The following is a 57,671-nucleotide window of genomic DNA, read 5'->3' as shown; positions in this document are numbered from 1 at the left end:
TGAATCGTTTGAAATCAGTCAAACTATCTTTTGTATTCTCCGATAATTTGCGAATTTCATTGAAAACGATTGCAAAACTACGCCCATTTTCACCGGCACGTGCCGCTTCAATGGAGGCATTTAAAGCGAGTAAATTCGTTTCCTCAGCAATGTCTTCGATTACTTGAATAATGGAACCTATTTTTTGAATTTTTTCTAGTAAAGCTTCTAAATTCAAGTTAATCTTTTGATTGCCGGCAGAAACACTTTGGCAAACACTCGACATTTTCTTCGTGTTTTCGATATTTTCTTGGTTGGACTCAACGATATCATTTACTTTACGCGTAACTTCATCAATCATTTGGATATTTTGATTCAGCACGGTGTTGGACTCGTGCATTGCTGTATTCGTTTCTTGTGTAATGGTTTGATTATTTTCAGTCATTTGCGTTAGTTGTACCATTGCATGTTGAATCTCGTAAATCAAAAACTGAATTTCAACTTCAATATTGCCAAAAGTGCTACCGTTTTCAATGGTTTCAAGTAAAAAAGTCATGCTTTCTTTTTCTAATGTCGCTAGCTTATCCATTTGACGTTTCAGTGCCATCATATTTTTAGATTTTGCTGTAACTGTTTCTTGCTTTAAAATTTGAGTCATTTGTTTTTCATACTTATTTTTAAACATCTTTTTTTACTACTTGATAGTGATATTATTCACAAAAATAAGTTTACTATCAAGTTAATCCCCCTTTAACTTTTGTCTACTATTAATAGCTATCGGCTCTTTTTGCACTTAGTTTCAATGATTTTATCCAAAACAAAAAAGACACCTAAAAAGATGTCTTTTTTCCTATTTAACCTTCCTTGGCTAAACGATTTTTCTCTAAAACTTTGAAGAATGGATAATAAATCACCATACTAACAATCACTAAGAATAAGGTGAATACCACATTGCGCCAGTCCATACTTGATAAGTACGCTTGGGCAACAAATGGCGTGAAAGATGGATCAATGATGAAGCCTAAACCAATTAAGCCAACTTTTTGTGCAAAATAGGTTAATAATAAATTGACCACTGGAGCAATTAAAAATGGAATGGCCATAATCGGATTTAAGACGATCGGTAGTCCAAAAATAACGGGTTCGTTAATTGAGCAAATCCCTGGTACAAGTGAGAGCTTACCAATGGTTCGGTATTCACTAACTTTACTACGCATCATGAGTAAGATTAAACCTAATGTTGCCCCAGCGCCACCCATGACTGAAATACGATACATTTGTAAGTTCATCAGGTGAGTCATATTTTCACCGTTAGCCATTTGTTCCGCATTCAAACCTGTTTGTGCAATTCCTAGCGTAAAGACCAATGGGAAAATAATGGATGAACCATTGATCCCAAACAACCATAAAATATTGCCTAACGTCGTAATGAGTAAGAAACCGCCTAAGCTACCTGCAATATCCGTCGCTGGTGTTAAAATTTGCATGACTGCTTCTGGGAAAATTTGTTTTGTTGTCACTAAAAAGACAATGTTAATGCCATAAAAAATAACGATATTTGCTAGTAGCGGTAACAAGGTGTTCATAAAAGTCGCGACCATTGGCGGCACGCTATCTGGCAATTGGAATTTGATGTTCTTTACTTCAAAAAAACGGGCGACTTCAACGACCAACAACCCAATGATAATGGCTACAAATAAACCATTCGTACCTAAATAATTTAAGTTGATTTGGCCTTCTGTTACTGGTGTACAAACCATCGCAAAAGTAACGAGTGCGACCATCCCATTCATCGAAGGATTTAAACGGTAGTCGCTGGCTAAAGAATAAGCAATACCAAACGCACTAATTAAACCAACTAACCCCATCGTTAAGTTATAAGGTGCGGTAATTAAATCATAATTTTCAACTGCAAATTCCTTCCAACTTGCTAAGAAGCGTAAGAAAATCCCAGCCGTTTCTGGATGATACTGTTCCATATTAATCGTAGGATTGGCTGCGATTAAAAAGAATGAACCAATCACGATAAATGGCAAGCCAAACATCATTCCTGTTGAAATCGCCTTTAAGTGACGTTGGTTGCCTAATTTTGCTGCAAGTGGACTTAAAAACCCGTTTAATTTATCAACGAACCCATTTGAATTTTCCATTTTTAATTTCCCCTTTTCGTTATACTTGCCAACTATTAAATTGGAAAGCATTCTCCGTTAAATGATTTGGATCATAATGTTTTAATATTTCGTCGTATTGTTCTTTATAGTCATTATCAACTTTAGCTTGAGGAATCACTTTACTTGCTTCATGTAAGAAATGATGCGAGTCGCGCCCCATTTCAGCGCCACGGGTCGTATGTTTATCAAGAGCATAATCAGGAATTTCTGGCACATAGCCCATCGCAAAGCTTTTAATCATGATATTTTTCAACAAATCAGAAGAGCGATCTTTTTCACTGGCACATAAGTAGCGGATCGCGTGGATAATATACATTAAACGATCGGATTCATTGTATTGGAATTCTTTACGCATTTGGTTAAACGTGTTGACCATCAAAGCAGCTTCTGGATTCCCCATTCCGATATCTTCCACTGAAATCGCTAGGAGACGGCGCCATAATTTTTCTTCATATTGAGGAGAGGTGATATACATTTCATAAGCAAACTCACATGCTTCTCTTTCGTAGCCACGGCGAATTGATTTTTGTAAGGCAGAAATGACCTCATCGCCTGGCAGGCCATTACGTGTTGTTGTCCGTGCCCAAGGATCTTGAATAATTTTTTTCTTTTCCATGTTATAATCTTCCTATCTATTATTTATTTTGAGGTGAAACAATGAATATTGAAACGTTAATTGAAAAATACCAGTTGAACGAAGCCGAAGCACAAGCCTTACGTTTTATGGAACAAAACAAGAGCCATTTGAAAAAAATCGGTATTCGTGAAGTGGCCAAACAAGCGTTTATCTCGACGGCAACGATTGTCAACATGTCCAAAAAAATTGGCTTTTCCGGCTATAGTGAATTGGTTTTTTCAATGCAAAACCCGATTGCGCCGAGTGTGTCTTTGACAAACGAACTGATTTCTGACGAACAAGTGACGGCCTTCAATACGTTACTCCAAACTTATCGCGACCATCGTATCATGGTGCTTGCTTCTGGTTTTTCACAAAACATCGCCAATTACATAAGTGAAGCACTCAATCTTTACGGTTTTCGTGCAACGGCCAATAGCCACTTAGAGTTTTTACGTGAAGCAATGGAAGATAACATTTTAATTTTCCTTATTTCCAATTCGGGTGAAACCCAACGACTGATTGAATTGGCACAACTCGCTCAAGAACACCAAATTGCAACCATTGCTTTTGTTGGGGTCGAGCAATCGACCATTGGCTCGCTTGCCCAATTAACTATTAGTAGTCAAACGTATTCACCGAAAGCTTTTCACGAGTTTGAGCCTAATTTATTTTTTGGCACGGCTTTAAATCAATTTGAGCTGTTATTAAGTGGCGCATTAAAATCGATTTATCAGCGTACTAATGAAGCCACTGACTAAAAGCGATTTGCTTACTTGTATTATAATCAGTTTTTTGAATTTTGTACGGGTTTTCTATGTTTTCAAAACTTTTTAAACGAACTTTAAACATGTTTAACAATAAACACGAATATAAAAGTTGAAAATAACGATTATTGTTCTTTGTTTCCGTTATAAACTTTTCAAATCACATCGCTGGTACTACTAGAGATGACGAGAATTGAACGCTTTAAAGCTAAAAAATAAAAAAACACCCGAACGATTCGCTCATTCGCGCAAAATCGTTCGGGTGTTTTCTTTTGATTACAATGATTCTTTGATTGGTGCTAATAAACGTAAGCCGTTAAGGATGACGACTAAGGTGCTTCCCTCATGAGCAATGACGCCTAAACCAATATCAATTTTCCCGAAAAAGTTCAGGAAGACAAGGAGCAACACGACTCCCATTGAGAAAATGATATTTTGCCACACGATTCGATCGAGTTTTTTAGCCACTTGATGGGCATATTTAAAGCGGGTTAAGTCATTTTTCATGATAACCGCATCGGCGACATCAATCGCGACATCGGTGCCATCGCCCATCGCAAAGCCAATGTCTGCTTTAACGAGTGCGGGTGCGTCATTGATGCCATCACCAACCATTACCGTCGTGCCATATTTGGCTTGAAGTTCTGTAATTAGTTGGGATTTATTTTCTGGTAAAACATTGCCTTTGACTTCATCTAAACCAATCATCTGCGCAACGGCTTGACCAGTTGCTTGCGCATCTCCGGTAATCATGACGGTTTTAATCCCTTGCTCTTTTAAGTAAGCAATGGTCGTTTTCGCTGACTCTTGCGGCAAGTCCATCATGGCAATAAAACCAACGACTTGTTTGTTTTCACTAAAGTAAACGACATTTTTTCCTTGATCTTTCAAACGGTTCGCTTGTTCTTCGATGGTTTCAGGAAGATGGTTGAATAGATCTGCTTTCCCGATTTGGTACGTTTGTTCTTGGTATGTTGCGATTAAGCCATGGCCAATTTTGTTTTCGACTGCAATTGGTAGTTCTGTCGCCGTCGTAAAGTGATTTAAAATGGCCTTAGCTAATGGGTGGTTGGCACTTTTTTCCATTGAAACGATTACGTTTATCCACTCTGATTGTTTTTGTTCGTCCATAAAGTAAACATCAGTCACGCTTGGATTGCCCTTTGTTAAGGTACCGGTTTTATCAAAGGCGATTGCTTTGATTTCTGACAAATTGGCTAAATAAGAGCCGCCTTTAAATAAGACACCACGTTTGGCTAAATTCGAAATACCAGATAAGGTAGCTGGTATCGCGCTAGCTGCTAAGGCACAAGGAGAAGCCGAAATCATTAAAACCATCCCGCGATAAAAACTAGTGTACGCGCCCCACTGAAAAATAAATATACCAAGTAAAATAAACAATGGCACGATCGCTAAAACGGTATTCACATAGTAGGGTTCGATTTTTTTAATTTTAGTTGCCGTTTTCGATAAATTTTGTTGCGACTGATTGACTAATTGAAGAATTTTGGCAAAGACGGTTTCAGATGAGTCTTTGGTGACTTCCATTGTAAAGGTGCCTGTACCATTAATCGTACTACCAAACACTTCTGCTCCAATGGTTTTTTCTTGCGGCATGCTTTCACCATTAATTGAAGATTCATTCAAAGTACTTGCCCCTGAGACAATCACGCCATCAGTTGGTACTTGGTCTCCTGGTAAGACTTGCAACTGATCACCAATTTGTAAACTTGCGACCTCGACTAATTCCGTATCGCCATTTGCTTTGATTAAGCGTGCTTGGGTTGGGTTCATTTTTAAAAGAGCCGTAATTTCTCTTTTACTCTTGCCTTCTGCATAATCTTCTAAAAAGTGAGCACCCGCAAAAATTAAAATTAGTAATGCGCCTTCATCAAAGTCCCCAATCAAAGCCGCCCCAAAAGCCGCCAGTGTCATTAAGACATGGACATTTGGTTTTAATTTTTTGGCTTTGAAACTATCAGTGATCGTCTCTCCAATCCCTTCCAATATGACGTGGTAGCCTGCCGTTAACATTGCCAAAAACATTAAGCTGTTCGCTAAAAAGGTTGGTAAAGGTAACAATAAGGTACCAACAAACAAAACAAAACCAACGACATATAAAATGACCGGTAGTTTGCCGTGGTTGTGTCCGCAACTTGAATGGTTATGCTCGTGGTCATGATTATGTTCATGACTGTGATCGTGGTCGCAATGGTGCTGCTTGTTTTTTTCATTGATTGTTTTTCTCATATAAACCCCTCCAAAACGAATATATGAATACTTGTTCATTTGTTAACTTCATTATATATGAATAAACAATCATTTGTCAATCTTTAAATACTACTTGAATGGCAAACTGATTTATCCTTTCAGTAAAGAAAAAAACGAAAAACAAACGGTTGATTTTTGGCCCGCATGTTTTTCGTTTTAACTTTCAGGTTAAAAAAGTGCTTTTTCTTCTTTTAATAGACGTAATCCGTTTAAAATAACTAAAATCGTACTCCCCTCATGACCTACAACGGCAATTGGGATGGTTAAGATTTGCAGTAAGTTTAGTGTAATCAAAGTTAAAATGACGGCTACACTAAAAATAATATTTTGTTTAATGACATTTTTCATTTTTTTCGACAAACGGTGCGTGTAAACCAACTTCGCTAAATTATTCTCCATAATTACTACGTCAGCTACATCCATTGCGACGTCTGTTCCTTCGCCCATTGCAACCCCAATCGTTGCAGTTGCTAATGCCGGTGCGTCGTTTACTCCGTCGCCAACCATTCCATTTTTACCATATTTTTCTTTTTGTTGTTGAACGTAAGTGACTTTATCTTCTGGTAGTAGTTCGCCAAAATATTCTTCGATATTTACTTCTTTGGCCATCGTCGCTGCTGTATGACGATTATCTCCTGTTAACATTACCGTGTGAATTCCCGCTTGGTTAAAGTAATTGACGGCTTCTTTGGCGTTCGTATTTAAAGTATCTAATAAGGCAATCGCACCAGAAAATTGATCGTTTTCTTCAACGTAAATCACTGTTTTTCCAGCTTGTTTCCATTCGAGTAATTGGTTTGGATCTGCATAATTTCCGCGTTTTTTTCCAACATAGTATTTGTTTTTTTCACTGATACTTTGAATACCACTCGCTGTGATTTCTTCTGTTTGAAGTGGGTAGCTTTCATATTCTGTCTGCCAATGTTTCACGATAGCTTGCGCTAATGGGTGTGTGCTTTTTTCTTCTAAGCCTAAAACATATGGTATCATTTGTTCTTTTGTTTGTGCCCAATATTCATCGGTTACGCTAAATTCCCCTTTTGTTAAAGTTCCTGTTTTATCAAAAGCAATACTTTGAATTTCTGCTAACTCTTCTAAATAAGTTCCACCTTTAAACAATACTCCATGACGAGCACCATTACTGATTGCACTTAACAATGCCGGAGTGGAACTGGCTACGAGCGCACACGGACTAGCCACCACTAAAAGATTGACCCCTCGGTAAACACTCTCATTCCAATCCCAATGCAAACCTAAGTAAAAGAATAACACGGCTAAAGGAACACCAAAAATGATTAGCATGACGTAACGATTTTCGATACGTTGAATAAAACTTTCGGTTTTTGTTTGACTATTTTGTGCAGCTTCAACTAATTTAATAATTTTTGCAAAAACAGTTTCTGATTGGTCTTTATTTACTTCAAATTCAAGTTCGTTACCTAAATTAATTGTTCCACCATAAACCTCTGCTCCTACGCTTTTCAAACGTGGAACACTTTCACCGTTTACAACTGATTCATCCAACTCAGAAGCCCCTTTTAAAATTACCCCATCTGTTGGAATATTTTCACCTTTAAAAACAGCGACCCGATCCCCCACAACTAAATCATCTGTAGCAATAATAGTATATTCACCATTAGCTAAAATTTTTCTAGCTTTTTTTGGTTGACGATTCATTAAACTATTAATTTCTCGTGCACTTTTTTCAGTAGCATACTCTTCCATTAAGTGTGAAAGACTGAAAATAAAAATTAAGACAGCCCCTTCGCGCCAATCACCAATAAGACCGGCACTAACTGCTGCTAAAATCATTAACAAATCGACATTAAAATGTTTTTCAGCCCATAATTCTTTGAATCCGTCAATAGTAATTTCAGTTCCACCACTAATGACTGAAGCTAAATAAATTATCCAACTGTATTGCCTGTGAAACCCAAAGTCTAAAATCATACCCAATACTAAAAAAACAATACATCCCACTGTGCTAATCAAAGTGCTATTTTCTTTTAATTTATTCATTTTCCTCACCCTTTTCGATTCTTGTTCTTAGTCATACATTAGCACCCTTTCTCTTGATATGATAGTCGTTTAAGCTAACTGAAAAAGATTATCGTTTTCGTTTCGCTGCTCGTTTTTTCTTGTCTCCTATTCTGATATACTGAATACAAAGGTTTTGATAGCGTTTGCTATTTTAAAAAAGGAGTGAGAAACGTGAAAATTGAGCATATCGGTATTTGGGTACAAGACTTAGAAATAATGAAAACTTTTTATGAGAACTATTTTCAAGCAACTAGCAATGCGCTCTACCATAACCAAACAACTGGGTTTCGTTCTTATTTTTTATCTTTTGCAACTGGTGGTCGCTTGGAACTCATGCATAAAGACCAGATGGTTACTCCCTTACTAGCCGATTGTTTTGGTTATGCGCATTTAGCAATGGCGGTGGGCGACAAGCAGGCCGTTGATCAGTTGGTTGCACGGCTGCAAGCAGATGGTTTTGCATTAATAAACGGGCCTCGAACAACCGGAGATGGTTATTATGAAGCCGTGATTCAAGACCCTGAAGGAAACTTAGTTGAAATCATGGCTGAATAAATTACCAAAAGAAAAATTTATATTCTAGTAAAAAAATAAAGACCAGCCATTTCAATGTACTTCATATTGAAATGAATGGTCTTTATTTCTATATTTTATATTCGCTTTTGTTCTTTTAACCAATCAATTGTATCGCGCAAACTTAATTCTAAACGCCTTGTTTGATAGCCCAGTTCTCTTGTTGCTTTTTCATGTGAGAAATTCGCATTGCTAGTTAAAGTATAGAGCGAATAGGGCGTATATAGCGGCGTTTGCTTGCGTAATTTATAATAGTATTCGGCGAGTGGTGCGGTTGTTTTTAAGATAAAAAGTGGTAAATAAGTTTTTATTTTCTGACGTCCAGAGATTTGTTGTAACAAATTCAAAACTTCTTTAATCGTATAAAAATGATTCGATAACAGATAACATTCTCCGCGGCGCCCTTTCTCACAAGCAAGTAAAATCCCCTGAGCGACGTCTCGCACATCCACAAAATCATAGCCGCCAACAATCCCCGCCGTTAACTTTCCTTGATAATATTCCGTCACTAAGTTGGTCAAATGTCCTTTGCCATAGTCATACGGACCGACAATACCGGACGGGTGGACGATGACCGCGTTTAATCCTTCTTTCGTCGCGGCTAAAACATCGGCTGTCGCTTGCGCTTTGGTTTTAGCGTACTGACCGACAACCAATCATTATTTTTCTTTCAAATAAACAGAAGCAACTTCAAACCAATAGCTCATTGTATCTTCGCGTACATCAAGTGTAGCATTGACACTGCGAAAAACAATGATGCCACTCACTTGGTCATTACTGAATGTGTGACTCATATCTGCTAACGGCACTTCAATGGTATCGCCGGCGCCCAGTGGGTATTTTTTCAAAATGGTATCAAGGTAATTACTCATATTTTCTTCTAAAATGACTTGGTTATCTAACGTAATTTTTAGTTTGGGAATGCTTTGATCGGTTGTCCCTGTCATCCACTGCACTTGATACTCGCCATTTTTGCCAGCAATCGTATCCGAGATGGCTGCTTCTCCATAATAACTACCTAAAAGGATTGCCCAATCGTAGTCTACAATTGGAATCGCACCTGGTTCAATTTGTAAAAAGACTTCTTGATACCGTGTGCTTGGTTGACTACCTGGTGAATCTGGATAAACTGGCGCAAAGCCCATCACTTTTTCAAAGGTTGCTTGATTAAAAAGCTCATCGTTTAGCCATTTCGGGATGGCCTCTTCATTTTGTCCGGCTAAAAAAAGAGCCGATGAAGTGATTTTCACGCGAGTCTCACGGACAAGTTCTTCACTTCCTGGAACAATCGCCCCTTCTTTAAACATATTCGCATCGACTAATAGCTGCTCTAAACGTTTGGTTTGTAAGCGAACGGGTAAGGACTGATAGCCCACGACTGGCAACACCGTAAACAACATCGCCCCCATCGTAATCCATAAGATAAAGACGTAGGCCCATTCTTTTTTGAATAAAATAAGTAACATGCTACTGATGGCAACAACCCAAATCACGATAAAATAATATTCGGTTGTTTGTAACCCATACGTGTTTAAATGCATCACCAACGCCCAAGCTTCAAAAGCTAAAATAACGAGCGCGGCATAAGGATACGATTTTAAATAAAAATCAGTGATTGGTGTTTTTGCTTCTACTACCATCATATGCAGCCAAAGTCCCACGACGGAATAGGTTGTCGCAATCCCAGACAGACGGACAAAGTTTGAACCAACGCCTTGGAAGATGGTTTTTACCGTCCACAAAAGTAAAACGATGGTTAAAGCAATCATGATTGGTGTTAAAATATACGCGAATAGCAAATGAATAAAGCGCGCTTGTTTTTCGGCAGCGAGCCATTTTTCATCTTTCTCGGTAGCTGAAAAATTGGGTAATGCACCTAAAAATAACATAAACGTCACTAGACCAACGAGAGCGCCAAGGTATTGATAAACTTTAAAACTCATTTGCGTATACAACAAAGCTTGAATCGCCCCGGCAATCGCAGACGTTCCCGCCATTAACACCAAGCCATAAATACCCGCGACAACCAGCGCTTTTTGATTCATAAAAATGGCGCGTGAAATTTCAGGTTTTTCTTTTGGACGACTCGCAAAAAACAGATAGGCAAAAAACATAACTAAAGTAATCGTCGTCATACGAACGTGAGCAATCTCAGACAAAATCGGATACTTGAAATAGTCATTCGCTCCTGGTATTCTTGCCCCTAAAAAGTACAAACTTAAAAAGGCAACTAAGGTCGCAATACCCGTCGTTAAATTGGCAAGGAGCAAAGGGTGTGGTTGATTGTTCTTGCGACGGACATAAGTGGTTGCCATTAAACCAAAAATAGCACCAAAACTAAACGCCCAATGCAAACTATTAAATAAAAGATTATACGGTTCTTGTTGTTGCCACTCGAGTTGAATGCGAATCATTGTTACAATGGTAAATAAAATCGCATTCAGGCTTGTGATCGGAAACGTTGCAACCGCCTCAAAAGCGCCCTTCCACATTTTTTCAATCGATTTTCCAAACTGATTCATCGAAAACACCTCCGCCATTCTCGTTTCTTTCTAATCAAATTATAACACATTTCAAAAGAATCAAGCGAAATCAACACGTGATGATGTATATAAGATATAGTAAAAGTAAATAAAAATTTTAGGAAGTCTTGTATGAAAAAGAAACAAGAAAATGAATTGATTCATTTTGCTACGATTGGTATTTTGATGGTTATTGCATCGTTTGTTTATCCAGCCTTTGCCGCTATTCGTAAAATTGGTTTTTTAGCGATTGCTCTTGGTCTTATCCCTTTATTTTATGCGGTTATTAGCCAAAAGAAACGGTTTAGTCAAGCAAAATTACAAGAAATTGACAAAATGAGCGGTTTTGAATTTGAGCAGTATTGCTATTTCTTGCTACTAAATAGCGGATATGATTCTGCTGTGACGACTAACGATGGTCCTGATCAAGGCGTTGATGTGATTGCAACTAAAAATAAAGAAAAATACGCCTTTCAATGTAAACGCTGGAATAAAAAAGTTGGTAACAAAGCCATTCAAGAAATCTACGCTGGAAAAGATTATTACGGCCTTCAACACGCGATAGTTATTACCAATCCGTCCTTCACCGATTCCGCCAAGCAACTTGCCAAAAAATTAAATGTCCAACTTTGGGACCGTGATACGTTGGCCAAACAAATCGAAACGTATCATTATAAAAAGAGATAAAAAAAACTTGTGACTAAGAGATGGTCACAAGCTTTCTTTATTTTCAGAATAATTTCCTTCTGGTAAATATTTATCTTTTTGGATGATAAGTTTTTTACTAAGCGTGATTGCCAATAGACAAACGAAGGCACATAAAACGCAGACTTAATAGCTGACAAAATAAAACAACCGCAAGTGAACTTGTTTCGTTCCCAAAGAGCGAGGTAATGAGTGAAATAAAGACAATCGCAAAACTCACGAGTAAAAATGAACGGGTGACGATTGCTTTTTGAAAGAAATGTTTTTCTTTTTTTGTATTTGCTGCTTTAATCTGATTTTTCAAAGCAAGTGGGGATAACTGTAAAGCTTGATAAAAACGCATAAATAGGAACTCCTTTTAAAAATAAAGTGCGTAGAGGAGTACAACGCGAATTCGGTCTTCTGGCAAGAACGAGTACAAAAACCCGAAAGCTCGATTTTTACGTCTGCTTTCGGGATAAATTTTAGCTAAAAATTGGTCTCGTCTGGATTGCTCGCATTGCCTGCTTGGCCATGGAATTGGTTGATTTGCTCCATATCAGCCGATGAAATTTCAAAATCAAAAAGAGCGAGATTTTCGATAATTCGTTCTTTCGTCACCGATTTAGGCAGTGGCAAGAAGCCTTTTTGTAAACTCCAGCGTAACACCAATTGTGCGACCGTTTTATTGTATTTTTGTGCGAGTGTTTGAAGCGCCGTCACTTCAAAAATTTTACCGGTTCCAAGCGGACTATAGGCTTCACTTAAAAGACCATGTGCTTGGTTAGCGGCTACAATTTTTTCTTGTTGATCACTTGGATTGAGTAGAATTTGATTGACGACTGGTTGAATCTTAGCTGTTTCTAACAAAGCAGCGAGATGGTGGGGATGGAAATTCGAGACACCAATTGCGCGGATTTTCCCTGCAACAACGGATTCTTCCATGGCACGCCAAACGTCCGCATTTCTTTTTTGCCAATTCTCGCGAAAAGCCAGTGGATTCGGCCAGTGAATTAAATACAAATCGAGATACGTTAGATTTAATTTTGCTAGTGAATCCGCAATCGCTACTTTCGCTTCTTCATACGTGCCAACTTTATTTGAAAGCTTCGTTGTAATAAATAATTCTTCCCTTGCAAGACCACTTTTGGCAATCGCTTGACCGACCGATGCTTCGTTTTCGTAAGCAGCAGCGGTATCAATATGACGATAGCCCGCCTCAAGTGCCGTTAAAACCGCTTCTTCTGCCACCTGTCCACTTGGCGTTTGCCATGTCCCAAAACCAAGGATTGGAATTTTGCTACCATTACTTAACTGATAAGTTGATTCTAAATTCATTTTTCTACCACTCCTTCACTGATTTTCTTTCTTTAGTTTAACACATTTTGGCTTTTCATTCGGAAAAAAGGCCCTAATTTGATCAATTTGAGTACTTTAATAATAATTAATGAATAAAAATTCAAAAATGCTTGCTTTTCCTCTTTTTATGAATTATTATACATTACATACTCATAAAACAAGAGAAATATTCATTATATAAACTTTTATTGAATATTTTAGAAAGGGGCTTCCGATGGATTATTCTTTCACATTAGGAATTGTCATGAATTTTGGTAAGTTAGTCAAATGGATTCCGACTTTTATTGACGGAACCGTTCTGACCATCATACTCTCATTAACAACTGTGTTCTTTGGCTCAATTATTGGTTTATTCGCCACCTTATTACAACAATCACCCAAAAAAGCTTTACGAGGTTTAGCGAATATTTATACACAAGTTATTCGCGGAACACCACTCTTAGTCCAATTGTATATTTGGTTGTATGGTTTCCCAATGATTGGATTAAGTATTCCTGCACTCCCTTTTTTAGGTGAAACATTTGGTTCACGTGATTTTTTAACCGCCGTTGTGGCACTTTCCATTAACTCTGGTGCTTATATTTGTGAATTACTCCGTGGCGGACTAGAGTCAATCGATAAGGGGCAAATGGAAGCCGGCCGCTCATTAGGGCTTAGCCGTCGCCAAACAATGAATGCCGTCATTGTCCCACAAGCCATTCGCGTCATCTTACCTGGTTTAGGCAATGAATTTATTACCATGATTAAAGAATCTTCCATTGTGTCGGTTGTCGGTATTTTTGATGTCATGTATACCAGTAACATCATTAAAGCTTCGACGTATTCCATTTTTGAACCGCTCATTGTTATTTCGGTCATTTATTTTGTCTTAACTTTTATTTTAACAGCTTTAATGAAACGTTTGGAAAAGAGGTTGAGTGTCTATGATTAAAACAATCGATTTAAAAAAGAGTTTTGGTGACTTAGAAGTGTTAAAAGGCATTTCAACTGAAATTAAAAAAGGAGAAGTCGTCGCAGTTATCGGCCCTTCTGGTTCCGGTAAATCAACCTTTTTACGTTGTTTAAATTTAATGGAACAACCAACAAGTGGCGAAGTCTATTTTAAAGAAGAAGCCTTAACCGATCCAACTTTAAAAGAAGCCCAAATCGATCAAATTCGACAACACATTGGCATGGTTTTCCAACATTTCAATTTATTTCCTAACTTAACGGTACTGGATAATATTATTTTAGCCCCGATGAAATTAAAAAATTTGTCTAAAGAAGAAGCAAGTAAAATTGCAGAAGACTTATTAAAAAAAGTTGGGCTACTTGATAAAAAAGATGTTTATCCCAATAAATTATCAGGTGGTCAAAAACAACGGGTCGCGATTGCTCGAGCATTGGCGATGGAACCAGAATTAATGTTGTTTGACGAACCGACTTCCGCACTTGATCCAGAAATGGTCAAAGAAGTGCTATTAGTTATTCAAGCACTGGCAAACACGCATTTAACGACTGTGTTGGTGACACATGAAATGAACTTTGCCAAACAAGTTGCTTCTCGAGTCCTTTTTATTGATCAAGGGGTCATTGTTGAAGAAGGCACTCCTGAAGAACTCTTTGAACATCCAAAAGAAGAACGGACGAAAGTTTTTCTTGATAAAATTACTTTTTAAAAAAATGGAGGAATGAAAATGAAACTTTCTAAAAAAATAAAATTAACGATGGCCAGTCTTTTTGCTTTCACTTTGCTCGCTGCTTGTGGCAGTAATGGACAAACAGAGGATTCAAATACTGGCACAACAAAGAAAAATGGGGCTGACCAATTAACGCAAATTAAAGAAGCTGGTAAATTAGTCATTGCAACGTCACCTGACTTCCCTCCTGCTGAATTTTATATTTTAAAAGATGGTAAAAAAGAAATTGTTGGGTCAGATATTGCTTTAGCCCAAGCGATTGCGGATGAAATTGGCGTGAAATTAGAAATTAAAGCGACTGCCTTTGATGGTGTTTTAGCAAATGTTCAAACGGGCAGCGTCGACTTTGGAATTGCAGCTTTTGTTGGAACGGACGAACGTGGCGCAGTGATGGAGTTTTCTGATGGTTACCAACAAGAAGCAGCGGATGGTTTCCAAGGGGTGTTATTAAGCAAAACAAATGCAGAAAAATATCAAACTTTAGATGAATTAAAAGCGGCTAAATTAACCGTGGGTGCACAAAGCGCCTCCATTCAATACGAATTAGCAACGACGATTACTGATGCTAAGAAAATTAAACAATTTGCAACAATGGACGCGGCTCTTTTAGCTTTAAACTCAGGTGACGTGGATGCTTTAACGGTTTCAACTTCAAACGTGACGCCGATGCTTGCAACTTTCCCTGATTTAGTGATTTTACCACAAGAAACGTTTGACTTAGATCCGACACAACGTTATGCAACAAACGTCATTGGTTTTCCAAAACAAAATGACAATGCGGCTTTAATCGAGTTAGCCAACCAAGTTATTCAAGAAAACCTTGAAAACGGCAACTTAGAAAAATGGCGTGCAGAATACACTGAAATGGCTGTAAATGCAGTGGAATAGGAGCGATAATTTATGACAACCGATACTATAAAAGCCCACGACTTGATCTTACAATCGGTCGAAGACAAAATTGATGATTACATGGTCCTTGTGCAAACGATGTATGACAATCCTGAAATTGGGAATGAAGAATTTGAAACAATGGCGTTATTAGTGGATTATTTGGACAAGGCTGGCTTTAAAACAACGGCTGGCTATGTTGTGCCGACTGGCTTTATTGGCGAATATGATACTGGCAAACCTGGCCCTGTGATTGCGGTCATGTGTGAATACGACGCCCTACCTGAAGTTGGTCATGGTTGTGGCCATAACTTAATTGCAGGCATTGGTGTCGCAACCGGTGAAGCCGTCAAAGGAATCATTGATCAATTTGGTGGTAAATTACTAGTTGTTGGTACACCAGCAGAAGAAAACTTTGGTGGAAAAGTCAGTATGGCACAAGCCGGTGTTTTTGATAACGTTGACGTAGCGTTAATGGTGCACCCTGGCTCTCAAAATGGTGTCGGTGGCCGCTCAAATGCTTTAAATCCGATTAAGTTTGAATTTTTTGGTAAAAATGCCCATGCTTGTCAACCACAAACAGGAGCATCTGCCTTAGATGCAGCGGTGATGAGCTATTTGCAAATTAATTTGATTCGTCAATTTGTCAACCCACATACGTATATCCACGGCGTTGTTAAAGATGGCGGACAAGCAGCCAATGTCATTCCTGGATATGCTTCATTAGAATATTATTTCCGCGCACCGACAATGGCTTACGCAAAAGAAGTCACCGAAAAAGCCGTAAAAGCGGTTGAAGGCATTTGTTTAGCCAATGACGTGACTTATAAAACTTCTGTCTACGAATGCCCCTATGAAGATACGGTCATTAATTATGCTTTAGCCGATCTTTTAACGGAAAAATATCAAGAACTTGGGTTAACGGATATTCAGCCGGTTGATGAAGTCGCTACTGGTTCAACGGATGTTGGTGCCGTTAGTTATAAATGCCCAACCATTCAAGGTTTTATTAAAATTTGTGGCGAAGAAGTAGGTGCTCATACAAAAGAAATGGCCGCTGCGACCATCTCACCTGATGGGAAAAATGGCCTAATTAAAGCCGCCCAAGGGTTAGGCTTAACGATTTTAGATTTACTAGAAAACCCGGATAAGCTTACCGCTATCAAAAAAGAATTTGATGAAACCATTGCAACCTTAAAATAAATTTAGCAGCAAACAAGCACGCTTAGAAGAAAAGAGCATTTCTTCTAAGCGTGCTTGTTTTTATTTCAATTTTAGACAAACGCTTTTTCCGCTTCGTCGCTATCGTTGCCTTGTTTTTTATCGTCTTATTGTTTTGTCTGGGAATTTCGCTTCTACACGATAAATCGGTTGGCCTTTTTCTGAGAATTTTTGCTCATACTCGGTCATGATGTTGCCTTCATAGCCACTATGATGCAAGTCAAGCCAAACTTTTTGTAAGATGAGTCCATATTGCGAGAAGCTAGCTAAAGAATATTCAAATAAGCCTTGGTTATCCGTTTTAAAATGAATTTCGCCTGCTGGACGCAAGATTTGCTCATCAACGGCTAAAAACGTTTTGTACGTTAAGCGCCGTTTTTCATGACGGGTTTTTGGCCAGGGATCAGAGAAATTCAAATAAATTTGATCGACTTCACTGTCGGCAAAATAATTCGTTAATTCTGAGCCATCAACATGTAATAGTTGTAAGTTTGGAATATTTTCTTCGATCAATTTATCTAAGGCAAATGAAACGACACTGACTTGCATGTCAATCCCGATATAATTGATTGTAGGATTGGCTTTTGCCATGCCAGCTATGAATTGACCTTTCCCCATGCCAATTTCAATATGAATTGGATGGTCATTACCAAAACGCTCTGCCCAACGTCCTTTCCATTTTTGTGGCTCATCAACCACAAATTGCGGATGTGAGGCAATTAATTCTTCGGCTCCTGTTCTTTTTCTTACACGCATACTTTTTTTCCTTTCTTTTTGAGCAAAAAATGGAGAAGTGTTGCTCCCCCATTTTTACTGAATATAGATTCGTTTTAATTGTAAAATTTCTTGATTCATTGCTTGGTAATCGCCTTTGTGGTAGTATTTTTTTATTTCTTGCAACATACTTAAAATGGCGTACCAATAAGTTTTCTCGATAATTTCGTTTCTAGGATGAACACCGTAACTAATTAGCCATTGGCGCCAATTAGAAACCGGAACATAATGCCCTAATACATTTCCAATATCCACAAATGGATCGCCAAACATCACGGAATCCCAATCGACTAAGTAGAGATAATGGTTACATACGAGCCAATTTCTTTCATTTACATCGCCATGGACCACCGTTTTTTCTTTCGTATGAAAAGCTGGGATATGTTGACGTAAGTATTGATAAACAAGCGTTAAAAATTGGTTTTCTTTCATCACTTTCGGTAAATCGGCTTCATAAGCTTGGAGTAATTTTTCAGGTGAATACGTTTGACCACCCATTTTCTCAAGCATGTTTTTTAAAGAATCTGAATGGTGTAAATGGTACAAAACATCAATAACATCGTTTCGTTCCCCCATTTCTTCTGGCGTTAGTAAGCGACCTTCGAGCCACTCTTGCGCCGATAAGACGTCCCCATTACCGGTCCGTTTAGTCCAAACAAGTTTCGGAGTAATCCCTTCTTTAGATAATGCTGCTAACATTGGGGTGGTGTTGCGTTTAATAAAGACTTTTTCTTGCGCTTTTAAGCCGAGATACGTTTTACCAGTATCGCCTTTGATTGGTCGAATTTGCCATTCACTATCTAAACGAAGATCCATCTTTACACCCCCTATATTTTTTAAGCAGTACGAATCATTTTAGCTTCTTAACACCGCTTCGTCAAGACGCTTGTACGTTCCCCTTGTTTTTTTTAGCCTTTTTTTAAATAAAGGCGTTTAAATACCTAGCTTTTTGTTTGTTTTAGCGAAACGATACGGTAAATAAAACTGAACAAAGAGCCCGACAAACACAAAATAACTACCGCTGACTAGTAGTTTTGCTGACCAATTCGTTAAAGTTAGGCTAACAATGACACTAAAAACAGCAGCCACAACGAATAGTAAAACCGTTAAAAGCTTTTTTAGAGCTTGTTCTTTTTGACTGGTTGCTAGTGGATAAAGTAACACGGTCGTTGTGTACCGAAATTGTTGTCCTAGTGGCAATAGTTGAAAACCAATTAAGTATAAAAACAACGCGCCAATCCCTAACGCAAACCAAATTTCGTTGATAAAGGCCAGAAAAAGACCACCAATCACAACTAAACGCAGGTACAAGCCACTATACTCTGTGCCACGTAAAAAATGACGCGCAAATAAATACAAATACGTGTTTTCTTGGCGTAATGGTATTTTTTGCAAAAGAATATCAAAGTGCTTCCGTCGTTTGACTTGTCCTTTCATTTCCGGCACATCGGTAAATAAATGGATGAACTGATACAAACGATGCAAACGCGACTGTTCCACTTGGATGAGTCTTTCCCAATCAAGCCGAGCCGTATTTTTCTTCCAAGTAAATAAATAAAAGCTCCCTACTTGAATGATGGCCAACGCTAACCCTAAAAGATACGTATAAAAAAGGCTAACTGCTAAAATTGCTGTACTACTACTTAGCCATAAGCTATAAAATTGCCAACGTTTTGGGCGCATCCCTTGGTAAAAATCAAGTTGTTGTACAAAAAGATGACTCGCTTTTAAAATCCAAAGGAGCAAAATAAAAAAGGCCGTACTTTGAAACGTCACTTTTGTACTGGCAACGACAACTAAAGGCATCGAAAAAGCCGTCGTTAAAATCAATAACCCAAATGGTAAATAACAACTATAAAGAAAAGCTTGCACTAAATATTGACGCATCGCTCGTTCTTTTGGCAACAAAAAAACCGCATCGGGTAATTGCGTCAGACTAGCAAAGTGACCTAAATGGAGCGTCATTAACCAAAAAACAAGGACAATCACATTGCCTAGAGGAAATGGACTAGGCAATGTTTTTAATAAATCTGCATAATAAAAGCCTAAACCACCCACTAAAAAAGTCATCGTCAACGCAAAATGGTCATTGATCACATAACGTAAATAGCGTTGCATCTTTTTTTGATGCTTGGCGACTCGTTGTTGAAAAAATTGCTTCATTTTATTAATCCTCCTTCGTTAACGCGATGTAAATTTCGTCTAACGAAGCTTGCGGCAACCCAAATTCCACTTGAAGTTCCGCTAAGGTGCCTTGCGCGCGTATCTTCCCTTCATGCAAAATCACAAACCGATCACAATGTTTTTCTGCCGTTGCTAACACGTGCGTTGACATTAAAATTGAAACGCCGGTTTGTTTCATCTCATCAAATAACGTTAATAATGCATGAATGGCTAAAGGATCTAGACCTAAAAAAGGTTCGTCCACAATTAATAAACTTGGCTCAATTAAAAGGGCACACAAAATCATGACTTTTTGTTTCATCCCTTTTGAGAAGTTTGCTGGAAACCAGTCCGTTCGATTTTCTAAGCGAAAAGTTTTCAACAATTTTTTAGCACGGGCTTGCGCCAATTCTTGGGGGATATCATAAGCCATCGCTGTCACTTCAATGTGCTCTTTTAAGGTTAATTCTTCGTAAAGCACGGGCGTTTCAGGAATGTAGCCAATTTTTTTACGATAAGCTTCCGCCTCTTTTTTTAGCGTTAAACCATCAAGTGTAATCGTACCAGCTTGCGGTTCGAGTAACCCCATAATTTCTTTGATTGTTGTGCTTTTTCCAGCACCGTTTAAACCAATTAATCCGACTAATTCATGGTCACGAACCTCAAAACTAATCTCTTTTAACACCGGTAAATGGCCATAGCCACCTGTTACATCTTTTAAAACAAGGGTCATAAATTTTTTCCTCCAAAATGTCTTATTATAATTATAATGCTTTCCTAGCTAGAAAACCACCTGTTCTGCTCGTTTTAACTGTTCCTTTGAATTTATTTTTGGATGGTCTTTTCAAAAAAATTTACTGTTATTCAGCTGAAAATCAAAAATTACCTAGTTTTTTTCATTTGAAAATTTTACATGGCGAATGCGAATTAATGTCTATTGAATAATTGTTGAATATTCATAATACGCCCAATTTTTAAATATTGACATTGTTCCAATACTTAATAATTTGTGAAAGTGTAGCCATTTTGGTGAGACCCCTGTCAAGTAACAGATGAAAATTTATCAATAGAATTACCTTCCTCATGTTAATCCTTACGTACGGGTCTACAACTTATATTCCAACTTTTCTTAGATAAAAGAAACTCCCAACAGCCTTAGATTGGCATAATCTAGTAGCTGAAATTCCTAATGAAAAAGTTGAAATCGATTCAAAAGGATATTATAATCCTGAACAAGCACCTCATTTCCACAAGTGGATGTCGGAGGATTAGTTTTTTTGGAGCAAATGGAATTATATATCGTAAATGTTCCATTTGATGAAAATAACAATTCAAAGGTGCGACCTGCCTTAGTTGTTGAAATCAAAGGAAAATATATCACTATTTTTAAAATAACTAATCAATATATAAATAAGTCTAAAAATATAAAGCAAGCCTACTATCCAATAATCGATTGGATAATAGCTGGGTTAAAACAGGCTTCCTATGTCGACACCCACCGGACCTATAATATTCGTAAAACCGCAATTTTCAAAAAACAACCAATTGGAAAACTCACTAGCACAGATGTTTTAGGTTTATATCATTTTATCCAAAAAAATCATTCGTTCAAAAAATAAAAGAACAAATGATTTTTTTGTTTTCTTAAAATTAATAAAAATATTTCGCGGGTAAAAAAAGCTGCTCCTTCGGTAACTTCAGAAACGAGGCTCAAGCGAAAAACCCGCTTGTGCCTCGTTTCTTCCAGTTACTCGGAGCATAACGCTTTTTTAATCACCTTGTTTCGCGGGTAAAAAAAGCTGCTCCTGCGGCAACTTCGATAAATCAACTCAAGCGAAAGACCCGCTTGTGCTGCTTTTCCTCCAGTTGCTTGGAGCAGAGCGCGTTTTTTACACCTGGTTTAACGGGATTAAGAAGGCTGCTCCTTCGGTAACTTCAGAAACGGCGCACAAGTGAAAGACCCACTTGTGCGCCGTTTCTTCCAGTTACTCGGAGCATAACGCCTTTTTAATCACCTGATTTTAAGCGGCGTCGTCTGTGAATTGGCTGTTGTAGAGTTCGGCGTAGAAGCCTTGTTTGGCCATTAGTTGGTCGTGGTTGCCGGTTTCTACGATGGAGCCGTGATTCATTACAATAATATTATCGGCGTCGCGAATGGTTGATAGGCGGTGGGCCACGACGAAACTGGTTCGGTTTTCTAAGAGGCGAGCCATTGCGCGTTGAATTAAGATTTCTGTCCGTGTATCAACACTTGAAGTGGCTTCATCTAAGATAAGGACATCTGGATTGGCTAAGAACGCACGCGCAATCGTAATTAATTGGCGTTGGCCTTGCGAAATATTACTTGCTTCTTCGTTTAAAATCGTGTCATAACCATCTGGTAGTTTCCGAACGAATTCATCGACGTGAGCAGCTTTTGAAGCAGCCAAGACTTGTTCTTTTGTCGCGCCTTCATTGCCATATAAGATATTGTCGTAAATCGTACCAGTAAAGAGCCAAGTATCTTGTAAAACCATTGAAAAATGTTGGCGTAATTCATCGCGTTTTAAGTCGCGGGTATCGCGGCCGTCATAGCGTATGCTGCCGCCTGAAATATCATAAAAACGTTCCAATAAGTTGATTAAAGTCGTTTTCCCAGCGCCAGTTGGTCCGACAATGGCTACCATCTCACCTGGTTTGACGTTTAAACTAAAGTCGGTCATTAAAAGCTGGTCTTTCTCATAACCAAACTGAACATTTTCAAATTGGACTTTGTAAGGCGAGTCGGTTTGAACAGGTAAATTTGAGGGTTCATTGCTCATTTCTGGTTCGTCTAAGACTTCAAAAACTCGTTCAGCAGATGCAACGGTTGATTGAATCATATTAATTAAACTTGCTAATTGGGTGATTGGTTGTGAGAATTGGTTGGTGTATTGTAAGAATGCTTGAACATCCCCTAATGTCATATTCCCATTGGCAACTTTAATCCCACCTAAAACCGCAACGAATACGTAACCTAAATTTTTAACAAAGTTCATGAGTGGCATAATCATCGCTGAAATAAATTGGGCTTTCCAACCGGCTTCATAAAGTTTTTCGTTTTCGACTTCAAAAGCTGCTTGATCGGCCGCTTCATGGTTAAACGTTTTAACCACCGTATGACCAGCGTATGTTTCTTCGACTTGGTCATTTAAAAGTCCTAAACTTTTTTGTTGAGCGGCAAAATATTTTTGTGAACGTGGCGCAATTAACATCACAACCACTAGGCTCAGTGGTACAGTAACAAGGGCGATTAAAGTTAGTTGCCAACTAATACTTAACATCATCACAAGTACCCCGATAAAAGTTACAATACTCGTAACAAATTGCGTTAAGTTTTGTTGCAACGTACTCGCAATGTTGTCCATGTCATTAATTGCACGTGACATAATATCCCCATTCGTATGGGTGTCAAAATAAGAAATTGGTAAACGATTCATTTTTTCATTTAATTCTTTTCTTAGTTCATAGACAGTTCGTTGCGACACGCGGGTCATGATAAATTGTTGTAAGAAATTGAATACGGCTGAAAGAAGATATAAGCCGATTACTAAGACAATAATTTGGGCGATTTTCTCAAAATCAATGGGGAAACTGGTTAATTTTTCGCCCATCTTCATTTGTTGGGCCCCCTTCATTACCCCATTAAATATTTCAGTCGTTGCTTTCCCTAATATTTTAGGGGTTTGAATTTGAAAAAGAACCGCTGCAATGGCTAAAACGAAGACCGACGTGATTGGAAGAAGGCGTTTTGACATATAACGAAACAAACGTTTTACCGTAGGGCCAAAGTTTTTGGCTTTTTCACCTTTCATGCCAATGCCTCGTCCGGGTCCATGACCTGGTCCACCCATTGGGCCTTTTTTAGGGGGTTGATTTTTTTTCTCACTCATTGACCAAGTCCTCCTCTCTTAATTGCGATGCGACAATTTCTTGGTAAGTTTGGCTTGTCGCTAATAATTCTTGGTGTGTCCCTTTGCCAATCACTTTTCCTTCATCAAGAACTAAAATCATATCGGCATCCATTACGGTACTCACCCGTTGAGCCACAATGACTAAGATGCTATTGGTGACATCGGTTTTTAAAGCTTGACGTAATTTAGCATCGGTTTTAAAGTCTAACGCGGAAAAGGAATCATCAAAGACAAAAATATCGGCTGGTTTAACCAGGGCACGAGCAATAGCCAAACGTTGCTTTTGTCCACCTGAGAAGTTGCCACCGCCTTGTTCTACCCAGCTATCGAGTCCATCTTCTAACGACTCGACAAAATCACGGGCTTGAGCAGTTGTTAGAGCTTGCCAAATTTCTTCATCCGTCGCTTTTGCATTGCCATACTGCATGTTTTCTCGGATTGTGCCACTAAATAAAACGGCTTTTTGTGGCACAAAACCGATTAATTCACGTAAGTTTTGTTGCGTGACTTCAACAATGTTTTGCCCATTGATTGAAATTTCACCCGCTTCAATGTCATATAAACGCGGAATTAAATGAACAAGCGTCGTTTTACCAGAACCCGTTCCACCAATAATCGCAACGGTTTGTCCTGATTTCACCTTAAAATCAATGCCTTCAAGTGCGAGCTTTTCTGCTCCAGTATAGCGGTAATTCACTTGATTGAACGCTAAAGTCGCTTGTTCTTTTTGTGCCACTAATTTTTTAGGGGTCACTGGATCTAAAATTTCATCTTTTTCATCAAGGACTTCATTGATCCGTTTCGCCGATGCTTGGGCACGCGGAATCATGACAAACAACATCGCCAACATCATAAAGCTCATCAAAATTTGCATGGCATAAGTCATAAAGGCAATTAAATTCCCGACTTCTAATTGCATGTCCGCAATATAATGCGCGCCAAACCAAGTAATCGCGATGTTCGTTCCGCTCATAATTAAAGTCATGAGTGGCATCATAAGTGACATCAACGTATTGACTTTAATCGAAGTTTGGGTGTAATCTTCGTTGGCGTCGTCAAAGCGATTTTCTTCGTACTTTGTTTTATTGAAGGCACGAATGACCCGAACGCCCGTTAAATTCTCACGAAAGACGAGGTTTAAGCGGTCCGTTTTTTCTTGCATACTCTTAAAGAGTGGCACGGCAAAGTACATCAAAACGCCAATCACAACAACTAAAATCGGAATGACATAAAAAAAGACTTTCGTTAAAGCACTATCTTTTTGATAAGCTAAAAAACTAGCCGCAATTAAAGTAATCGGTGCGTTAATCATCATCCGTAAAGACATTTGTATCACCATGGCGATTTGGTTAATGTCGTTGGTCGTTCGTGTAATTAAAGAAGCTGTCCCAAATTTATCAAACGTATTCAGGGAACTATTTTCGACTTTTTGATACACGTCACTTCTTAGTTTTTTCCCTAATTTTTGGGATTCACGTGTGGCAAAGTACGTATTGCCGATTGCCGCAATAATACTAATGATTGAAAAGCCAATCATGATAAAGCCTGTTCGCCAAATATAATTGATATCGCCTGTTGCGACCCCATCGTTAATAATATTTGAGGTTAATGTGGGTAAATATAAATCTGAAACTACTTGGACACTCATAAAAGCAACTGCTAAAATCACCGTTACAAGTGACAATCGTTTATAAAGTTTGATCATCCGTTTCTTCCTTCCTTCTTGCACCGTCTTTTAACCAATTGAGTTTAAGCATAAAGATTTGAATAATTGGCTCAAGTGTCGTTGTTGGTTCTTCTTTGCGAAGCCGGTATCCTTCTGCAATCGTTGAAAAAATAACATGCATTAACATTTTAAAGAGAATTTCTAATTCCGCTTCGTTGTTTATTTTCAACTTTTTCGTGTCCACTACCTTAAGCACAGAAAAATGCTTCTGTTGGTGTGGGCAACGTTTTGGTTTGATTTTGGTCGCTACTTTTTTCTCTAATTGCGGGACCATTCGCTGAAAACCATGTGCATCTAAATTCATAAATAAATTTTGATAAAATTGACGGTCTTCTCCATCAAAAATTTCTGGTGCCAGGCGCATAAAGTATTCTTCAATCGCTAAGAACAAATCGCCTTCTTTTTCTTCAATCGTTTGAATCAAATAACGATGCCCACTACTTTTAAGTGTTTGAAAATAGTAATAATACAAATCTTCCTTATCGGTAAAATATTGATAAAAACTCCCTCGTGAGATATCCGCTTCTTTAATAATTCGGGCAATGGAGGCTTCGTTTAAACCAACGCGTGAAAATTCTTGTTTGGCTGCTTTTAAAATGCGCGCTTGCTTTTCTTTTGGTAAATTAAAAAAAGTTTCCGTTGGCATTGTCTTCCTCCTTCCTTTTTAAACATTGACCTTTCCATATGACACTCTGTCATATGACGCATTGTCATAATAAACCTCTTTTAAAAAAAAGGCAAGAAAAAAGATAGAAAAAAGTGTGAACTTTTCTATCTTTTTATTTATTTTATAATTAAGCGGCTTTATATGCGTATTTCTCAACGGTTTGTTTGATTTGTTGCAGTAGTTGTTTATCTGAAATACCGGTAACTTCGGCGATTGTTTTTTCGGTGCCTTTTCGGCTGAGCATTTCATGTAACTGGCGGCTTTGTTCATCGGTTGGGTCATAGTAGTTAAAAATCATCCCAATCGTTTCAATTAAATGAAAAGGCATAATTTTAAATTTTTCTAATTCTAAAATTGGTCGAATGAAACGTTCTTGTGCGCCTAGTTTTCGTAAGGGGGTCCTTGCAACTCGGCGAATCGCATCTGAAATATATTTATTTTGAAAACGTTGAATGATTTTTTGAATATATGCTTGATGTTCGGTTTCGTCAAATCCCCATTTTTCAACCAATAAACGACCCGTTTCTTGTAAAACCGAACGCAATTGTGCCACGACTAAATAGTCTTGCATCGCTTCGTCAATCGTATCGTATCCTTGTAGTGCTCCTGTGTAGGCTACCGTTGCGTGTCCGGTATTCACACTAAATAATTTTCGTTCAATGTATGGTTCTAAATTTTCTACATAATTCACCCCGTTTAAACGAATCGCACTCTTACAGCCGGCTGCTTGGACAACCCATTCACTAAAAGGCTCTACTTGAACAAATAAAGAATCGGCATGGTGTTGTTCTGGCACAATTCGGTCAACTGCGGCATCTGGAAAACCAATCTTTTGCTGTAAAAAGGCCAAATCAGTCGTATGTTTTTTCACTTCTTCGCCAAGAAAAGTTGAGCCGCCAATCATATTCTCACAAGCAATCACATCTAATGGCTGTTGATTATTTTGCTTTTGACGCTGTTGGATCCCTTGCGCAATAAGAGGGGCTATTCTTGGCAAAATATTTGGTCCAATCGCGGTTGTCACCAGGTCCGCTTGGGCGATTGCCAACACGACATCTTCTGGTTTTGTGGCGTTATTTAACCCGGTTACTTTTTGAATCGTCATTTGTTCTTTACTTTCATCGGCTAATTCGATTGTATAGCTTTGGCGTTGTTTTAAAGCTTCAATGATTGTTTCATTAATATCTACAAATGTAATTTCATAACCATTTTTGGCTAAAATTTCACCAATAAAGCCTCGACCAATATTTCCTGCTCCAAAATGAACTGCTTTCATTTTCCTTCTCCTCCTAAGCGGCGACTAAACAGTCGATGATTTCTGTTTGATTTAATGCATCTGCCAAATGAATCACATTGTCAATATCACTACAATAAAGGGCAATTTGTTGGATGAGGGATAGGTGATCTTCACCCACACCGGCAATACCAAACAAGACGGTGACGATTTTTTCTTCTTCTTCCGTACCAAAGTTCACCCCATCTGGGACTTGCACAATACAAACGCCTGATTTTTTGACGTATTTTTTAGCTTCATCTGTACCATGAGGAATCGCAATAAAATTCCCCATGTAGACAGATAACAGGGCTTCCCTTTCAAGCATCGCCTCAATGTAATCTTCGCTCACACAACCCGCTGCAACCAACTGTTCGCCGCAGTAACGAATCGCCTCTTCTTTATTTTTAAATGTTTGATTTAAATGAACCATTTCGGTCGTTAAATGTTCCATGGTTAAATGCTCCTCTCTTATTTAAGCAACTGCTTTAATTTGGCGAATCACTCGTTGAAATGATTGGGTATTTAATAAACTATTGAAAGCTAAGTGCTGAATATCTGGGTATTTTTCTTTCAGTTGTTCGCTTAAAGCGGCATTACTAATTACTAAACAATCTGGACTCGTTTTTAAATCAGCAAGATGGACTTTCTTTAAAGGTAAATTCAAGCCATTTTGACGCAACAATTGCGCAAACGTTTTTTGGGCCATCGTTGCTGAGCCTTGACGTGTATCGTAAACAAACGCGATTTCTTTGACATTGGAAAAGTCGGCCAATGGAACTTGAATGGTTTCTTCTAACGTAACTTCAGGTGATTCTTCCAATGGTTGATTGGTTAATTGGGCAATGATTTCATCGTAACGTGGCGAATTCAAAAAATTTTCAACCGCCACAAAAGTACTATTTGGCGCTTTTTGCTTTGCTCGTTCTTGTAATTCTTCTTGTGTTACGATTAATGTTTGTGCCTCATCGCTTAAACGGCTAATCGCTTGATTTTTTACGGTTAAATCTAAGCCGGCTGCTTGCACTTTCTTCCTTAAAATCGAAGCGCCCATTGCACTTGACCCCATTCCCGCATCACAAGCAAAGATAATTTGGGTAATACCTGCTAGATCATTTAAGGGTTGGCCACTTTTAGCCGCGGCTTTGGCTTTTTGCATTTTTTCAATCTTTTCAGCCAGTTGATCGGTTGTCGTTTCGGTCGCGTCAGCTTTTAAAATAACGGTCGCGATACCAAAAGATACGAACGTTGCGACTAAAATACCTAATAAAACAGGAATGTGTGCCCCCATTGGTGCCATCGCTAAAATCGCAATAATTGACCCTGGTGAAGCGGGTGCTCTTAACCCTGCATTTAAAATTTGGAAAGTGAAGCTACCTGAAACGCCTCCACCAATGACTGCTAAAAATAAGAGCGGTTTCATCATGACATAAGGGAAATAAATTTCGTGAATCCCACCAAAGAAATGAATCAACATTGCACCTGGTGCCGAAGCTTTTGCTGAACCTTTCCCAAACAATGTGAAAGCAAGTAACACGCCTAGCCCTGGGCCCGGGTTGGCTTCTAGTAAGAATAAAACCGAGCGCCCCATTGTGGTGACTTGTTCCGTTCCAAGTGGGGTCAAAATGCCATGGTTAATCGCATTATTTAAGAAAAGGATTTTAGCTGGTTCGATAAAAATATTCGCTAATGGAATGAGTTGGGCTTGCATAATTGCGTTCACTCCATTGGCCATCGCTTGCGTGAGTGCGTCAACAACGGGACCGACTGCCACAAAGCCTAAAAGCGCTAAACCAAAACCAATTAAACCTGCTGAGAAGTTATTAACCAGCATTTCAAAACCTGCTTTGATTCGATGTTGGAATAATTGATCGAATTTCTTCATCGAATACCCTGCCAGTGGTCCCATAATCATAGCGCCTAAGATCATTGGAATATCGGTTCCTACAATCACACCCATCGTCGCAATTGCTCCAACAACCGCCCCGCGTTCTTCAGCAATAATTTTCCCACCGGTATAACCAATTAAAATCGGAATTAAATACGTTAGCATTGGACCGACCATCGTTGCGAATGATTCATTCGGTAAATAACCATCCGGAATAAATAAAGCTGTTAATACGCCCCAAGCAATTAAAGCGCCAATGTTTGGCATGACCATACTGGATAACGTGCTTCCTAACTTTTGAACTTTGGCTTTCAACCCCGCCTGTTTATGTTTTTGATTCATTTTGAAAACTCCTTTCGTTCTCCTCTTGTTGACTTTATTCTAGCTCCTTTTGAAAACGCTTTATAGTCGTACCTTGTCACGCTTTCTTGTGCCAAAAGTTGACGTTGGCACAAAAATAGCCACCAAAACCAATTCGTTTCATTGGTTTTGGTGGCTATTGCCTGCGTTTAAAAAGTTGTTTCGGTGAGAATTGTTAACACTTCTGTGGGCGTTTGGGCATCGCTTAAGGCCATGACTTGGGCTAAATCCGTGCCTAAAAAAGCAATTTCTTGTAAGCCAGCGAGTTTCTGGTCCGTCAAATAAACAAAAAACAATACGGTCGCTAATTTAGGATGGCGCTCACTGCCAAAATTCACCCCATCTGGTACTTGGACAAAAGCCATTCCTGCTTCTTTGATCCATTGTTGACTGCCATTTTCACCATGAGGAATGGCGATATAATTGCCGATATGGACACTCAATTGCTGTTGACGTGCTTGCATCGAGGGAATGTATTCTGGCGCAATTTTCCCAGCTTGTACTAATTTTTGTCCGACCACTTCAATCGCCGTTTGCGCATCTGAAAATGATTGATTAAGTAAAATAAAGATATCCGAAAAATCAAACATCACGTGTCCCTCCTTGAATTTCTTCAATTGAAAGGCTTGCCAGAAGTTGGTAAATAATTTCTTGATTGCCTGAATTAAAGATTTCCAAATTCAAATCATTCATGATTATCGCGCCACTGACTTTTCCTAACATTTTACTCGTCGATTCTTCCATTGGCGAAGGTGCAAGCATAAGTAACAGGCGTTTCAAAGGCATCTCTTGCTTATCCATTCCCATAATAGTTAATGGCGTCACTAAGTCAAAAATGACAAAAAGTGGTTCTTTCACGCTTGAATCGGCCGCGTGAAATAGACCAACTTGGGTATTGGGAATGCCAATTGGCGCTTGGTGTAGTCGTTGCCACAATTTTTCTTTGACTTTAAAGACGTCGGTCACTATTTTAGTATCCAGTTGTTGCAAACAAACTTGGAGTGTTTGCGAAAGGTCATTGGGATTGTTAATTTCACTAATAAAAAAATGAGCTAAAAAGCGTTCTACTTGCGCGAGAAACGCCAATAAATGTTGATAACTTTCAGGAGTCGGTTCATTTGTTTTCGTACCGACTTGGAGTCTTTTTTCTTGATAGTTTAAAGCATGAAGCGCTTGGCGAATTTGCTCTAACTCTTCTTCTAGTAATAATGGAGAGACGAGTAAGTATTTCCCTGGATACCCAGGTAAAACAGTGGTAGATAATACTAAATCGTAATCTTTGAGCAAATCAACTTTCTTTAAATCGGCCACACGAAAAAAGGTCACCGTATGAATAAACGGAAAATTTTTGCGTAAGCGTCGCTCCAGCATTCGGGTGGAAGCAAGACCACTGGGCGAAATGCCAGCAATATCGACCGCCATAATTTTCGGGCTTTTTTCTAATGAGTTGGCAAAATGTAAAACCAAGTACGCGACTTCTTCTTCTGAAAAAGCCACCGTTGGGAAAACTTCACGAACTGCTTGACGAATCGCGAGGCTGACTTCTTGGTATTGATTAACGACTTTTTCTAAAATGGGATTATTCAACTCTGGCTCGCGCAAAATGCCTCGACTCAAAGTCGCTGATAAATGCGTTAAAAGCATTTTATAAAGTTGGCTATCTTCAAAAAAATCGACTTCGACTTCATGGCTAATTTTTTCAATTAATTGCTTGACTTGAAAAGCTAATTTTAAATCAAAATCTTCTTCAAAAAAATCGGCTTCATAAGAACTTGAAAAGGTATCAATCAACTGGGCAAAAAATAAAATTTCACTGATGCTGTAAAGTTGCTTCGTTTGATTGGCTAATTGTAAAAAGATTTTTTTAGCCAGGGTTAAGAATTTTTTATCCATACTGTGGCTATATTCATCTTCTCCTAGCGTTAATCCTTGTGAAAGGCGATCCATGCCAATCGCTAACATTAAAACTAAAAACTTTAATTTTCGATCACTTAAATTACTTAAATTCGGTTCTAAAATTTCTAAAACGGCTTGTTGCGCAATGTCTAGATGAACCCGGTCAACAAATTGTAAAAAATAATCGGCTTGTTGTTCAATTTGTTCCAAATGAAAAAATTGATAATCGTTGATTTCCAATCCGAGCGTATTGGCTAGGAGTAAACGCTTTTGACTTTCGGGGCCTACGATTTGATAGCCGCGGTTACGGGTAATCGCCAGTGGCAAATGCGACATGCGTTTTTCTAGTTGCTTAATATCAGCAAAAAAAGTCGTATTACTGATTAAAAACTCTTCTAAAAAGAAACTTAGTGGCAGTGGTTCTTGGTGCACCAATAATTTTAATAAGATGGCATGTTGCCGTTCTTGCGTCGAAAGCGCTTGAAAATCCGTCTGCAAGCCAAGGTCTTCCATCAATTTTTGGCGTGTTTCTTCGTCTGCGACTAAAACAAAGCGGCCACGCGTAACACGGTCTAACTGGGCCCCGACTTCTTCTAAAGAAGCTTCTAAATTAGCAACTTCCCGATATACGGTACGCTTACTCACTTTTAATAGTTGCATCATTTCATCCAGTGATAAAGCTTGTTGGCGTTGTAATAATTCACTTAAAATCGTCGCTTCTCTTTGCGACAAGAACATGCAAATCCTCCCCTTTCAACCATTTTTCATATTGTGATGTCTGGGCATAATCTTTAATGAGTAAATACGTTGTGCCCTTTGGTAAATTCACTTGTGTCAAGTAGTCTTTCGTTAAAACAAGCAATGTTGTTGGCTCAAGTGGGGAAGGAATCGTCGCACTTTTCATAATCGTTCCTTGGTACCCCGTTTTTTTAGCCGCTTTTTGCATAAAATCAACCGCGATCGTTTGCGTCCCTCTTTTGGGTGCTTCATAAAGAAAAACAACTTTTTGATAAGGAAATGTTGTCGTCAAATCAACCACTGTCTTTTCTTTTGACCGGTCCCGTTCTTCGTGGATGATTGGCGCCTCCCACTGGCTAACGAGGGCTTGGTACGTCGCTTCATCAAGAAATTGTTGAATCGGATAAATTTGGGCTTGCGGGGCTTGTTTTTGCGCTTGTTGCAATAATTCTTTTTGGACAACAATTAAGCTATTTTCATCGTTTGGGACTTGTTGTAGTGCGAAATGACTTACCGGTAAATTTAGCCGAGCTTTCGCTAATTCTTTTTTTAATAAACTTGCTCCCATCGCACTCGAACCCATCCCTGCTTCACAAGCAAAGATAATTTTTTTAACTTTTTCCACTTGAATCTCCTTTATACTTTCTTCTGTCAGCAAGATTTTTTGTTGTAAAGCTAAACTAGCAATCAAAAAAGAAACAAACAAGCTGACCCCCATCCCTAGAAAGACACCACCCACCATTGTAGCAGGTGCATTTAATAAAATCATAATGACCGATCCTGGTGAGACCGGAGCGGTTAAACCGACTTGTAAAAATTGGAAAACAAACGTCCCACTCATGCCACCTAAAATCACGGCTAAAAAAAGCCACGGATTTAACCAAACAAAAGGAAAATAAATTTCATGTAAACCGCCCACGCCTTGAATGAGTAGCCCACTACTCGCGTGGCCTCGTAATTTTTTTGGTCCAAAAAAAACAAAGGCCAGTAAAACCCCAAGACCAGGACCTGGATTAACTTCAAGTAAAAATAGTAGCGAAGTCCCTTTTTGGGTCGCAATTTCTAATCCTAATGGGGTCAAAATCCCATGATTAATCGTATTGTTTAAAAATAAAATTTTTAATGGCTCAAGCACAACATGAATGAGTGGCAATAAGTTTAATTGAACTAGCTTTGTCACAAAAAGACCTTCAAAATAGCTCATCTGCGTAACAAAAGGGCCAACGACAAAGAGACCGAAACAACAAAAAAGAGCTCCTAGACTTCCGGCTGATAAATTATGGACGAGCATTTCATAACCAGGTTTTATTTTTGGCAAAACTTTGCGATCAAAAAGCCGTAAAGCATAACCAGTTAGTGGCCCTATCATTAAGGCACCCAACATTTGAGGAATCGTCGCACTCGCAATCACCCCCAGTGTTGCCATCCCACCGACCACACCTGCTCGTGCGTGGATTAATTTGGCGCCACTATAACCTAGTAAAATCGGCAGTAAAAGATAAACCATCATTTGATCAATTTGGATTAACCGGTCATGAAAAGCCCCTGTTGTTAAAGGTAGCAGCAGATTTAAAAGTCCCCAAGCTAAAAAGACACTTAGGTTGGGCATTAGTATACGACTCATAAAGCGACCCAGTTTTAAAAAACCATTGAGTTGCACGTTTAGCAATTGTCTTACCACTTTTTCACCTACTTTTCCCTCTTTTGCCTTCTATTATAAAAGATATAAAAAAATAAAGATATATATATCCCTTGTTAAATAATCACTATTTAACAGAGGAATACGAAACCATTCACTAGTGGTTAATTATAAAATATCTTCTGCGCATCACTAGCGTTATCTAATATAGGATCGCTCGTGAGGTTCGAGGTTAATACCAGCTTCTTCATATCTAGCTTTAATGTTTTCTTGATCCCAATTTAACGGCATCCTCCTAGGCAATGATTTATGTTCTTGTGAAGTTACTGTCGCTGTCCATAAATATCGATCTAATAAACTCCTGATAAAATCCTCTGTTAAAGTCCCGTCTTTTGCTTTTTGTTCGCAAATGTCTTGTATGTATTTTTTCTTAGGTATAACATGTTCGTATTCTAAGCCTGATACCCTGTTAGTCTTTAATACTTTTAATGCAGCAGGAGTAACATAGTCAGTTGAATAGCGCTTGTCGTTCCACTTTACTGGTAAGTCTTTTGTCGCTAAATAAATATGGAGGTTAGCAAGAAACTTACCTTTTCCTTCATGAATTCCTTTCATAAAAAGCATATCATTAAAATCGAGCGTATTTAAAAAACAATAATATTTATTGGCCAATATATTAATAATATATTCTCTTCTTTTGTCCACTATGAACCATCTCCTTACGAAACAAATGAAAACCTATTGACATTATACAGTAGAAATCTATTAGTCTATTGATTTTTATTAATCTAAAGAACCCTAATTGCAGATTAATGTAAAATAATAGAAAGATAAATATAATGAAAAATGGATAGAATTTTCTAAAAAAAGGTCATCCCCTGGGTCAGCGCTTTTTTTTTTGAATTTTTTGAAGAATTATCATTTGATAAAAAAATAATGAGTGATAAGTATCGATTAACAAATAGAAGCCAACAATGACATCTAAATATAACATCAAACACAGCCAAAACTTAATAATTCAAAAGTTTTGACGCGAATAAAAAACGCGAATACAATCAGGTTATGAATGTTTCATTAACTGATGTCAAAAAGTAGAGGGGTATTACCATGTTTTTAGAAAATAAATTGGGGTTAACGACCAAATTGAGTTAGCAAAAGTTGAAAAAAAATCAGCAAACAAAAAACAAAAGAATTATACGATTCAAAGAGAATAGATAAAATTGTAATTGGAACATTTAGTTGCTCGGAATACTAGAAAAGCACCTGGACGATAGCCAGTGATGTTCACCTCGCCAACTTCTTTTTCATAAAGAAACGCGTGTTAGCAACACTCATCTCCCCTTCTTTTCTTAAATTTTAAATAAAGCAACATTTTTTAGTTTCTCATACTTTGTTTTTCTTACTTTTATGTTAAACTAACTCTTGGAAAGTCGTTTTTATTTAACGATAGGATGAGTGAAAGGGGCGTAATCTATCGATGATTACCATGAAAGATATTATTCGCGAAGGCAACCCAACTTTACGTGAAACCGCAGCAGAAGTTGTTTTTCCTTTGAGCGAAGAAGATGTACAACTTGGTCAAGAGATGATGACCTTTTTAGAAAATAGCCAAGACCCAGTCAAAGCTGAAGAACTCGATTTGCGAGGTGGGGTTGGTCTAGCCGCACCACAATTAGATGTCTTAAAACGCGTGATCGCGGTCTTAGTACCAAGTGACAATCCAGAAAAACCTGAGCCACTATTAAAAGAAGTGATGTACAATCCTAAAATTGTTAGTCATTCTGTCCAAGAAGCTTGTTTGGGTGATGGCGAAGGTTGTTTGTCCGTGGACCGCGATGTACCGGGCTACGTGGTTCGACCCGCTCGAATTACGGTTCGTTACTTAAACGCAGCCGGTGAAACGAAAAAAGCGCGCTTTAAAAACTACAGCGCGATTGTCGTGCAACATGAAATTGATCATTTAAATGGTGTCATGTTTTATGATCATATTAACAAAGAAAATCCGTTTGCGTTAAAACAAGACGTGTTAGTCATTGAATAAGAAAAAATCCTCTAAGTATATGTTTACTTGGAGGATTTTTTTATGCAGAATTTTTTCAGTTTTTAAAAGAATATGAATCAATTTATTTTAAAAACTAATGAATGACGAGTATCAATTAACAAATAAGACGATTTCGGCATCGAGTTAGTCAAAAATAGCTCTTGTTTTTTATTCTATGTAGGATGAGAGCTTATAAAGATTTTGACTTAACCGGTGTGCCTTCTGCATTCCCGATAATTGCGTCGACTTGGATGCGCGCTTCTTTTGGTAAGTTGGCTACTCCAACGATGCGTCTTGCAGGGGGATTGGTTGGGAAGAAGTTCGCATAAACTTCGTCAACAATCGCCATTTCTGCTAAGTCTTTCACGTAAATATTCACTTTGACGGTGTCTGCTAATTGATGGTCGATGCTTTCAACGATTGACTGTAAGTGGGTGAAACATTGAATCGCTTGTGTTTTGATATCGGTTGCCACTAGCTCACCAGTTTGCGCATCAACTGGCAATTGCGCCGACAAGTGATTGTAGTGGGAGAAAGCCACGGTTTGCGTTGAATAACGATCGATTGGGGCTTTGGGTGTATTATTTGCCCAAATCACAATGCCATGACAATCTTCAATTGCTTGTGGTGGTGTGCCATCGCCATGTGAAACGACTGCTTCAATTTGAACCAACGCACCATGTGGTAAGTCAGCCACTTCGAAAACCGTACGAGCCGGTAAATAATTCACGGCACGAGCAATCGCTGAATCTGAGAAGAACGTTAAGTAAACCTCATTAACGGCAGCCATATCTGCTAAATCTTTGACAAAAATCGTTGTTTTCACAATATCATCCAGTGGCACATCTATGCTCTGAAGGATTTGTTTAATATTTTCTAAGACTTGTTTTGTTTGCGCTTTTACGCCTTCTGCTATAATGCGCCCTGTTTTTGGATCAATTGGCAATTGCGCCGATAAATGATTATAGTGTGAAAAAGCCACGGTTTGTGAAGCAAGTGGATCAACTGGTGCTTGCGTGGTTTGATTGGTTAATTTAATTAAATCACCCGCTTGTGGCGCGTTTGGAATCGTTCCTTCACCATGTGTAATTAACGTATCAATTTGTAATAAAGCACCTGCTACTGGTAAAGCGTCAACTACGGCAATGGTACGAGCAGGTTTATATGTTGGGAAAAAGCATGCGAAAACAATATCAATTGCATCAACGTCTTGAATGTTTTTCACAAAAAAGCTTAGACGAACCACGTCCGTCATCACATAATCTAAACTAGCTACAATCGCCGCAATGTTTTCAAAACATTGATTGGCTTGCGCTTGAATGCCCCCTTCAACTAATTAACCGGTAGCTGGATCAAGCGGTAGTTGGGCGCTAAAATTATTATAATGTGAAAATGCGACCGTTTGTGACGCATGCTGATCTTGGGGTGCCCCCTTTGTATTTCTTCCTACAACTGTATTATAACCACTCATCAAAACATTCTCCTTTTTAATTACTTTAGTAAAAAGATACTTTTACTTCTGGCCTAGCATAACAGGATTCCTCGTATTAAGATAGCGTTTTCAAAAAAGATTGGTGATTCTGCTTAGTGCCTTCTTTCACCTTTGTCCAAAAAAGACATAGCAAAAAAACCATTTCTCATTTCTAAAAGAATGAAGAGAAATGGTTTTTTTAAGACAATATTAATTGCCTTTTGCTAAACTAACCTGATGGTCCTGTTTAATTTTTTCCAACAGATCGGGTTGCTCAATTAAATCTAGGGCTGTTTTGGCCAATAGTTGCGCGGCGATCCCAATTGAATTTAAGCCTTTTTCGCTACGAGCGGCGGCTTTAAATTCAATTGAATGCCCAGCGATGTATTCATCGGAAATCGAGACGGTCGGCTGAATCGTTGGAATCACTTGACTGACATTACCGACATCTGAAGAGCCTAGGCTTTGTTTTTTCGCCTCAACAATCTCATCAGCTGGTACGCCAGACGATGCCGCATGACTCAAAAATAGTTCGTCAAAAGAATCGGTCACAATAATATCATCGACCGCATTTTGGAATAAGCCAAACTCATAAGTCGCACCGGTCGCTAAAGCTGCTCCTTTTACGATGTTTTCCACTTTCGCATAGATGTCATTTAACGTCGCGCGATTGGCTGCTCGTAAGTAAAAACGGGCCGAAGCAAATTCAGGAATCACGTTGGCCGCGACCCCCCCGTTGGTAATGACGCCATGAATGTTAACGTCTTTTGGCAAATGCAAGCGTAACGCATTGATGCCGTTAAAAACTTGGATAATGGCTTCTAAGGCATTAATCCCTTTTTCTGGTGCGGCTGCTGCATGACTAGCCACGCCATAAAATTTAATATCGACAGGATCGTTGGCTAAACCGGTCGATGTTTTGGTGTAGCGATGGCCTGGATGAATACATAAAGCAGCATCGACATCGTTAAAAAAGCCTTCCCGAACAAAACTGCCTTTTGCCGAACCATTTTCGCCCCCTTCTTCACCAGGTGTCCCATAAACGCGAATTTCACCACCAACTTCATCGATGACTTGTTTTAAGGCACTCGCTGCTAATGCTGAATACGTCCCAAATAAGTTATGTCCACAAGCATGACCAATGCCTGGTAGTGCGTCATATTCTGCTAGAAAAGCTAAAGTTGGACCAGGTTTTGTACTTTGATAGCGGGCATCAAACCCAGTATGGTGACCGGCCACATCAAGCGTGACATTAAATCCTTCTTTTAATAATTGCGTCACTAATACATCCGATGAATAAACCTCGTAGTTACTCACTTCGGGATGCTCATGAATATCGATGGCTAACGCTTGGTACTGGGGTAAACGTTCCTCGATAAATTTTTCAATCACTTCATGTTTTGTTTGGGTTGTTACAGTCATACCAATCGCTCCTTTTTTTGAAATAACCTTTTTATTGAAATTTATGTTTATTTTGTACCAAATGTTGCCCAAGCTGGAATACTTGAACCTTTTGATGTTGCTTCAATTACTTTAATCGTTTCGTCTGTTTGATAAGCAGCTACTACTTTTTGATAGACTTCATTGTCGGCGTCTTCTTTACGAGCCGCAATAATATTTACATATGGACGAGAAGTATCGTCAACTGGTTCTAAATAAATCGCGTCGGTCGTTGGTACAAAACCAGCATCGACTGCCATGCCGCTGTTAATCACAGAAGCGGCAACGTCTTGTAGCGCACGTGCTGTTTGTGACGCTTCCAGTTCGACGATTTCTAAGTTTAGTTTATTTTCTGTAATATCTGAAACGGTTGGTGCTTGGGCTTTATCTGGATTAACTTTAATTAAGCCGGCTGTTTGTAATAACAGTAATGCTCGACCACCGTTCGTCACGTCATTTGGAATCGCCACTTGATCGCCTTCTTTTAATTCTTTGACGTCTTTCATTTTGTCAGAATAAATTCCTAACGGCGCATTGACGGTATTCCCAATTGAAACAATCTCTGTGCCATGTTCGGCATTGAAATTATCTAAAAAATATTGATGTTGAAACGAGTTTAAGTCGATATCGCCATTGGCTAACGCGGTGTTGGGTTGACTATATTCGGTAAACTTCACATATTCTAAATCAATGCCCTCGTCTTTTAAACGCGCTTGTACGTCATCCCAAACGTCGGTGTCCGCTCCGATCAAACCTAACTTAACCGTTACTCGTTCTTTTGTCGTGCTGTCTTTTGCAGTGCTTTCTCCTGTTTTACTGCTACAACCTGTTACTAAAACCAATAAAGCAATGGCTGATAAACCAAATGATAAAATCTTTTTCATTTTCATTTCCCCCTAGAAATTTTTTAGTGTGTTATTTTTTTAATAATCAAGTTACTAATGCCTTGACTAATGAAAACCAAAATTAAAATAATTAACATCGCCACCACCGTCACGTCCGTTTGGAAACGATTATACCCACGCGTAATGGCTAAACTCCCTAACCCGCCGGCACCAACCGCTCCAGCCATCGCCGTTAAACCAATGACGTTAATAATGGTTAAAGCAGAAACACGGACAATCCCTGGTAGCCCTTCTTTTAAATAAACCCGAAAGACAATGCCAAGTGGGCTCGTCCCCATCGCTTCAGCCGCTTCAATCACTCCTGGATCGACTTCTAAAAGAGCAATCTCAATTTGACGAGCAAAAAATGGAATGACGCCAGCAATTAAAGGTACTAAGGCCGCTTTGGCTCCAATTGAAGTCCCGACGATTAAACGCGTAAAGACGACAAGTAAGGATAATAAGATAATAAACGGAATCGAGCGAACAATATTGACGACTTGATCTAAAATCGTAAAAATCAAACGTTGCTCTAAAATACCACCTGGTCGTGTGACAACGAGTAAAACGCCAAAGAATACACCCAAAACGCCTGCGACAAGCGACGTCCAAAAAGTCATGTAAATCGTATCAATTGTTGCTTGAATAAATTCCCCTTGGATTGCCACTGCATTGGGGAAATAACTTTCTAAAAATTGTGTCATGTTAAATGCCACCTTTCGTTGTTTCTTTTAAAATCGTTACGTTCACTTCTTGCGCTTTTAAAAAGGCTAACGCTTGTTCACGATTGGCTTTTGTCCCTTTTAAGGTCACAATTAAACTGCCTAGTGGAATGTCTTGAATAATTTCAACGTTCCCATATAAGATGTTGGTAATGACTTGATAGCGACTAAAAAGTTCGGCAATAATTGGTTCACCGGTTTGTTCGCCAACGTAAGAAAGTTCAACAAGCCATTCATCGTCATTGATTTGTGAGAATTTCTCATGGCCTAAAATTGTTTCAAGTGCTTGGTCCACATGGGTAGCCGTGCGAATAAAGTCGCGCGTTAAAGCTTGTTGTGGTTGGCTGAAGATTTGAACACTTTCACCATGCTCGATGACTTGGCCATTTTCCATGACCGCCACTTTATTACAAATTTCTTTCACGACTTGCATTTCATGGGTAATTAAAACAATCGTTAAACCAAGTTTTTTATTGAGTTCTCTTAATAACGCTAAAATTTGCAAAGTCGTCTTTGGATCAAGCGCACTGGTTGCTTCATCACAAAGTAGAATTTCTGGATCATTGGCAAGTGCCCGTGCAATCGCCACTCGTTGTTTTTGTCCGCCAGAAAGTTGGCTTGGATAGGCTTTGGCTTTATCGGATAAGCCCACGAGCTCAAGTAATTCCGTTACTTTTTGTTTGCGTTCTTCTTTGCTTTTGCCTGAATACTTTAATGAAAAATCAACATTATCGAAAATTGTTCGACTATCCATCAAATTAAAATGTTGAAAAATCATCCCAATCGATTTGCGTTTTTCGCGTAATGCTCGCGGAACCAATGCCGTCATTTCAGTGCCATCAACAACGACACTCCCCGTTGTTGGGCGTTGCAGTAAATTAATCACGCGGACTAACGTACTTTTTCCAGCGCCAGAATAACCGACGATTCCATAGACGTCCCCACGTTCAATGGTTAAATCGACGTCGGTGACTGCCGTAATTTTGCGGCTGCCTTGGTTAAAAACCACGGAAATATTTTTTAGTTCAATCATTGTTTGTTTTCCTCCAATTGTTTACATTTGTGTTTTAAGGAAGTACGAAAAAAAGCATCCTCAAACAAAGAAACGATTTTCTTCATTTGAGGACGCTTTTTGCGTGGTACCACCTCAATTTAAATCTGGTTGACCAGATTCCTCTTGCCCATCTTTCTTGTTACGCTAATTATAAACAAAAAAAGTCCTTTTACTAGCGAATACTAGTAAAAGGACGAATCATCGTGTTACCACCTTTTGTTTGGAAGTTGCCTCCCCTTAGCCCGACATTTCTTTTTTAAGAAAGATTGGTGTTTCTTTTAACGGTGAAACGACTCCGAGCTTGCCTACCTATCGACAAACTATCCTCCAAGGCCATTTTCTACTCTTTTGAACTTAACTCTTTCCACCAACCAGAGTCTCTCTTAAAAGCATCCAAGTATACTTTCCTTATCACAGGTTTATTATTCGTGCTGTTGTTGACTAATTTACCGTAAGTTGACTTTTTTGTCAATGCTCTTTTAATAAAAAAGTGATAGGTTCTTCCCCGATTGTTCGGGTTTACTGATTTTGTAAGACCAATACAGATCGTTACTTACTTTGTAAAAAAGCGCCAAATTAGATAACCACCTAAAATCAAAAGAATCAAAACAAGCGTATTCACCCAGGTCGTTGGTGCTTCTGGATCGCCTCCAATTGCACCCATTAACATCCGATTGGCATTTTCCATTCCTTTTGCTACGATTGAATCTTTCTTTTTTTTCATAATGGCATCCCTCGCTTTTCTTTTTAGTATAGCAGACCCTAAAAAAATAGTCTCACACGAAGGCTACGTGCAAGACTATTTTTGAATTTATTTAACGGTAGCCATCGCTTGATTTTTCTTTTGATCACGACGGGCAATCGCTGGTAAAATCATTCCAATTAAGATTAGAACAACTGGGGTTAAAATATTCGTAATTAATTGGAACCACCAAGCTTTTGGATCGGTTGCAAAATCTAATTTTGGCACCATTCCTAAAATACAAGCAAAGGCCGTAAAGAAGAAACACCAAGCGCCTGCGATAAAGCCAATTTTCGGATTTTTAACAAATTTGTATTCTGATTGGTAGTTTTTCCACGCTTTATTTAACATCATATAAGCAAAGAAAACCCATAGATAACGCATTGGCATAACCACTGAATTTAAGTTCGTCATCCATTTCACTAAAGCATCCATGTTTCCAATTCCAATTAATGGTAATAAAATAATGATACTAACTAAAATACCTGTTAATAAGTAACCATTTTTTAAAGTGCCTTTAGCGGTACGCTGACGTAACCATTCTGGTACATACATTGGATCGGCATCTGCTAACAAGATTTGCAGTGGTGCGTCAATTGAGAAAGCTAAAGCCGAAATTTGACCAATCATATTCGTTAACGCATAAACAACCATTAACAAATTGCCGACGCCGTAATAGGCCCCTAGTTTTTGGAACGCGCTGTAGGCACCATTGGTCATTAAATCGGCCGGAATATTGTCACTGGCAAACAACATCCCCATCGCAATTGAACCAAGTACGGCACTCACCGCAACCATTCCAGCTAATAAGAACATCCCTTTAGGAAATTCTTTTGATGGGTTTTTCATTTGATTGACGTAAGGTGAGATTTTTTCTGCGCCCCCAACGGCAAAAACTAACATTGAAATCGTGGTGAAGTAAGAAAAATCAAACTTCGGAATATACGTGCTGACACTGGTCATGTTTGGTGTCGCAATTTCCATTGATGAGTGAATCGCGGGTGCACCAACGGCTAACAAAATAAATAAAATCGACATGACAAACATAGCCGTACCAGCTAGACCACCGATTACTTTCAAAGTTGAAAGTCCTTTAGTTGATAGGTATAAGAATAGTAAGAAAATGACTAAACTAGCAAGCGCCACTAAATTGACCGGCATTGCTGAAACCATTGTCCCATCGCCTTTAACCGCCCAACCTAAAGCAATTAAAATCGCTTGCGGTTTTTGCGCTAAATAAGGAATGTGGACTACCCAATACGTCCAAGCCGCATAATACGCAAGACGTTTGGTTGAGGTATTTTCAACCCACGAACTGACGCCTCCACGACTATCTTTAAAAGTTGAACCGAGTTGCCCAACAATTAAAGCGTAAGGGATAAAATATAACGCTAAAATTAACAGCCAAGACGTCACAACTGAGATTCCTTGTTGTGAATAGTTGTTCACCACGTTGCCTAAGCCCCAAACCATGTTAAAGGCGATGAGACCAACGGTGAACCAACGAATTTGTTTTTGATTCATTTTGTTTGCTCCTTTGGTATAAGAATAATTATTAAAAGATTGCCTAAATTATCATAAACAAAAGAAAGAAAATTAGCAATTCGTTTTCTGACAATTTTAAGTTTGTTTTCATACATTTCTCATGAAAATAGCTCATTTTATGAAAAATGACAAAAAAAGAAAGCTAGATCTTTTTAGCTTTCTTTTTTTGTCTAATCATTTCCTTGATATAAAATGCCTTTGTTTGCTAAAGCTTCTTTGATTTTAGCCAAACTCGCTTCATTTTGATAACGAATCGTATGTAAATGAATCCCATTGGTTAATTGTGAAAGTAAGCGTGAGTTCGAACTCCGGTATTTTTTCATAAAACTTTGAATTTGTTCCGGAGTGGCAATATACAAGCCCCCAACCAACTCACCATACAATTCATGTTCCACAATCACATCAATGACTTCGGCCCCATGCTCAATAATCGTCGCTAATTCTTCTTCGGTTTGGTCTTCTCCGTGTTGAACAGCAATTTTTGCCAGCAAACCTTTTTCTGCGACGACTGCATTTAATTTGTATCCTCTGGCCGTCGCAATAATGTCTTCACCAGCGGCACGTAACAAAGCGACATCACCGACAATCGATTGACGGCTGACGCCAAAATCTTTAGCAAAGCGACTGGCACTGATTGGTTTTTTTGCCCCTTGCAATTCTTGTAAAATTTGCTGACGTCTTTGCTCTCCTTCTAACATGATCTATCCCTCCAATTGTTGCTTTTGATAGTGACGTGATTTTTCCATAATGGCTGAAAAGGTGTCCACAATGGTTGTTTCGTAAGCTTTTTGTTGGACTTGTTGTGCAACTTTTTCTAAAACTTGACTTTCACGCGTGGAATCTAAAATCGGTGTGTCTTGTTCTTTTTTAATTCGGATCACTTCCGAAACGGCCGTCATTCTTTCTTCCAGTAACTGAACTAATTTGGCATCAATGACGTCAATCGTTTGACGGACTTCTGCTAGGTTTTCAGCAGCTTGTTTTTTTGGCTCAACCGCTTTAATGACGCGTGCTGGGTTACCGGCAATGACTACGTTGTCTGGAAACGACTTAGTCACCACACTGCCTGCACCAACAACAACATTATTCCCTAACGTAACCCCTGGTACAATCACACTGCCGCCACCTAACCAAACATTGTCGCCAACCGTTACCGCTGCCCCATTTTCCAAGCCACTCTTACGTTCTTCTGGGTCGATCGGGTGACTCGCCGTATAAATTTGAACATTTGGTGCAAGCATGCAATCATCCCCAAATGTAATTGGACAAACATCTAGTAAGGTACAATCAAAATTGGCATAAAAATTCTTTCCAACAGTGATATTATAACCGTAATCAAAGCGTAAATTCGGTTCAATATAAGCCGAATTTGTTATTTGACCAAACGTTTCTTTCAAGATTTCCTCACGTTTTTTTGGATCCATTTCTGCATTAAATTTCATCATTTGTTTACGGGCATAACGACGATCAGCCACGAGCGTTTCATCGCCTGCTAAATAGTACTCGCCCGCAATCATTTTTTCTTTTTCACTTTTTTGGTTCATTGAATAAACGCCTCTTTCATTGATTGTTCTTATTTTCTATTATACCTAAAATTTTCGTTCACGGGTATGTTTGTTTTTATGCCCCTTTTTCACAATCTTTCTTTTCTTTTTCAAGATTTTCATGACAGGTTTTAAAAAAAATGGTAAAATAAAGCCGACTATGATGAAACGAGGTGAAAAAGATGTTAGCATCGATTATTTATTGGGCTATTATTTTAGTTTGTATTGCTTGGGCTGCAATTAGCTTGTTCTTCTCTGTTTTCTATTTAACTCGTAAAGAAAATGGGAACCTATGGGCGTTTGCTCTTTTCAACGTACTAGTTGCGATTGTTTTAGCGATTGCACTCGTAGTTTTCCGTACGTGGGGATTTGGTGTTACTCAGTATTCAAGTTTAATTTATATCGTCTTAGCAGCTTTAGGTGGTTTAACTGTTTTACAAGCCATCTTAGGACGCGAACCAAAAATTGCTTAAACCTTGATGTGTGTTAGAAATCTCAATGATTTTTAACACTTTTTTTATTTAAACAAGCAAAAAAATCAGATTCCAAAGCTTCTCAACCATATTTGACATTTCTTCTTTTATCCGCTAAACTCTGTAAAGGAATAAAAATAAAATTGAATACGAGATACCTTCAACCAGGTAGAGGTCGCGAGGTTCATTAACCCTGTCGAGTGAAGCAACACGATGACGCAGGACTAGGGAACATCGCCGAAATAATTTTTAGCTGCTTTTCTAAAAATTGTTGGGTCGCAAGCGAATAACTTGCGAACTGTCTTAGTTTATACTAAGGTGCGCTATGTATTGTGAAGAGATTGTCGACAACTAAATGTTTTTTTGTCTTGTCCACAGCCGCTTTCTATCCATAGGAAGCGGCTGTTTTCTTTTATCGATTACACCCGGTCATAAAAAACCTTTACAACTCGTCATTTAAAGAAAAGAGGAAGATTCATGAAAAAAAGAAGGACCCTATTATTACTATTTACCTTTGTCTTGTCCCTAATCATTGGAAGCTTACCTGTTGTTGCAGATGATTTAACCCCGACAGATGAGTTTCGGGTGGGGATGGAAACCGCTTATGCCCCTTTTAACTGGACACAAACAAGTGATGCGAATGGTGCTGTTTTAAAGTACGGGGAATCAAAAGCTTATGCTGGCGGTTACGATGTTGAAATTGCTAAAAAAGTCGCTGAAGGCTTAGGCAAAAAACTCGTCATTGTCGCAACACAGTGGGATGGCTTAGTCCCGGCTTTAACCTCTGGAAAAATTGACGCGATTGTAGCCGGGATGTCCCCGACTGCTGAACGTCGAGAAAAAATTGACTTTACAGATGCTTACTATGAATCGCATTTAGTCATTGTGACGCGTAAGAACAGTGATTTCTCACAAGCCACTTCACTGGAAGATTTTACTGGAGCCAAAATTACTGGGCAATTAAATACCTTTCACTATGGGGTCATTGATCAAATTCCTGAAGTAAAAAGACAAGACCCGGCCAAAGATTTTTCAGCCATGCGTGTGGCACTCGCTTCAGGCATCATTGATGGTTATGTCAGCGAGCGACCTGAAGGCGTGACGGCAACAAACGTCAATGAAAACTTTGCGATGGTCGAATTTTCACCTGAAAATGGCTTTCAAACAAACCCTGAAGATGTGCAAGTAGCCATCGGTATGCGTAAAGGCGATCCACTTGTCCAAGAGGTGAATCAAATTTTGGCCGGGATTTCAGACGATGAGCGGACGGCTTTAATGGACGCGGCGATTGAAAACCAACCTTCTGCTAATCAAGAAAGCAGTGGTACCCTTTGGAGCTCATTAAAGAAAATTATCGATGATTATGGGATTTTATTTTTACAAGGAGCCGGTTTAACTCTCTTAATTGCTATCTTTTCGACTTTTGCAGGGACAGTCATTGGACTACTAATTGGTGTCTTTCGAACAATTCCTAAAAGTGAAAACCCCGTTGCACGTTTCTTCCAAAAACTGGGTGATTTACTCTTAACGATCTACATTGAAGTTTTCCGTGGTACCCCAATGATGGTACAAGCAATGGTCATCTTTTACGGCCTGGCTTTAGCTTTTCAAATTGATTTAAACCGAACCGTAGCCGCTTTGTTTATTGTTTCAATTAATACAGGTGCTTATATGTCTGAAATTGTTCGTGGTGGTATTTTCGCTGTGGATCGTGGGCAATTTGAAGCCGCCCAAGCAATTGGAATGACGCACTCTCAAACGATGAATAAGATCGTCTTACCACAAGTAATTCGCAATATTTTACCTGCCATCGGAAACGAGGCGGTGATTAACATTAAAGATACCGCTGTGTTAAGTGTCATTAGTGTTGGCGATTTATTCTTCCAAGGAACGGCCGCTGCTGGAACAAACTATGAATTCTTCCAAACGTTCTTAATTGTCGGTGTGATTTACCTCGTAATGACGTTAAGTGCGACCCGCTTATTACGCTTGATGGAAAAGAAAATGGATGGCCCTTCTTCCTATGTAAAAGTAGAAGATTTGCCACAAGGAAATGAATAGGAGGAACTTTTTATGTCTGCAATCATTGAAATTAATCATTTGAAAAAAAGCTTTGGCGACAATGAAGTCTTAAAAGACATTCAAGTTTCCGTCAATAAAGGCGAAGTACTCACAATTATTGGCTCATCTGGTTCTGGAAAATCAACGCTTTTACGTTGCATCAACTTATTAGAAAAACCAACGAGCGGTGAAATTATTTACAACGGTGAAAATGTCTTACAAAAAGGCTATAATTTGCCGAAATACCGAACGCATTTAGGCATGGTCTTTCAGTCCTTTAATTTATTTAATAATTTAAATGTCTTAGATAACTGCATCACTGGCCAAGTAACAGTCTTAAAACGAAAACCAGAAGAGGCTGAAAAAATCGCATTAGCAAACCTAGAAAAAGTTGGGATGAAACAATTTCAAGGAGCCAAACCTAATCAACTTTCTGGTGGACAAAAACAACGAGTAGCCATCGCCCGTGCTTTGTCGATGAACCCAGATGTGATGTTGTTTGACGAACCAACTTCTGCTTTAGACCCAGAAATGGTCGGCGAAGTTTTAAAAACCATGAAAGATCTAGCTGATTCTGGTTTGACCATGGTTATCGTTACTCATGAGATGGGCTTTGCAAAAGAAGTTTCCGATCGCGTTATTTTCATGGATAAAGGCGTCATTGCCGAAGCAGGAACACCAGAAGAAATCTTCGGCCATCCAAAAGAAGAACGCACCAAAGCCTTTTTAAGCCGTATTTTAAGCGAACATTAAAAAGGTGAAAGAAAAAGGCGTTTCGCTCGGAGCTACTGGAAAAAAATACGAGCAAGCGCGTCTAGCGATTGCGCGTGTTTTTTGAAGTAGCCGAACGAGTTGCCTTTTGATACCCGTAAATAAGGTGGAAGAAAGGCCTTGATTCTTAATTATTCAACAGGCTGTGACTCGTGTTACAGCCTGTTTTTTTGTCGCTAACGTTCGTTTCCGAACAATCAAACGTCTTCCTTAAATTCCTCTAGCAATCTTCTTAGAATTTACTGAAAATTCTCTTTTTTCATTTGCTATTCAATAGGCGTTTTGTTATTTTTGTTACAACAATAAAGGAGCGTGGGGTATTTTATGGAAAAAAAATTAACATTTACCGATTATTTAACAATTGGTTCGATGTTGTTTGGTCTATTTTTTGGTGCTGGTAATCTAATTTTTCCCATCCATATGGGACAGATGGCCGGAGAAAATATTTTTTGGGCGAACCTTGGCTTTTTAGTTACAGGGATTGGCTTACCATTTTTAGGCGTCATCGCCATCGGAAGTTCAAAAAGTAAAGGGCTCTTTGATTTAGCTTCACGCGTCAATCGAAAGTACGCCTTTATTTTTACTATGTTGCTTTATTTAGTTATTGGTCCTTTCTTTGCTTTGCCACGGTTAGCAACAACATCTTTTGAGATTGCATTTGCTTCATCCGTTCCGACTGAACACTTAACACTTGGCTTAGCCTTATTTAGTGCGGTATTTTTCTTCGCTTCTTGGTTTTTAGCAAAAAAACCATCCAAATTATTTGATTATATCGGAAAATATTTAAATCCGTTTTTCTTAATTTTACTCAGTGTTTTAATTCTCTTAGCTTTCACCCGTCCACTTGGTAGTGTCGCCGGCGCTCCTGTTCAAACCGTTTATCAAGATTATGCTTTTTTTACCGGTTTTAAAGAAGGGTACAACACGCTTGATGCACTCGCTTCTTTAGCGTTTGGCATTATCATTGTGACAACCATTCAAAATCGCGGCGTCACAAAGCCTACCACCATCGCTGTCGATACGATTAAATCAGGGACCATTAGTATTATTTTAATGGGGATTATTTACACTTTACTTTCTTATATGGGGACCATGAGCCTCGGGAAATTTGCCATGACGGAAAATGGTGGGATTGCGTTAGCTCAAATTGCACAATACTATCTTGGTTCATATGGCAGCATTATTTTGGCTTTAGTAGTCATCTCGGCTTGCTTAAAAACCGCAATCGGATTAACCTCTGCTTTTTCTGAAACATTTTGTGAATTATTCCCAAGTAAAAGTTATTTATTTTTTGCAACAACGGTTAGTTTAATGGCTGGCATTTTTGCTAACGTTGGTTTAACCAAGATTATTGAGTTTTCAATTCCTGTTTTGATGTTTCTTTATCCTTTAGCGATGACTTTAATTCTTTTAGCAATTATTGGTCCAATCTTTAAACATGATCCAAAAGTCTATCAAATGACAACTTACTTCACCTTGTTTGCCTCCGTTATTGATGGTTTAAATGCGAGTCCAGCTTTTATTAAAGACACTGGCTTTTCTCAAACATTAATTGGGATTGGCGAAGCAGCCTTGCCATTATTTAGTATTGGAATGGGTTGGCTTTTACCAGCTTTAATTGGTTTTGCTGGGGGAATCATTTGGCGTTTTGCCTCAAATAAATAGGCCATTCAATAATTTTTTATTTAGGGGGAAATTGAGGTTGGTGCACGAAGTCGTTTTTTTAATACAAAATGCTTTTCTTCCTATTTTGTAAAAATAGGTACGATATTCTTAATAACTTTCGAAGATTTTCGTCACAAAAACTTCACATTTAGACCGTATTATATAAGTATACCAACAAACAACCCTAACAAACACTTTTTCATTTTTACTCCTTTCCTACCGGTCCCCGCCGGTAGGTATTTTTTTTTCTAAAAATAATGGCTGCTAAGAAAATGCTGGGGAAAATTATAGAATAAATAAACGAAATTAGACCCAATAGCTAAGGCGTTTTTTGCAAACTGTCCTTAGCTATGGGTCTATTTCAAATATCGCTGTTTCAATGTTTTTTATTTAATCAGTTGAGATTAATTTAGATTGAGTTTTTTTATTGTTGGGAATTCACGATAAGTTTGAAAAACAATTTTAATGCCTTTGGTCTGAACCGTTGGTAATTCCAAAATCTTTTTATACCCAACTAAGCCGCCTTCGCCCCATTTTTTCCACTGGTGGTTATGGTAATAATAAACACTAAAAGCTTCAATTCGTTGACTTTGGGTGATGTCTTCTTGCAATTGAATTCGTTGCAAGGTTTGTTCTTTTTCCCATTCGATTTGCAAATAAGGTTTCTGGTCAGTTATGGCACTTTGCCAAACGTTGCCTTCGCCTTGGATTAGTTCGGTTAAACGCACTTCTTTGAGACAAGAAGAATAACTTAAAGTGCCTTGCTGGATGATGGTTTGCTCTTGAAGTTGACGAATTTTTTCACCTAGCATCTCTAAGACTTGCACATCATTTTCATGAATTTCTCCTTGAGGATTGGGTGGAATATTTAATAAGAATGTCGCATTACCACCAACAGAATTCAAGTAAATTTGATACAATTCTTCCACGCTACGGACTTGTTCATCTTCTGCTTCATGATAAAACCAACCCGGTCGAATTGACGTGTTCACTTCTGCTGGATACCAAACGAGCGTCCCTTCATAATTCTCTAACACTTCGCGACTCCCTAAATCTTCATCGCCAGAAGTGACTTTCCGCGAAAACTTCCCATCATCAATTTGTTGTGAATGTTCCGCAATTTTTTCAAGGTCTTGCACTTCAATTGGTACGACACTCCACTCTTTGTCTCGCGTCTGTCCCGCTTCATTCCCACACCAACGAACGTCTGGTCCACAAACACTAATTGCTGCATTCGGCTGTAAACGACGAATCGTTTCATAATACCGCTCCCAGTCATAGGTTTGTTTTTTCCCATTTGGTCCTTCTCCATTTGCCCCATCTAACCAGACACTAAAAATTTCACCATAATGACTCAATAGCTCTGTTAGTTGCGCAATATAAAAATCATCATACGCCTTTCCACTGCCGTAACAAGCTTCATGGCGATCCCAAGGTGACAAATAGACGCCAAACTTCAAGCCATGTTTTTGGCAAGCGAGCGAGACTTCTTTCACTAAGTCGCCTTCTCCGTTTTTCCACGGGCTGCTGGCAATACTATAAGCTGTTGTTTGTGTCGGCCATAAACAAAAACCATCATGGTGCTTACAAGTTAAGATTACTCCTTGCATTTGTGAGGCTTTTAATTGTCTTACCCACAAATCGGCGTCTAATTTTTGAGGATTAAATAATGAAGCAGCTTCATTGCCAAGCCCCCACTCACGATCAGTCATCGTATTGATTCCAAAATGGATAAAGCCGTAAAATTCTGTTTGTTGCCAAGCGATTTGACGTTCACTTGGTGTAACCGCTGTTAATTGATTTAGTTTCATCGTTTTCTTCTTGCTCCTTCAAATATTGTTGCGTCAGTCGTTGTAAGTGTCGTGTTAGTTGTTGCAACATCTTAGCGAGCTGCTCTTCATTTTTGGTACTTTGGGCAACTCTTGCACCATAAGTATTCGTCGCGCCAGGCGGGCTGACCAATTCGTTTAAATCGCTAGTCAACGGTTTAACAAGACGCGCGTTTTTGTTTTTTAAATATAAGTATTTATTCACGTCATTTAGCCCGCGAATTAATTGTTGAAAACGAACCGATAAATAAGCCGCTTGTTCATTTTTTTGATGCGGATAGATTAAAAATGGATCGCCACTTTCCCAATACCAATGGCTGCCATCTTGTAAAGGATCCTTAGGCCAGGCATCGAGCGCCCACCGCAAAAAACCGTCACTTTCGTAAGATAAATAATACCAAGGCAACCACCGTGATTCTAGTGGATGACTCGCCAAAAACATCGCTGGATAATCACCTACACAATTATAAATAGAAGTAAATAACCCTTTTTCACGGCGCCGTTGACACATTTTTTGAAAATGCTCGCGCTGACCAAGATGACTTTGCCCAATTGCCAAATCATCAATTTGGTCAAGTAATTGTTCATCAAAACTTTGGTAATCCATCGCACAAGATATTTTTAAACGTTCGCCCGTTTTTTGATGAGGAAACTCGGCTAATAAATCAATCACGGCTTGTATTTCTTCTGCTGGCCGCTCATCAATCGCAATATACGTTCGGTCAAACCAATTTTTTCCTTCTAAATGTTGGGTAAAAGCCGTTAAAAATTGGCGCCAAAGGTCTTGCCACTTTTTTGACCCGACTGGATAAGTTCGGATTTGTTGCTCATTTTTTTCATCATAATAAGCAATTTTATCCGCCCATGGCAGTAGTGAAAAGCATTTTATCTTTTGTTGAATCCCCATTTCTAAATTTAGAGTGACATAACGATCAAACCAAGTAAAATCAAAAACGAATTGATCCGCTTGTTTTTTCCACTGAATTAAACTAGGATACGCATCGTAGGTTTGGTGATTCCAAGGATCATGAACAATCGTTGCTACAATTGTCTCTCCTCCGGCTTCTTGATATGGTCTTAAACTTTCTTGAATCTTTTCTAGATGCTTCATTTGAAAAAGTTCTTCACGAGGGATTTGGTAATAACGAGCAACAGCAAAAGGATACTGCCATAATTCCAAAGAAAATGCTTTTCTTTCAGGCAATGACAACGGCAATACTTGCTGATTCAAGCTAAATACGATCTCTGGATTATTTTGACATTTTAAAACAATGGTCCGTTGATACTCGCCAGCTTTTTTGAAAGTCGTTGCTAAACAAAATAGCTGACTGGTTTCAGTAAAAACCGTTTCTTTATCAACAGGTCGCAACAGATCTTGATACGTTTCTTTTGGTACAGCTGGTATTTCTCCCCAAACCGTTCCCCGACCGATATGCGCTTGTGTACTTGCTACATAAAATAACTGATGCTCATCTTTTGCTAAATTCGAAGTTGTTACTTGGTAGGCCACTTGTTCACTTGCTTTGACACAAAAATAGGCGTAGGCGGTTTCATTTTGCCAAGCGCTTGTTTGCGACCAGTCTTCCAACCATTTCACTTCCACTATTGTTTCATTCCTTTCAGGTTCTAGCTACTCTGTTAAGGATACTAAACTTCTGTTATTTTTGGTAGGGTTTTCGCAAAAAAAAAAAAATAACAACCAAGAATTTTTCCCTGGTTGTTTTAACTTATTTTAGGTCTTTTTCGAGTACCTAAAATACTAATTTTTTCAATTTGTTTTAGCGGAATAATTCTTAATTGTTTTTCGTTATCGTGTAGGCGGATGACCGCTTGTTTTTCACTGACTTTATTATTAATGACCGTTCCCACAACTGTTTCAAAGACCGAGACTTTCTCTGTCATCAATTGAAGAACGACAAGGTCTTGATTAACAGCTGCTTCATTCAACTTTTCTTGATACGTAGCAATGTTTTTTTGCTGCATCGCTTCTTCATTAAATAAAGAATCAAGTAATACAACCGAAGACATGACGAGGCGCTTACCGAGTTCTTTAAGTGTTAAATTCTTCTTTTCCATCTCTGTCATCCTTTCTTCACTGTATTTCTTATTTTATGCTAAAAAACAAGCAACCACTGAGTAAGTGCTTCTTCCAGTAACGTTTTTGTCTCAATAAAATTCCCCGTATACCAAGGATCCGGTACCGCTACTTCTTCTTTTCCAGGTACAACCGACATCAGTAAATGGATTTTATCTTGCCTCTCAAATGGCGCCATCGCAAGTAAATCTTTTTTATTTTGATGATCCATTGCAATAATATAATCAAATCGCTCAAAATCAGCCTTTGAAACTTGTCGGGCAATCATTTGCGACCAGTCAATCCCTGCTTCTGTTAAAACCTTTTGGGTACCTGGGTGAGGCGCACTACCTACTTCCCAGTGACTCGTAGCAGCAGAATCCACCTCAATCGCCAAGCCTTTTTCAAGGAATAGTTTTCTAGCGAGTCCTTCTGCCATTGGAGAACGACAAATATTCCCTAAACAAACAAATAATACTTTCGTCATTTAATTCCCTCCTCTTGCTGATCGTAGAGACGGTATGCTAAAAATTCAATGTCTTTTGCTAGTTGGAATAACTGTGTAGCCATCACTAGCGGTGTCTCCTGGTACCCTTCATAAATCCATGATTCAAAAAGACCCGTACAACCAAACGAAAAAAAACGGCTGTAAAATTGCACTTCTTGCCTAGATAGTTCATAACCAATTTTAACTTCTTGAAAAATTTTCTCAAAAATTAGTTGGATTCGATGACTAAACGTGGTGGTTAATAGCTCACGTCTTTCTTTTAAAACCGCTTGATAAAAGACATCATGCGCAATCATTGCCTTTAACATTTTTAAAGCTTGTTCTTCCCAATTATCAATTGAAACTTCTTCTTCACTTAAATGCTTTAGTGCGTCTTGATTAAAAATCCATTCAATTAACTGGTCTCGATCTTTAAAATGATAATAAAAAGTCTGGCGATTCACTTGTGCTTTTTCTGCAATTTCTTGTACGCTAATTAATTTATCGGGGCTTTCACTAACTGCCTTAATAAATGTTTCAGCGATTTTAATTTTTGTTTGATTCTCATTAAAAAAAACCATCGCCTATTCTCCTTGATATGGATAATTAAAATGTTGATAAGCTAAAGCCGTCGCCACTCGTCCTCGAGGGGTACGCTTTAAAAAGCCTTTTTGAATTAAATAAGGTTCATACATATCTTCAACGGTTTCTTGTTCTTCACCAATATTTACTGCCAACGTATTTAACCCTACAGGTCCACCACTATAAAGCTCGATCATCGTTTTAATTAACTTTTGATCGATATAATCAAGGCCTGCATGATCGACACGCAGCAAACTTAGCGCTTGATCTGCTGTCAATTGATTAATCACACCATTTCCTTCTACTTGAGCAAAGTCTCGCACACGTTTTAACAAACGATTGGCGATTCGTGGCGTCCCCCTTGAACGACGTGCAATTTCAATTGATCCTTCTTCCACGATTCTCGTTTCAAAAATATCAGCTGAGCGAATAATAATTTCTTGTAATTCAGATTCAGCGTAATACTCCATATGAGAAATAATGCCAAAACGATCTCGTAATGGTGCGGATAACATGCCTGCTCTAGTTGTTGCTCCGACCAGTGTGAACGGTGGTAGCGGAAAATGAACAGGATGAGCGGTCGTCCCTTGCCCTACCATAATATCAATATAAAAATCCTCCATCGCAGAGTAAAGCATTTCTTCTACAATTCGTGGTAAGCGATGAATCTCATCAATAAACAAAACATCTCCTGGCTCAAGTTCATTTAGTAATGCCACTAAATCACCAGGTTTTTCAATGACCGGCCCACTGGTTGTTCGAATATTGACACCCATTTCATTGGCGATTACCATTGCCATTGTAGTCTTACCCAAACCTGGTGGTCCATAAAGTAAAGTATGATCAAGCGGCTCTTCACGTTGTTTAGCCGCTTGAATATAAATCGTTAACTCTTTTTTTACTTTTTCTTGCCCGATATATTCTCTAAAAAATTGTGGACGCAAAGATTTTTCAAATAAATCTTCTTCTACTTCTTCAGGTGAAATAATCCGCTCTTCCATCAAATTCTCCTTTTACTTCTTCATAATTAGACGTAACCCTGTACGCAAGTATTCATCTGTTGTTGCGTCAGGTTGACTATTTAGCAAATTCTTATGCACGCGCTTCACTTCTTTTTCGCTATACCCTAACGCTTGTAAAGCTGCCATTGCTTCTTCTAAAGCCAAATTATCCGCTTTTGTTACGACAACTTGAGCTACCTCCGCACCTTCAGGTAGTAAATCACCTAATTTTCCTTGTAAATCTAAGATTAATTGTTGTGCTGTCTTTTTACCTACGCCAGGAAACTTAGTTAAATACGTCACATCACTATTTTCAATTGCTTGAATTAAACCTGTATGATCTTCATTTGCCATAATCGCTAAACCACTTTTAGGTCCAATCCCTGAGACACTAATTAGACGTAAAAATAAACTTTTTTCCTCTTTTGTTTTAAATCCGTATAAGGTATGCGCATCTTCTCGAACAACTTGATGAAGATAGATTTTTGTTTGTTGTTTACTTTTCCCAGCATAGTAATATGGATTTCCACACAAAATTTGATAGCCAATTCCCTGATTTTCTAAAACTAAATAAGCAGGGGTCGTTTCTATCACTTGACCAATAATATACTCGTACATATTTCTCCCTTTCTGCACATATGTTCCCTTTATTGTACCACAAAATGAAGAAATAAGAAAAACCTAGAAAGCAAAAATTAAAGTCGCTTTCTAGGTTTTTGCTTTATTTAAAATAATGTAAATAGTCATTATATCCTTTTTCAATCATCTCTTGTTTCGGAATAAATTGTAATGCCGCAGAATTAATACAGTACCTTAATCCACCTGATTCTTTTGGCCCATCTGGAAAAACATGCCCCAAATGAGAATCAGCTTCTGGGCTACGTACTTCAATTCTTGACATCCCATGACTGTTATCATGCACTTCTTTCATCTTTACTTCTGGCATTGGTCTAGTAAATGAAGGCCAACCACAACCAGCATCAAATTTATCTTTTGAAGAAAATAAAACTTCTCCACTGACAATGTCAACATAGATTCCCTCTTCATTATGTTGGTCATACTCGCCACTAAACGGCCGTTCTGTTGCATTTTCTTGCGTGACAGCATATTGAAGTGACGTTAATTTCTTTTTCAATTCCGCTTTTTTATCCATTTCATTTCCTACCTTCTTTCGTTCTCCTTTTATTCTCGCTAATTTTTCCAATTTAGGCGAATCATCTGCTTGAAAATATAAGTTATTTTAAAGTTCAGGCTCGTTTATTTATTGTAGGTTGGTTGAACAACATAAAATCCAATCGGTGAGTATTTAATTTCCAAGTTTTTAAGTAAAAAAAAAGAATTAGAAATCATTCTAATTCTTTTTCGCGTGGCGACGTCCTGCTCTCACAAAGGGAAACCCTTCACTACAATCGGCGCTAAGAAGCTTAACTTCTGTGTTCGGCATGGGTACAGGTGTATC

General features: G+C 38.6%; 51 protein-coding genes, 1 rRNA gene, 2 pseudogenes, 1 riboswitch and 1 other annotated feature (1 of these 56 running past the window's edge). Of the genes and pseudogenes, 13 read left to right on the top strand and 41 right to left on the bottom strand.

Annotated elements, in window-relative coordinates; translation table 11 throughout:
* The 3 genes from JOD14_RS01020 to JOD14_RS01010 all read right to left on the bottom strand — a co-directional run.
* Positions 1-664: the 5' portion of a methyl-accepting chemotaxis protein gene (locus JOD14_RS01020; RefSeq protein WP_204652829.1), read on the bottom strand. It extends 389 nt beyond the left edge of the window; only the first 664 of its 1,053 coding nucleotides appear in the window; its start codon is at positions 662-664; its stop codon lies beyond the left edge, outside the window.
* 169 nt (positions 665-833) lie between these two features.
* Entirely contained in the window at positions 834-2,129 is a 1,296-nt protein-coding gene (locus JOD14_RS01015; RefSeq protein WP_204652828.1) for a PTS sugar transporter subunit IIC, read from the bottom strand.
* A 19-nt stretch (positions 2,130-2,148) separates the two neighbouring features.
* A complete protein-coding gene (locus JOD14_RS01010) occupies positions 2,149-2,766 on the bottom strand; it encodes an AAA family ATPase (RefSeq protein ID WP_204652827.1) in 618 nt (205 codons plus the stop codon).
* A gap of 41 nt (positions 2,767-2,807) precedes the next feature.
* Here JOD14_RS01010 and JOD14_RS01005 point away from each other — a divergent pair, with 41 nt between their 5' ends.
* A complete protein-coding gene (locus tag JOD14_RS01005) occupies positions 2,808-3,527 on the top strand; it encodes a MurR/RpiR family transcriptional regulator (protein WP_204652826.1) in 720 nt (239 codons plus the stop codon).
* Positions 3,528-3,809: 282 nt separating this feature from the next.
* Here JOD14_RS01005 and JOD14_RS01000 read toward each other — a convergent pair whose 3' ends face one another.
* Both JOD14_RS01000 and JOD14_RS00995 read right to left on the bottom strand, forming a co-directional pair.
* Complete coding sequence (locus tag JOD14_RS01000; RefSeq protein ID WP_204652825.1) at positions 3,810-5,783, bottom strand: heavy metal translocating P-type ATPase; 1,974 nt, start codon at positions 5,781-5,783, stop codon at positions 3,810-3,812.
* Between the two features lie 189 nt (positions 5,784-5,972).
* Positions 5,973-7,823, bottom strand: coding sequence for a heavy metal translocating P-type ATPase (locus tag JOD14_RS00995; protein ID WP_204652824.1), 1,851 nt, complete (start codon positions 7,821-7,823; stop codon positions 5,973-5,975).
* A 192-nt stretch (positions 7,824-8,015) separates the two neighbouring features.
* On the opposite strand from JOD14_RS00995, the gene JOD14_RS00990 reads away from it, so the two are divergent.
* A complete protein-coding gene (locus tag JOD14_RS00990; RefSeq protein ID WP_204652823.1) occupies positions 8,016-8,399 on the top strand; it encodes a VOC family protein in 384 nt (127 codons plus the stop codon).
* A 95-nt stretch (positions 8,400-8,494) separates the two neighbouring features.
* Here JOD14_RS00990 and JOD14_RS00985 read toward each other — a convergent pair whose 3' ends face one another.
* Entirely contained in the window at positions 8,495-9,073 is a 579-nt protein-coding gene (locus JOD14_RS00985) for an NAD-dependent epimerase/dehydratase family protein (protein ID WP_204652822.1), read from the bottom strand.
* A 3-nt stretch (positions 9,074-9,076) separates the two neighbouring features.
* A complete protein-coding gene (locus JOD14_RS00980) occupies positions 9,077-10,939 on the bottom strand; it encodes a DUF4153 domain-containing protein (protein ID WP_204652821.1) in 1,863 nt (620 codons plus the stop codon).
* Positions 10,940-11,071: 132 nt separating this feature from the next.
* Here JOD14_RS00980 and JOD14_RS00975 point away from each other — a divergent pair, with 132 nt between their 5' ends.
* Positions 11,072-11,626 carry a restriction endonuclease gene (locus JOD14_RS00975; RefSeq protein ID WP_204652820.1) on the top strand — a complete coding sequence of 185 codons (555 nt, stop codon included), beginning with the start codon at positions 11,072-11,074 and terminating at the stop codon, positions 11,624-11,626.
* 97 nt (positions 11,627-11,723) lie between these two features.
* On the opposite strand, the gene JOD14_RS00970 is transcribed toward JOD14_RS00975, so the two are convergent.
* Both JOD14_RS00970 and JOD14_RS00965 read right to left on the bottom strand, forming a co-directional pair.
* Entirely contained in the window at positions 11,724-11,987 is a 264-nt protein-coding gene (locus tag JOD14_RS00970) for a hypothetical protein (RefSeq protein WP_204652819.1), read from the bottom strand.
* 125 nt (positions 11,988-12,112) lie between these two features.
* The gene (locus tag JOD14_RS00965; RefSeq protein WP_204652818.1) at positions 12,113-12,961 is read right to left on the bottom strand and encodes an aldo/keto reductase; all 849 of its coding nucleotides are present in this window, start codon (positions 12,959-12,961) and stop codon (positions 12,113-12,115) included.
* 235 nt (positions 12,962-13,196) lie between these two features.
* Between JOD14_RS00965 and JOD14_RS00960 the strand changes: the two genes are divergently transcribed.
* The 4 genes from JOD14_RS00960 to JOD14_RS00945 are packed head-to-tail and all read left to right on the top strand — an operon-like array spanning position 13,197 to position 16,752.
* On the top strand, positions 13,197-13,913 hold the full coding sequence (locus tag JOD14_RS00960; RefSeq protein WP_204652817.1) for an amino acid ABC transporter permease: 717 nt from the start codon (positions 13,197-13,199) through the stop codon (positions 13,911-13,913).
* On the top strand, positions 13,906-14,640 hold the full coding sequence (locus JOD14_RS00955) for an amino acid ABC transporter ATP-binding protein (protein WP_204652816.1): 735 nt from the start codon (positions 13,906-13,908) through the stop codon (positions 14,638-14,640). The genes JOD14_RS00960 and JOD14_RS00955 overlap by 8 nt, the downstream gene beginning before the upstream one ends.
* An 18-nt stretch (positions 14,641-14,658) precedes the next feature.
* Complete coding sequence (locus JOD14_RS00950) at positions 14,659-15,549, top strand: transporter substrate-binding domain-containing protein (RefSeq protein ID WP_204652815.1); 891 nt, start codon at positions 14,659-14,661, stop codon at positions 15,547-15,549.
* A 12-nt stretch (positions 15,550-15,561) separates the two neighbouring features.
* Entirely contained in the window at positions 15,562-16,752 is a 1,191-nt protein-coding gene (locus JOD14_RS00945) for a M20 family metallopeptidase (protein WP_204652814.1), read from the top strand.
* Positions 16,753-16,869: 117 nt separating this feature from the next.
* Here the strand turns inward: JOD14_RS00945 and trmB are convergent.
* The 4 genes and pseudogenes from trmB to JOD14_RS00925 form a co-directional block, all read right to left on the bottom strand.
* Positions 16,870-17,529: pseudogene (trmB, locus tag JOD14_RS00940) on the bottom strand (tRNA (guanosine(46)-N7)-methyltransferase TrmB); the annotation flags it as partial.
* A gap of 51 nt (positions 17,530-17,580) precedes the next feature.
* Positions 17,581-18,360, bottom strand: a complete 780-nt coding sequence (locus JOD14_RS00935) for a phosphotransferase family protein (protein ID WP_204652812.1) — start codon at positions 18,358-18,360, stop codon at positions 17,581-17,583.
* A gap of 117 nt (positions 18,361-18,477) precedes the next feature.
* Positions 18,478-19,707 carry an ABC transporter permease gene (locus JOD14_RS00930; RefSeq protein WP_204652811.1) on the bottom strand — a complete coding sequence of 410 codons (1,230 nt, stop codon included), beginning with the start codon at positions 19,705-19,707 and terminating at the stop codon, positions 18,478-18,480.
* A gap of 4 nt (positions 19,708-19,711) precedes the next feature.
* Complete coding sequence (locus JOD14_RS00925) at positions 19,712-20,440, bottom strand: ABC transporter ATP-binding protein (RefSeq protein WP_204652810.1); 729 nt, start codon at positions 20,438-20,440, stop codon at positions 19,712-19,714.
* A gap of 553 nt (positions 20,441-20,993) precedes the next feature.
* Between JOD14_RS00925 and JOD14_RS00920 the strand changes: the two genes are divergently transcribed.
* Positions 20,994-21,326, top strand: a complete 333-nt coding sequence (locus JOD14_RS00920) for a hypothetical protein (protein ID WP_239576026.1) — start codon at positions 20,994-20,996, stop codon at positions 21,324-21,326.
* A gap of 402 nt (positions 21,327-21,728) precedes the next feature.
* On the opposite strand, the gene JOD14_RS00915 is transcribed toward JOD14_RS00920, so the two are convergent.
* The 10 genes from JOD14_RS00915 to JOD14_RS00870 form a co-directional block, all read right to left on the bottom strand.
* Positions 21,729-23,618, bottom strand: a complete 1,890-nt coding sequence (locus tag JOD14_RS00915) for an ABC transporter ATP-binding protein (RefSeq protein ID WP_204652808.1) — start codon at positions 23,616-23,618, stop codon at positions 21,729-21,731.
* Complete coding sequence (locus JOD14_RS00910) at positions 23,611-25,344, bottom strand: ABC transporter ATP-binding protein (protein ID WP_204652807.1); 1,734 nt, start codon at positions 25,342-25,344, stop codon at positions 23,611-23,613. The genes JOD14_RS00915 and JOD14_RS00910 overlap by 8 nt, the downstream gene beginning before the upstream one ends.
* Positions 25,328-26,011: a TetR/AcrR family transcriptional regulator gene (locus JOD14_RS00905; RefSeq protein WP_204652806.1), complete on the bottom strand. Its 684-nt coding sequence runs from the start codon at positions 26,009-26,011 to the stop codon at positions 25,328-25,330. Before JOD14_RS00905 ends, JOD14_RS00910 begins: the two co-directional genes overlap by 17 nt.
* A gap of 148 nt (positions 26,012-26,159) precedes the next feature.
* Positions 26,160-27,308: a mannitol-1-phosphate 5-dehydrogenase gene (locus JOD14_RS00900; protein ID WP_204652805.1), complete on the bottom strand. Its 1,149-nt coding sequence runs from the start codon at positions 27,306-27,308 to the stop codon at positions 26,160-26,162.
* Between the two features lie 13 nt (positions 27,309-27,321).
* Complete coding sequence (locus JOD14_RS00895; protein ID WP_204652804.1) at positions 27,322-27,759, bottom strand: PTS mannitol transporter subunit IIA; 438 nt, start codon at positions 27,757-27,759, stop codon at positions 27,322-27,324.
* Between the two features lie 21 nt (positions 27,760-27,780).
* The gene (locus tag JOD14_RS00890; RefSeq protein WP_204652803.1) at positions 27,781-29,535 is read right to left on the bottom strand and encodes a PTS mannitol transporter subunit IIBC; all 1,755 of its coding nucleotides are present in this window, start codon (positions 29,533-29,535) and stop codon (positions 27,781-27,783) included.
* 167 nt (positions 29,536-29,702) lie between these two features.
* Positions 29,703-30,143 carry a PTS mannitol transporter subunit IIA gene (locus JOD14_RS00885; protein ID WP_204652802.1) on the bottom strand — a complete coding sequence of 147 codons (441 nt, stop codon included), beginning with the start codon at positions 30,141-30,143 and terminating at the stop codon, positions 29,703-29,705.
* Positions 30,136-32,187, bottom strand: a complete 2,052-nt coding sequence (locus JOD14_RS00880) for a BglG family transcription antiterminator (protein WP_204652801.1) — start codon at positions 32,185-32,187, stop codon at positions 30,136-30,138. Before JOD14_RS00880 ends, JOD14_RS00885 begins: the two co-directional genes overlap by 8 nt.
* Entirely contained in the window at positions 32,150-33,868 is a 1,719-nt protein-coding gene (locus tag JOD14_RS13470; RefSeq protein WP_204652800.1) for a PTS mannitol transporter subunit IICB, read from the bottom strand. The genes JOD14_RS00880 and JOD14_RS13470 overlap by 38 nt, the downstream gene beginning before the upstream one ends.
* A gap of 156 nt (positions 33,869-34,024) precedes the next feature.
* A complete protein-coding gene (locus tag JOD14_RS00870) occupies positions 34,025-34,531 on the bottom strand; it encodes a hypothetical protein (protein ID WP_204652799.1) in 507 nt (168 codons plus the stop codon).
* Positions 34,532-35,303: 772 nt separating this feature from the next.
* Here JOD14_RS00870 and def point away from each other — a divergent pair.
* A complete protein-coding gene (def, locus tag JOD14_RS00865) occupies positions 35,304-35,867 on the top strand; it encodes a peptide deformylase (RefSeq protein WP_204652798.1) in 564 nt (187 codons plus the stop codon).
* Positions 35,868-36,057: 190 nt separating this feature from the next.
* Here def and JOD14_RS00860 read toward each other — a convergent pair.
* From JOD14_RS00860 to JOD14_RS00820, 9 genes and pseudogenes are all read right to left on the bottom strand, one after another.
* Positions 36,058-37,338, bottom strand: a pseudogene (locus tag JOD14_RS00860) (Rid family hydrolase).
* Positions 37,339-37,548: 210 nt separating this feature from the next.
* Positions 37,549-38,760, bottom strand: a complete 1,212-nt coding sequence (locus JOD14_RS00855; RefSeq protein ID WP_204652797.1) for a M20 family metallopeptidase — start codon at positions 38,758-38,760, stop codon at positions 37,549-37,551.
* A gap of 47 nt (positions 38,761-38,807) precedes the next feature.
* On the bottom strand, positions 38,808-39,662 hold the full coding sequence (locus tag JOD14_RS00850; RefSeq protein ID WP_204652796.1) for a MetQ/NlpA family ABC transporter substrate-binding protein: 855 nt from the start codon (positions 39,660-39,662) through the stop codon (positions 38,808-38,810).
* Positions 39,663-39,685: 23 nt separating this feature from the next.
* Complete coding sequence (locus JOD14_RS00845; protein WP_204652795.1) at positions 39,686-40,366, bottom strand: methionine ABC transporter permease; 681 nt, start codon at positions 40,364-40,366, stop codon at positions 39,686-39,688.
* Position 40,367: 1 nt separating this feature from the next.
* Positions 40,368-41,417, bottom strand: coding sequence for a methionine ABC transporter ATP-binding protein (locus JOD14_RS00840; protein WP_204652794.1), 1,050 nt, complete (start codon positions 41,415-41,417; stop codon positions 40,368-40,370).
* 85 nt (positions 41,418-41,502) lie between these two features.
* Positions 41,503-41,862 (bottom strand) — a binding site (T-box leader).
* 129 nt (positions 41,863-41,991) lie between these two features.
* Positions 41,992-42,162 (bottom strand): hypothetical protein, encoded by a 171-nt coding sequence (locus JOD14_RS00835; RefSeq protein ID WP_204652793.1) that lies wholly within the window; start codon positions 42,160-42,162, stop codon positions 41,992-41,994.
* A gap of 87 nt (positions 42,163-42,249) precedes the next feature.
* Entirely contained in the window at positions 42,250-43,704 is a 1,455-nt protein-coding gene (locus tag JOD14_RS00830) for an APC family permease (RefSeq protein WP_204652792.1), read from the bottom strand.
* A gap of 191 nt (positions 43,705-43,895) precedes the next feature.
* Positions 43,896-44,423 carry a transcription repressor NadR gene (locus tag JOD14_RS00825; RefSeq protein WP_204652791.1) on the bottom strand — a complete coding sequence of 176 codons (528 nt, stop codon included), beginning with the start codon at positions 44,421-44,423 and terminating at the stop codon, positions 43,896-43,898.
* Between the two features lie 3 nt (positions 44,424-44,426).
* Positions 44,427-45,269, bottom strand: coding sequence for a chorismate mutase (locus tag JOD14_RS00820; RefSeq protein ID WP_204652790.1), 843 nt, complete (start codon positions 45,267-45,269; stop codon positions 44,427-44,429).
* 182 nt (positions 45,270-45,451) lie between these two features.
* On the opposite strand from JOD14_RS00820, the gene JOD14_RS00815 reads away from it, so the two are divergent.
* The 4 genes from JOD14_RS00815 (at position 45,452) to brnQ (ending at position 50,239) form a co-directional block, all read left to right on the top strand.
* Positions 45,452-45,742, top strand: coding sequence for a hypothetical protein (locus JOD14_RS00815; protein WP_204652789.1), 291 nt, complete (start codon positions 45,452-45,454; stop codon positions 45,740-45,742).
* Between the two features lie 161 nt (positions 45,743-45,903).
* Positions 45,904-46,076, top strand: a riboswitch (Lysine riboswitch).
* Between the two features lie 143 nt (positions 46,077-46,219).
* The gene (locus JOD14_RS00810) at positions 46,220-47,803 is read left to right on the top strand and encodes an ABC transporter substrate-binding protein/permease (protein ID WP_204652788.1); all 1,584 of its coding nucleotides are present in this window, start codon (positions 46,220-46,222) and stop codon (positions 47,801-47,803) included.
* A gap of 12 nt (positions 47,804-47,815) precedes the next feature.
* Entirely contained in the window at positions 47,816-48,556 is a 741-nt protein-coding gene (locus JOD14_RS00805; protein ID WP_239576018.1) for an amino acid ABC transporter ATP-binding protein, read from the top strand.
* Positions 48,557-48,898: 342 nt separating this feature from the next.
* Positions 48,899-50,239 carry a branched-chain amino acid transport system II carrier protein gene (gene brnQ / locus JOD14_RS00800; protein ID WP_204652787.1) on the top strand — a complete coding sequence of 447 codons (1,341 nt, stop codon included), beginning with the start codon at positions 48,899-48,901 and terminating at the stop codon, positions 50,237-50,239.
* A 404-nt stretch (positions 50,240-50,643) separates the two neighbouring features.
* Here brnQ and JOD14_RS00795 read toward each other — a convergent pair whose 3' ends face one another.
* The 9 genes from JOD14_RS00795 to rrf form a co-directional block, all read right to left on the bottom strand.
* On the bottom strand, positions 50,644-52,050 hold the full coding sequence (locus tag JOD14_RS00795) for an alpha-L-fucosidase (RefSeq protein ID WP_204652786.1): 1,407 nt from the start codon (positions 52,048-52,050) through the stop codon (positions 50,644-50,646).
* Positions 52,013-53,671, bottom strand: coding sequence for a glycoside hydrolase domain-containing protein (locus tag JOD14_RS13465; RefSeq protein WP_204652785.1), 1,659 nt, complete (start codon positions 53,669-53,671; stop codon positions 52,013-52,015). Before JOD14_RS13465 ends, JOD14_RS00795 begins: the two co-directional genes overlap by 38 nt.
* 119 nt (positions 53,672-53,790) lie before the next feature.
* A complete protein-coding gene (locus tag JOD14_RS00785) occupies positions 53,791-54,144 on the bottom strand; it encodes a hypothetical protein (RefSeq protein ID WP_204652784.1) in 354 nt (117 codons plus the stop codon).
* Between the two features lie 38 nt (positions 54,145-54,182).
* A complete protein-coding gene (locus JOD14_RS00780) occupies positions 54,183-54,629 on the bottom strand; it encodes a low molecular weight protein-tyrosine-phosphatase (RefSeq protein WP_204652783.1) in 447 nt (148 codons plus the stop codon).
* On the bottom strand, positions 54,626-55,210 hold the full coding sequence (locus JOD14_RS00775; RefSeq protein WP_204652782.1) for a TetR/AcrR family transcriptional regulator C-terminal domain-containing protein: 585 nt from the start codon (positions 55,208-55,210) through the stop codon (positions 54,626-54,628). Before JOD14_RS00775 ends, JOD14_RS00780 begins: the two co-directional genes overlap by 4 nt.
* Positions 55,211-55,213: 3 nt before the next feature.
* Complete coding sequence (ruvB, locus tag JOD14_RS00770) at positions 55,214-56,212, bottom strand: Holliday junction branch migration DNA helicase RuvB (RefSeq protein ID WP_379962525.1); 999 nt, start codon at positions 56,210-56,212, stop codon at positions 55,214-55,216.
* 12 nt (positions 56,213-56,224) lie between these two features.
* On the bottom strand, positions 56,225-56,830 hold the full coding sequence (gene ruvA / locus JOD14_RS00765) for a Holliday junction branch migration protein RuvA (protein ID WP_204652780.1): 606 nt from the start codon (positions 56,828-56,830) through the stop codon (positions 56,225-56,227).
* A 103-nt stretch (positions 56,831-56,933) separates the two neighbouring features.
* A complete protein-coding gene (gene msrB / locus JOD14_RS00760) occupies positions 56,934-57,365 on the bottom strand; it encodes a peptide-methionine (R)-S-oxide reductase MsrB (protein ID WP_204652779.1) in 432 nt (143 codons plus the stop codon).
* Positions 57,366-57,576: 211 nt separating this feature from the next.
* Positions 57,577-57,671: ribosomal RNA gene (gene rrf, locus JOD14_RS00755) — 5S ribosomal RNA — on the bottom strand; the annotation flags it as partial.

It is taken from the genome of Enterococcus lemanii (assembly GCF_016909125.1).
Lineage (GTDB): Bacteria > Bacillota > Bacilli > Lactobacillales > Enterococcaceae > Enterococcus_I > Enterococcus_I lemanii.
This window is presented reverse-complemented; position numbering and strand designations above follow the sequence as displayed.

What these genes read in the sequence shown, in the direction of transcription:
- JOD14_RS01015 (WP_204652828.1), bottom strand. Translation starts at nt 2,129, where the DNA reads ATGGAAAATTCAAATGGGTTCGTTGATAAATTAAACGGGTTTTTAAGT.
- JOD14_RS01010 (WP_204652827.1), bottom strand. Translation starts at nt 2,766, where the DNA reads ATGGAAAAGAAAAAAATTATTCAAGATCCTTGGGCACGGACAACAACA.
- JOD14_RS01005 (WP_204652826.1), top strand. Translation starts at nt 2,808, where the DNA reads ATGAATATTGAAACGTTAATTGAAAAATACCAGTTGAACGAAGCCGAA.
- JOD14_RS01000 (WP_204652825.1), bottom strand. Translation starts at nt 5,783, where the DNA reads ATGAGAAAAACAATCAATGAAAAAAACAAGCAGCACCATTGCGACCAC.
- JOD14_RS00995 (WP_204652824.1), bottom strand. Translation starts at nt 7,823, where the DNA reads ATGAATAAATTAAAAGAAAATAGCACTTTGATTAGCACAGTGGGATGT.
- JOD14_RS00980 (WP_204652821.1), bottom strand. Translation starts at nt 10,939, where the DNA reads ATGAATCAGTTTGGAAAATCGATTGAAAAAATGTGGAAGGGCGCTTTT.
- JOD14_RS00975 (WP_204652820.1), top strand. Translation starts at nt 11,072, where the DNA reads ATGAAAAAGAAACAAGAAAATGAATTGATTCATTTTGCTACGATTGGT.
- JOD14_RS00970 (WP_204652819.1), bottom strand. Translation starts at nt 11,987, where the DNA reads ATGCGTTTTTATCAAGCTTTACAGTTATCCCCACTTGCTTTGAAAAAT.
- JOD14_RS00965 (WP_204652818.1), bottom strand. Translation starts at nt 12,961, where the DNA reads ATGAATTTAGAATCAACTTATCAGTTAAGTAATGGTAGCAAAATTCCA.
- JOD14_RS00960 (WP_204652817.1), top strand. Translation starts at nt 13,197, where the DNA reads ATGGATTATTCTTTCACATTAGGAATTGTCATGAATTTTGGTAAGTTA.
- JOD14_RS00955 (WP_204652816.1), top strand. Translation starts at nt 13,906, where the DNA reads ATGATTAAAACAATCGATTTAAAAAAGAGTTTTGGTGACTTAGAAGTG.
- JOD14_RS00950 (WP_204652815.1), top strand. Translation starts at nt 14,659, where the DNA reads ATGAAACTTTCTAAAAAAATAAAATTAACGATGGCCAGTCTTTTTGCT.
- JOD14_RS00945 (WP_204652814.1), top strand. Translation starts at nt 15,562, where the DNA reads ATGACAACCGATACTATAAAAGCCCACGACTTGATCTTACAATCGGTC.
- JOD14_RS00935 (WP_204652812.1), bottom strand. Translation starts at nt 18,360, where the DNA reads ATGGATCTTCGTTTAGATAGTGAATGGCAAATTCGACCAATCAAAGGC.
- JOD14_RS00930 (WP_204652811.1), bottom strand. Translation starts at nt 19,707, where the DNA reads ATGAAGCAATTTTTTCAACAACGAGTCGCCAAGCATCAAAAAAAGATG.
- JOD14_RS00925 (WP_204652810.1), bottom strand. Translation starts at nt 20,440, where the DNA reads ATGACCCTTGTTTTAAAAGATGTAACAGGTGGCTATGGCCATTTACCG.
- JOD14_RS00920 (WP_239576026.1), top strand. Translation starts at nt 20,994, where the DNA reads ATGGAATTATATATCGTAAATGTTCCATTTGATGAAAATAACAATTCA.
- JOD14_RS00915 (WP_204652808.1), bottom strand. Translation starts at nt 23,618, where the DNA reads ATGAGTGAGAAAAAAAATCAACCCCCTAAAAAAGGCCCAATGGGTGGA.
- JOD14_RS00910 (WP_204652807.1), bottom strand. Translation starts at nt 25,344, where the DNA reads ATGATCAAACTTTATAAACGATTGTCACTTGTAACGGTGATTTTAGCA.
- JOD14_RS00905 (WP_204652806.1), bottom strand. Translation starts at nt 26,011, where the DNA reads ATGCCAACGGAAACTTTTTTTAATTTACCAAAAGAAAAGCAAGCGCGC.
- JOD14_RS00900 (WP_204652805.1), bottom strand. Translation starts at nt 27,308, where the DNA reads ATGAAAGCAGTTCATTTTGGAGCAGGAAATATTGGTCGAGGCTTTATT.
- JOD14_RS00895 (WP_204652804.1), bottom strand. Translation starts at nt 27,759, where the DNA reads ATGGAACATTTAACGACCGAAATGGTTCATTTAAATCAAACATTTAAA.
- JOD14_RS00890 (WP_204652803.1), bottom strand. Translation starts at nt 29,535, where the DNA reads ATGAATCAAAAACATAAACAGGCGGGGTTGAAAGCCAAAGTTCAAAAG.
- JOD14_RS00885 (WP_204652802.1), bottom strand. Translation starts at nt 30,143, where the DNA reads ATGTTTGATTTTTCGGATATCTTTATTTTACTTAATCAATCATTTTCA.
- JOD14_RS00880 (WP_204652801.1), bottom strand. Translation starts at nt 32,187, where the DNA reads ATGTTCTTGTCGCAAAGAGAAGCGACGATTTTAAGTGAATTATTACAA.
- def (WP_204652798.1), top strand. Translation starts at nt 35,304, where the DNA reads ATGATTACCATGAAAGATATTATTCGCGAAGGCAACCCAACTTTACGT.
- JOD14_RS00855 (WP_204652797.1), bottom strand. Translation starts at nt 38,760, where the DNA reads ATGACTGTAACAACCCAAACAAAACATGAAGTGATTGAAAAATTTATC.
- JOD14_RS00850 (WP_204652796.1), bottom strand. Translation starts at nt 39,662, where the DNA reads ATGAAAAAGATTTTATCATTTGGTTTATCAGCCATTGCTTTATTGGTT.
- JOD14_RS00845 (WP_204652795.1), bottom strand. Translation starts at nt 40,366, where the DNA reads ATGACACAATTTTTAGAAAGTTATTTCCCCAATGCAGTGGCAATCCAA.
- JOD14_RS00840 (WP_204652794.1), bottom strand. Translation starts at nt 41,417, where the DNA reads ATGATTGAACTAAAAAATATTTCCGTGGTTTTTAACCAAGGCAGCCGC.
- JOD14_RS00835 (WP_204652793.1), bottom strand. Translation starts at nt 42,162, where the DNA reads ATGAAAAAAAAGAAAGATTCAATCGTAGCAAAAGGAATGGAAAATGCC.
- JOD14_RS00830 (WP_204652792.1), bottom strand. Translation starts at nt 43,704, where the DNA reads ATGAATCAAAAACAAATTCGTTGGTTCACCGTTGGTCTCATCGCCTTT.
- JOD14_RS00825 (WP_204652791.1), bottom strand. Translation starts at nt 44,423, where the DNA reads ATGTTAGAAGGAGAGCAAAGACGTCAGCAAATTTTACAAGAATTGCAA.
- JOD14_RS00820 (WP_204652790.1), bottom strand. Translation starts at nt 45,269, where the DNA reads ATGAACCAAAAAAGTGAAAAAGAAAAAATGATTGCGGGCGAGTACTAT.
- JOD14_RS00815 (WP_204652789.1), top strand. Translation starts at nt 45,452, where the DNA reads ATGTTAGCATCGATTATTTATTGGGCTATTATTTTAGTTTGTATTGCT.
- JOD14_RS00810 (WP_204652788.1), top strand. Translation starts at nt 46,220, where the DNA reads ATGAAAAAAAGAAGGACCCTATTATTACTATTTACCTTTGTCTTGTCC.
- JOD14_RS00805 (WP_239576018.1), top strand. Translation starts at nt 47,816, where the DNA reads ATGTCTGCAATCATTGAAATTAATCATTTGAAAAAAAGCTTTGGCGAC.
- brnQ (WP_204652787.1), top strand. Translation starts at nt 48,899, where the DNA reads ATGGAAAAAAAATTAACATTTACCGATTATTTAACAATTGGTTCGATG.
- JOD14_RS00795 (WP_204652786.1), bottom strand. Translation starts at nt 52,050, where the DNA reads ATGAAACTAAATCAATTAACAGCGGTTACACCAAGTGAACGTCAAATC.
- JOD14_RS00785 (WP_204652784.1), bottom strand. Translation starts at nt 54,144, where the DNA reads ATGGAAAAGAAGAATTTAACACTTAAAGAACTCGGTAAGCGCCTCGTC.
- JOD14_RS00780 (WP_204652783.1), bottom strand. Translation starts at nt 54,629, where the DNA reads ATGACGAAAGTATTATTTGTTTGTTTAGGGAATATTTGTCGTTCTCCA.
- JOD14_RS00775 (WP_204652782.1), bottom strand. Translation starts at nt 55,210, where the DNA reads ATGGTTTTTTTTAATGAGAATCAAACAAAAATTAAAATCGCTGAAACA.
- ruvB (WP_379962525.1), bottom strand. Translation starts at nt 56,212, where the DNA reads ATGGAAGAGCGGATTATTTCACCTGAAGAAGTAGAAGAAGATTTATTT.
- ruvA (WP_204652780.1), bottom strand. Translation starts at nt 56,830, where the DNA reads ATGTACGAGTATATTATTGGTCAAGTGATAGAAACGACCCCTGCTTAT.
- msrB (WP_204652779.1), bottom strand. Translation starts at nt 57,365, where the DNA reads ATGGATAAAAAAGCGGAATTGAAAAAGAAATTAACGTCACTTCAATAT.